48 protein-coding genes and 1 tRNA gene (1 of these 49 running past the window's edge) are annotated in these 57,671 nt (G+C 68.7%); 24 read left to right on the plus strand and 25 right to left on the minus strand.

The window, feature by feature from the left end:
- Window positions 1-89: 89 nt before the first annotated feature.
- Genes thrB through argS form a run of 5 tightly spaced genes read right to left on the minus strand, consistent with a single transcriptional unit; the run spans window position 90 to window position 6,514 of the window.
- Window positions 90-1,037 (minus strand): homoserine kinase, encoded by a 948-nt coding sequence (gene thrB / locus K6T84_RS00005; protein ID WP_225401696.1) that lies wholly within the window; start codon window positions 1,035-1,037, stop codon window positions 90-92.
- Window positions 1,037-2,119: a threonine synthase gene (thrC, locus tag K6T84_RS00010; RefSeq protein ID WP_224865032.1), complete on the minus strand. Its 1,083-nt coding sequence runs from the start codon at window positions 2,117-2,119 to the stop codon at window positions 1,037-1,039. Before thrC ends, thrB begins: the two co-directional genes overlap by 1 nt.
- The gene (locus K6T84_RS00015; RefSeq protein ID WP_224865031.1) at window positions 2,116-3,441 is read right to left on the minus strand and encodes a homoserine dehydrogenase; all 1,326 of its coding nucleotides are present in this window, start codon (window positions 3,439-3,441) and stop codon (window positions 2,116-2,118) included. Before K6T84_RS00015 ends, thrC begins: the two co-directional genes overlap by 4 nt.
- A 2-nt stretch (window positions 3,442-3,443) precedes the next feature.
- Window positions 3,444-4,871 carry a diaminopimelate decarboxylase gene (lysA, locus tag K6T84_RS00020; protein WP_225401695.1) on the minus strand — a complete coding sequence of 476 codons (1,428 nt, stop codon included), beginning with the start codon at window positions 4,869-4,871 and terminating at the stop codon, window positions 3,444-3,446.
- Window positions 4,868-6,514 carry an arginine--tRNA ligase gene (gene argS / locus K6T84_RS00025; protein ID WP_225401694.1) on the minus strand — a complete coding sequence of 549 codons (1,647 nt, stop codon included), beginning with the start codon at window positions 6,512-6,514 and terminating at the stop codon, window positions 4,868-4,870. The genes lysA and argS overlap by 4 nt, the downstream gene beginning before the upstream one ends.
- Before the next feature lie 112 nt (window positions 6,515-6,626).
- Between argS and K6T84_RS00030 the strand changes: the two genes are divergently transcribed.
- The 4 genes from K6T84_RS00030 to K6T84_RS00045 all read left to right on the plus strand — a co-directional run bounded on the left by K6T84_RS00030 (window position 6,627) and on the right by K6T84_RS00045 (window position 9,387).
- Window positions 6,627-6,702 (plus strand) — tRNA-Arg (locus K6T84_RS00030).
- Window positions 6,703-6,746: 44 nt separating this feature from the next.
- A complete protein-coding gene (locus K6T84_RS00035) occupies window positions 6,747-7,016 on the plus strand; it encodes a DUF732 domain-containing protein (RefSeq protein ID WP_224865028.1) in 270 nt (89 codons plus the stop codon).
- Window positions 7,017-7,220: 204 nt separating this feature from the next.
- Window positions 7,221-8,135, plus strand: coding sequence for an LLM class F420-dependent oxidoreductase (locus K6T84_RS00040; RefSeq protein ID WP_225401693.1), 915 nt, complete (start codon window positions 7,221-7,223; stop codon window positions 8,133-8,135).
- Between the two features lie 67 nt (window positions 8,136-8,202).
- Entirely contained in the window at window positions 8,203-9,387 is a 1,185-nt protein-coding gene (locus K6T84_RS00045; RefSeq protein ID WP_329786617.1) for a Fic family protein, read from the plus strand.
- A 3-nt stretch (window positions 9,388-9,390) separates the two neighbouring features.
- Here K6T84_RS00045 and K6T84_RS00050 read toward each other — a convergent pair whose 3' ends face one another.
- Together K6T84_RS00050 and K6T84_RS00055 are read right to left on the minus strand one after the other, a co-directional pair.
- Complete coding sequence (locus tag K6T84_RS00050) at window positions 9,391-10,827, minus strand: glycoside hydrolase family 183 protein (RefSeq protein ID WP_224865025.1); 1,437 nt, start codon at window positions 10,825-10,827, stop codon at window positions 9,391-9,393.
- A 93-nt stretch (window positions 10,828-10,920) separates the two neighbouring features.
- Window positions 10,921-11,805 carry an LLM class flavin-dependent oxidoreductase gene (locus K6T84_RS00055; protein WP_224865714.1) on the minus strand — a complete coding sequence of 295 codons (885 nt, stop codon included), beginning with the start codon at window positions 11,803-11,805 and terminating at the stop codon, window positions 10,921-10,923.
- 58 nt (window positions 11,806-11,863) lie between these two features.
- Here K6T84_RS00055 and K6T84_RS00060 point away from each other — a divergent pair, with 58 nt between their 5' ends.
- A complete protein-coding gene (locus K6T84_RS00060) occupies window positions 11,864-12,253 on the plus strand; it encodes a VOC family protein (RefSeq protein WP_225401692.1) in 390 nt (129 codons plus the stop codon).
- 8 nt (window positions 12,254-12,261) lie between these two features.
- Here the strand turns inward: K6T84_RS00060 and K6T84_RS00065 are convergent, their stop codons facing one another.
- The 5 genes from K6T84_RS00065 to K6T84_RS00085 form a co-directional block, all read right to left on the minus strand.
- Window positions 12,262-12,738 (minus strand): Rrf2 family transcriptional regulator, encoded by a 477-nt coding sequence (locus K6T84_RS00065; protein ID WP_225401691.1) that lies wholly within the window; start codon window positions 12,736-12,738, stop codon window positions 12,262-12,264.
- Between the two features lie 12 nt (window positions 12,739-12,750).
- On the minus strand, window positions 12,751-13,479 hold the full coding sequence (locus tag K6T84_RS00070; protein WP_225401690.1) for a 3'(2'),5'-bisphosphate nucleotidase CysQ: 729 nt from the start codon (window positions 13,477-13,479) through the stop codon (window positions 12,751-12,753).
- Window positions 13,476-15,329, minus strand: a complete 1,854-nt coding sequence (gene cysN / locus K6T84_RS00075; RefSeq protein ID WP_224865021.1) for a sulfate adenylyltransferase subunit CysN — start codon at window positions 15,327-15,329, stop codon at window positions 13,476-13,478. Before cysN ends, K6T84_RS00070 begins: the two co-directional genes overlap by 4 nt.
- A complete protein-coding gene (gene cysD, locus K6T84_RS00080) occupies window positions 15,329-16,267 on the minus strand; it encodes a sulfate adenylyltransferase subunit CysD (protein WP_224865020.1) in 939 nt (312 codons plus the stop codon). The genes cysN and cysD overlap by 1 nt, the downstream gene beginning before the upstream one ends.
- 208 nt (window positions 16,268-16,475) lie before the next feature.
- Window positions 16,476-16,967, minus strand: a complete 492-nt coding sequence (locus K6T84_RS00085) for a beta-class carbonic anhydrase (RefSeq protein ID WP_225401689.1) — start codon at window positions 16,965-16,967, stop codon at window positions 16,476-16,478.
- A gap of 163 nt (window positions 16,968-17,130) precedes the next feature.
- Here K6T84_RS00085 and oppB point away from each other — a divergent pair, with 163 nt between their 5' ends.
- Genes oppB through K6T84_RS00115 form a run of 6 tightly spaced genes read left to right on the plus strand, consistent with a single transcriptional unit; the run spans window position 17,131 to window position 23,121 of the window.
- On the plus strand, window positions 17,131-18,108 hold the full coding sequence (gene oppB, locus K6T84_RS00090) for an oligopeptide ABC transporter permease OppB (protein ID WP_225401688.1): 978 nt from the start codon (window positions 17,131-17,133) through the stop codon (window positions 18,106-18,108).
- Window positions 18,105-18,986, plus strand: coding sequence for an oligopeptide ABC transporter permease OppC (gene oppC, locus K6T84_RS00095; protein WP_224865017.1), 882 nt, complete (start codon window positions 18,105-18,107; stop codon window positions 18,984-18,986). Before oppB ends, oppC begins: the two co-directional genes overlap by 4 nt.
- Window positions 18,983-20,893: an oligopeptide ABC transporter ATP-binding protein OppD gene (gene oppD / locus K6T84_RS00100; protein ID WP_224865016.1), complete on the plus strand. Its 1,911-nt coding sequence runs from the start codon at window positions 18,983-18,985 to the stop codon at window positions 20,891-20,893. Before oppC ends, oppD begins: the two co-directional genes overlap by 4 nt.
- Complete coding sequence (gene oppA, locus K6T84_RS00105; RefSeq protein ID WP_225401687.1) at window positions 20,890-22,551, plus strand: oligopeptide ABC transporter substrate-binding protein OppA; 1,662 nt, start codon at window positions 20,890-20,892, stop codon at window positions 22,549-22,551. The genes oppD and oppA overlap by 4 nt, the downstream gene beginning before the upstream one ends.
- Before the next feature lie 59 nt (window positions 22,552-22,610).
- Complete coding sequence (locus K6T84_RS00110; RefSeq protein ID WP_329786629.1) at window positions 22,611-22,847, plus strand: DUF4258 domain-containing protein; 237 nt, start codon at window positions 22,611-22,613, stop codon at window positions 22,845-22,847.
- Between the two features lie 10 nt (window positions 22,848-22,857).
- Window positions 22,858-23,121: a hypothetical protein gene (locus K6T84_RS00115; RefSeq protein ID WP_225401686.1), complete on the plus strand. Its 264-nt coding sequence runs from the start codon at window positions 22,858-22,860 to the stop codon at window positions 23,119-23,121.
- A gap of 138 nt (window positions 23,122-23,259) precedes the next feature.
- Here the strand turns inward: K6T84_RS00115 and K6T84_RS00120 are convergent, their stop codons facing one another.
- Window positions 23,260-25,875, minus strand: a complete 2,616-nt coding sequence (locus tag K6T84_RS00120; RefSeq protein WP_225401685.1) for an AAA family ATPase — start codon at window positions 25,873-25,875, stop codon at window positions 23,260-23,262.
- Window positions 25,872-27,020, minus strand: a complete 1,149-nt coding sequence (locus tag K6T84_RS00125; protein ID WP_225401684.1) for a metallophosphoesterase family protein — start codon at window positions 27,018-27,020, stop codon at window positions 25,872-25,874. The genes K6T84_RS00120 and K6T84_RS00125 overlap by 4 nt, the downstream gene beginning before the upstream one ends.
- Window positions 27,021-27,184: 164 nt before the next feature.
- Between K6T84_RS00125 and K6T84_RS00130 the strand changes: the two genes are divergently transcribed.
- On the plus strand, window positions 27,185-27,691 hold the full coding sequence (locus K6T84_RS00130; protein ID WP_225401683.1) for a SixA phosphatase family protein: 507 nt from the start codon (window positions 27,185-27,187) through the stop codon (window positions 27,689-27,691).
- A gap of 191 nt (window positions 27,692-27,882) precedes the next feature.
- On the opposite strand, the gene K6T84_RS00135 is transcribed toward K6T84_RS00130, so the two are convergent.
- Both K6T84_RS00135 and K6T84_RS00140 read right to left on the minus strand, forming a co-directional pair.
- Window positions 27,883-28,425, minus strand: a complete 543-nt coding sequence (locus K6T84_RS00135) for a DUF3558 domain-containing protein (RefSeq protein ID WP_224864995.1) — start codon at window positions 28,423-28,425, stop codon at window positions 27,883-27,885.
- Window positions 28,422-28,925, minus strand: a complete 504-nt coding sequence (locus K6T84_RS00140) for a DUF3558 domain-containing protein (protein ID WP_224865710.1) — start codon at window positions 28,923-28,925, stop codon at window positions 28,422-28,424. The genes K6T84_RS00135 and K6T84_RS00140 overlap by 4 nt, the downstream gene beginning before the upstream one ends.
- A gap of 153 nt (window positions 28,926-29,078) precedes the next feature.
- Between K6T84_RS00140 and K6T84_RS00145 the strand changes: the two genes are divergently transcribed.
- Window positions 29,079-30,812, plus strand: coding sequence for an ABC transporter ATP-binding protein (locus K6T84_RS00145; protein WP_225401682.1), 1,734 nt, complete (start codon window positions 29,079-29,081; stop codon window positions 30,810-30,812).
- Window positions 30,809-32,686: an ABC transporter ATP-binding protein gene (locus tag K6T84_RS00150; protein ID WP_225401681.1), complete on the plus strand. Its 1,878-nt coding sequence runs from the start codon at window positions 30,809-30,811 to the stop codon at window positions 32,684-32,686. Before K6T84_RS00145 ends, K6T84_RS00150 begins: the two co-directional genes overlap by 4 nt.
- 147 nt (window positions 32,687-32,833) lie before the next feature.
- Here the strand turns inward: K6T84_RS00150 and K6T84_RS00155 are convergent, their stop codons facing one another.
- Both K6T84_RS00155 and K6T84_RS00160 read right to left on the minus strand, forming a co-directional pair.
- Window positions 32,834-33,811 carry an Acg family FMN-binding oxidoreductase gene (locus K6T84_RS00155; RefSeq protein ID WP_225398973.1) on the minus strand — a complete coding sequence of 326 codons (978 nt, stop codon included), beginning with the start codon at window positions 33,809-33,811 and terminating at the stop codon, window positions 32,834-32,836.
- Window positions 33,812-33,933: 122 nt separating this feature from the next.
- A complete protein-coding gene (locus K6T84_RS00160; protein ID WP_224864991.1) occupies window positions 33,934-35,100 on the minus strand; it encodes an adenylate/guanylate cyclase domain-containing protein in 1,167 nt (388 codons plus the stop codon).
- On the opposite strand from K6T84_RS00160, the gene K6T84_RS00165 reads away from it, so the two are divergent.
- The 4 genes from K6T84_RS00165 to K6T84_RS00180 all read left to right on the plus strand — a co-directional run bounded on the left by K6T84_RS00165 (window position 35,079) and on the right by K6T84_RS00180 (window position 41,293).
- Window positions 35,079-36,230, plus strand: coding sequence for a MalY/PatB family protein (locus K6T84_RS00165; RefSeq protein ID WP_225398971.1), 1,152 nt, complete (start codon window positions 35,079-35,081; stop codon window positions 36,228-36,230). The two genes, K6T84_RS00160 and K6T84_RS00165, sit on opposite strands and share 22 nt — an antisense overlap.
- Window positions 36,231-36,235: 5 nt before the next feature.
- Window positions 36,236-36,673 (plus strand): HIT family protein, encoded by a 438-nt coding sequence (locus K6T84_RS00170; protein WP_224865709.1) that lies wholly within the window; start codon window positions 36,236-36,238, stop codon window positions 36,671-36,673.
- A gap of 5 nt (window positions 36,674-36,678) precedes the next feature.
- Window positions 36,679-37,134, plus strand: a complete 456-nt coding sequence (locus tag K6T84_RS00175) for a nitroreductase family deazaflavin-dependent oxidoreductase (RefSeq protein ID WP_224864989.1) — start codon at window positions 36,679-36,681, stop codon at window positions 37,132-37,134.
- 133 nt (window positions 37,135-37,267) lie between these two features.
- The gene (locus tag K6T84_RS00180; RefSeq protein WP_225401680.1) at window positions 37,268-41,293 is read left to right on the plus strand and encodes a PecA family PE domain-processing aspartic protease; all 4,026 of its coding nucleotides are present in this window, start codon (window positions 37,268-37,270) and stop codon (window positions 41,291-41,293) included.
- Here the strand turns inward: K6T84_RS00180 and K6T84_RS00185 are convergent.
- Both K6T84_RS00185 and K6T84_RS00190 read right to left on the minus strand, forming a co-directional pair.
- Window positions 41,290-42,327 (minus strand): LLM class flavin-dependent oxidoreductase, encoded by a 1,038-nt coding sequence (locus K6T84_RS00185; protein ID WP_224864987.1) that lies wholly within the window; start codon window positions 42,325-42,327, stop codon window positions 41,290-41,292. The genes K6T84_RS00180 and K6T84_RS00185 overlap by 4 nt on opposite strands.
- A 123-nt stretch (window positions 42,328-42,450) precedes the next feature.
- Entirely contained in the window at window positions 42,451-43,269 is an 819-nt protein-coding gene (locus tag K6T84_RS00190; protein WP_225398969.1) for a uracil-DNA glycosylase, read from the minus strand.
- A 90-nt stretch (window positions 43,270-43,359) separates the two neighbouring features.
- Between K6T84_RS00190 and K6T84_RS00195 the strand changes: the two genes are divergently transcribed.
- The 3 genes from K6T84_RS00195 to K6T84_RS00205 all read left to right on the plus strand — a co-directional run bounded on the left by K6T84_RS00195 (window position 43,360) and on the right by K6T84_RS00205 (window position 46,618).
- On the plus strand, window positions 43,360-44,679 hold the full coding sequence (locus K6T84_RS00195) for an FAD-binding oxidoreductase (RefSeq protein WP_408066037.1): 1,320 nt from the start codon (window positions 43,360-43,362) through the stop codon (window positions 44,677-44,679).
- A gap of 122 nt (window positions 44,680-44,801) precedes the next feature.
- Complete coding sequence (locus K6T84_RS00200) at window positions 44,802-46,022, plus strand: cytochrome P450 (RefSeq protein WP_225401678.1); 1,221 nt, start codon at window positions 44,802-44,804, stop codon at window positions 46,020-46,022.
- Window positions 46,022-46,618, plus strand: coding sequence for a TetR/AcrR family transcriptional regulator (locus K6T84_RS00205; RefSeq protein ID WP_225401986.1), 597 nt, complete (start codon window positions 46,022-46,024; stop codon window positions 46,616-46,618). Before K6T84_RS00200 ends, K6T84_RS00205 begins: the two co-directional genes overlap by 1 nt.
- Before the next feature lie 39 nt (window positions 46,619-46,657).
- On the opposite strand, the gene K6T84_RS00210 is transcribed toward K6T84_RS00205, so the two are convergent.
- From K6T84_RS00210 to K6T84_RS00225, 4 genes are read right to left on the minus strand one after another with little or no spacing between them, the layout of a single operon-like run.
- Window positions 46,658-47,758 (minus strand): acyltransferase family protein, encoded by a 1,101-nt coding sequence (locus K6T84_RS00210; RefSeq protein ID WP_224864983.1) that lies wholly within the window; start codon window positions 47,756-47,758, stop codon window positions 46,658-46,660.
- Window positions 47,755-49,455, minus strand: a complete 1,701-nt coding sequence (locus K6T84_RS00215) for a DEAD/DEAH box helicase (protein WP_225401677.1) — start codon at window positions 49,453-49,455, stop codon at window positions 47,755-47,757. The genes K6T84_RS00210 and K6T84_RS00215 overlap by 4 nt, the downstream gene beginning before the upstream one ends.
- Before the next feature lie 35 nt (window positions 49,456-49,490).
- Window positions 49,491-50,288 (minus strand): hypothetical protein, encoded by a 798-nt coding sequence (locus tag K6T84_RS00220; RefSeq protein WP_225401676.1) that lies wholly within the window; start codon window positions 50,286-50,288, stop codon window positions 49,491-49,493.
- The gene (locus K6T84_RS00225; RefSeq protein ID WP_224864980.1) at window positions 50,288-51,952 is read right to left on the minus strand and encodes a vWA domain-containing protein; all 1,665 of its coding nucleotides are present in this window, start codon (window positions 51,950-51,952) and stop codon (window positions 50,288-50,290) included. The genes K6T84_RS00220 and K6T84_RS00225 overlap by 1 nt, the downstream gene beginning before the upstream one ends.
- 163 nt (window positions 51,953-52,115) lie before the next feature.
- Between K6T84_RS00225 and K6T84_RS00230 the strand changes: the two genes are divergently transcribed.
- Complete coding sequence (locus K6T84_RS00230) at window positions 52,116-52,625, plus strand: LppP/LprE family lipoprotein (RefSeq protein WP_224865707.1); 510 nt, start codon at window positions 52,116-52,118, stop codon at window positions 52,623-52,625.
- A gap of 3 nt (window positions 52,626-52,628) precedes the next feature.
- Here the strand turns inward: K6T84_RS00230 and K6T84_RS00235 are convergent, their stop codons facing one another.
- Window positions 52,629-54,485 (minus strand): MFS transporter, encoded by a 1,857-nt coding sequence (locus K6T84_RS00235; RefSeq protein WP_224865706.1) that lies wholly within the window; start codon window positions 54,483-54,485, stop codon window positions 52,629-52,631.
- Between the two features lie 210 nt (window positions 54,486-54,695).
- Here K6T84_RS00235 and K6T84_RS00240 point away from each other — a divergent pair, with 210 nt between their 5' ends.
- Window positions 54,696-55,484, plus strand: coding sequence for a hypothetical protein (locus K6T84_RS00240; RefSeq protein WP_225401675.1), 789 nt, complete (start codon window positions 54,696-54,698; stop codon window positions 55,482-55,484).
- Between the two features lie 134 nt (window positions 55,485-55,618).
- Window positions 55,619-57,671: the 5' portion of a multifunctional oxoglutarate decarboxylase/oxoglutarate dehydrogenase thiamine pyrophosphate-binding subunit/dihydrolipoyllysine-residue succinyltransferase subunit gene (locus tag K6T84_RS00245; RefSeq protein WP_408066029.1), read on the plus strand. It continues 1,604 nt past the right edge of the window; only the first 2,053 of its 3,657 coding nucleotides appear in the window; its start codon is at window positions 55,619-55,621; the stop codon falls past the right edge of the window.

Raw genomic sequence — 57,671 nt, forward strand, 5'->3', positions numbered from 1 at the left:
CGATTTCGCGGGCATTCTTACGTGATGCATGGATCAGATTTCGCGGGCATCTTGACTTGATGCATCACGCAATTGCAGCGCGGCGCGCCTCAACCCGGCACCACGACGCCGGAGTTCCACCGAACTCCGTCGCCGACCTGCATCTCGGTCATGGTGAACGCCCGCGCCTCCGGGGACTCCCGTACCTCGGCGGGCAGTTCCGCGGCCGTGCTCAATGCGATCACCGCTGGTCCGGCACCGGAAAGTACGGCTGCGATCCCGTTTTGGCGCAGCAACTGCAGCAATTGCGCCGACTCGGGTTGCGCGGCGGCCCGCTGCGGCTGATGCAGCACGTCCTCGGTGGCCACCAACAGCAGATCGGGCCGTTCGGCGAGCGCCACCACCAGCAGCGCGGCGCGACTGAGGTTGAACCGTGCGTCACTGTGGCTGACCTGGTCAGGCAACAACATGCGGGTCTCCGCAGTCGACGACCGCAGTTCCGGTATCGCCGGGAACAGGTGGATATCGGGGTGCAACCGCAACGGCACCGCCGAATATTCCGGCTGGCCGTCGGTCGTGCTCGCGGTCCACGAGACCACCGCGCCGCCCATCACCGCGGCGGCCGCGTTGTCGGGGTGCCCCTCGAACTCCGAAGCCAACTGAACCAGCCGGGCTTCCGACAAGACGGGCCGATCAAGTTGTGCCACAAGGCCGTTCACGGCCGCCAGACCGGCCACCACCGCAGACGCCGAGGAACCCAGGCCGCGCTGATGCGGGATGGCGTTGCGGCACCGCACCACCAGCCCCGGGACGTCGAGGCCGAGCTCGTTCAGCGCGCGCCGGATGCCCTGGATCACCAGGTGATCCGAGGTCAGCGGAACCTGACCGGCGCCCTCCCCCTCGACCTGGACTACCAGCCCCGAGTCGGCAGTCTCGACGAACACCTCGTCGTAGAGGCCCAGCGCCAGGCCCAGGCTGTCGAAGCCCGGACCCAGATTGGCGCTCGACGCCGCCACCGCGACGCCGGCCGTCAACCCGCTCGGCAGCCGGTCGACCACTACGCCAGCCCCAACGCGGCGACCACCGTGGCCGCGTCGACGGGAAGCGCGGCGACCTCGGGCATGTCCCGCAGGGCGGTGTCGGGATCCTTGAGCCCGTTGCCGGTCACGGTGCACACCACGGTCGAGCCGCGCGGCACCCAGCCGTCTTCGACCGACTTGAGCAGCCCGGCGATGCTGGCCGCCGACGCCGGCTCGACGAACACGCCCTCGGACTGCGCCACCAAGTGGTAGGCAGCCAGGATCTCTTCGTCGGTGGCGGCCAAAAACCGTCCTCCGGAGTCCTGCTGCGCCTCCACGGCCTGGTTCCACGACGCCGGCGAGCCGATGCGAATCGCGGTGGCGATGGTCTCCGGGTTGGCCACCGGTGCACCGTTGACCAGCGGCGCGGCGCCCGCGGCCTGGGTTCCCAGCATCTTCGGCAGCTTCTCGGTCAGGCCGTCGGCGTGGTACTCGCGGTAGCCCTTCCAGTACGCGGTGATGTTGCCCGCGTTGCCGACCGGCAACGAGTGGATGTCGGGCGCGGCGCCCAGCACGTCGACGATCTCGAACGCGGCGGTCTTCTGGCCTTCGATGCGCACCGGGTTCACCGAGTTCACCAGCGAGATCGTCGGGAAGTCGGTGGCCATCTTGCGGGCCAGTTCCAGGCAGTCGTCGAAGTTGCCGTCGATCTGAATGATCTTGGCGCCATGCATGACTGCCTGAGCCAGCTTGCCCATCGCGATCTTGCCCTGCGGGATCAGCACCGCACAGGTGATGCCGGCACGGGCGGCGTAGGCGGCCGCCGAGGCCGAGGTGTTTCCGGTCGAGGCGCACAGCACCGCCTGTTGTCCGCGGGCCACCGCGTCGGTGACGGCCATGGTCATGCCGCGGTCCTTGAACGAACCGGTGGGGTTGAGGCCCTCCACCTTCAGGTGCACGGTGCAGCCGGTCTGCTCGGAGATCCGCTTGGCGTGGATCAGCGGGGTGCCGCCTTCGTGCAGGGTGACCGGGGTCCAGTCCGCGGCGTCGGGCAGTCGGTCGCGGTAGGCCTCGATCAGCCCGGGCCACGCGGTGTGGATCGGCGTCCGGGTGGAGCTCACTGGTCTGTTCCTTCCAGTCGTAGCACGCTGGCGACTCGCTGGACGGAGTCCAGGTCGGCCAGTGCGGCAACGGTTTTGGACAAAGATGCTTCGGGAGCACGGTGGGTGACCACCACAATTCGGGCACCGATCGGTTTGCCCTCGTCGTCGATCACGCCTTCCTGACGCACCTCGGCGATGCTCACCTCATGCGAGGCGAATTCCGCGGCCACCGACGACAGCACGCCCGGCTTGTCGGCGACGTCCATGCTCACGTAGTAGCGGGTCGAGATGTCGCCGATCGGCGCGATGGCCAGCTGGGCGTACTTGGACTCGCGCGGGCCGCGCCCGCCCTGAACCCGGTTGCGGGCGGCCATCACCAGATCACCGGTGACCGCTGAGGCGGTGGGGGCACCGCCGGCGCCCTGGCCGTAGAACATCAGCCGCCCGGCGGCCTGTGCCTCGACCACCACGGCATTGAACGCCCCGTTGACAGTGGCCAGCGGATGGCTCAGCGGCACCAGCGCCGGGTAGACCCGGGCCGAAACCCGTTGCTGCCCAGCGGCGGTGGTGATGCGCTCGCAGATTGCCAGCAGCTTGATGGTGCAGTCCAAGGCGCGGGCGGCGGTGAAGTCCGCCGGGGTGATGTTGGAAATGCCCTCGCGGTAGACGTCGTCGGCGGTCACCCGGGTGTGGAAGGCGATGGACGCCAGGATCGCGGCCTTGGCGGCGGCGTCGTACCCCTCGACGTCGGCGGTGGGGTCGGCCTCGGCGTAACCCAGCGCACTCGCGTCGGCCAGTGCGCTGTGGTAATCGGCTCCAGTGGCGTCCATTTCGGACAGGATGTAGTTAGTGGTGCCGTTGACGATGCCGGCGACCCGCTCCACGGTGTCACCGGCCAGCGACTGGGTCAGCGGACGGATGACCGGGATGGCACCGGCGACGCTAGCCTCGAAGTACAGGTCCACCCGCGCAGCCTCGGCGGCCTCGGCAAGCTCGCCGGCCGAGCGGGACAGCAGCGCCTTGTTCGCGGTGACAACGGACTTGCCGTGCGCGATCGCCGACAGAATCGCCTTGCGCGCCGGCTCGACCGGGCCCATCAGCTCCAGCACGATGTCGACGTCGCTGCGTGAGACCAGGGCCTCGATGTCGTCGGTGAGCAGCTCGGCGGGCACGCCCCGATCGGCCGAAACGTGGCGCACCCCGACACCGCGCAGCACCAGCGGAGCACCGATCCGTGCCGCCAGATCGTCGGCGCTGGACTCGATGATGCGCACGACTTCACTGCCGACATTGCCCAATCCCAGGACGGCGACGCCCACGGGACTTGCGGTATCGGACACGGTTACCTCACCTCCAGGCTAATCAGATCCTCGACGGTTTCCCGGCGCAGCATAAGGCGCGCCTCCCCGTCGCGTACCGCCACCACCGCGGGACGGGTGAGCAGGTTGTAGCGGCTCGACATCGAGTAACAGTAGGCGCCGGTGGCCGCGACGGCGACCAGATCACCCGGGCCCACCTCGTCGGGAACCCAGGTGTCGCGCACGATGATGTCGCCGCTTTCGCAGTGCTTGCCCACGACGCGGGCCAGCACCGGTTGAGCGGACGTGTTGTTCAGTGCCCGCGACACCAGCCGGACGTCGTAGTGGGCGTCGTAGAGCGCGGGGCGGATGTTGTCGCTCATGCCGCCGTCGACGCTGACGTAGCGGCGCTGGGCCGACGCGCTGACGTCGACGTCCTTGACGGTGCCGACTTCGTAGAGCGTGATCGTGCCGGGCCCGGCGATGGCCCGGCCGGGCTCGACGACCAGGGTCGGCGTGGGCAGGCCGACGGCCGCGGACTCGTCGCGCACGATGGCGCGCAGTTTCGCGGCCAGCTCGGCCATCGGCGGCGGATCATCCTGCGGCAGATAGGAGATGCCCAGTCCCCCACCGAGGTCGATGATGTCCATCTGCGCGGCCCGCTCGGCCCCGAACTCGGCGGCCACATCTTTCAGCAACCCGATCACACGGCGGGCGGCGATCTCGAAGCCGGCGACGTCGAAGATCTGCGAGCCGATGTGACTGTGCAGGCCGACCAGGCGCAGGTGCTCGGCGGCGAACACCTTTCTGATCGCGTCCATCGCCGCGCCGCTGGCCAGCGACAGACCGAACTTCTGGTCTTCGTGGGCGGTCGAGATGAATTCGTGGGTGTGCGCCTCCACCCCGACGGTGACGCGCACCAGCACGTCCTGCACGACACCGGCCTTGGCGGCGACGGCTTCGAGGCGTTCGATCTCGATCAGCGAGTCCAGCACGATGTGCCCGACGCGCGCGTCGACCGCGGTGGTCAGTTCGGCGACGGATTTGTTGTTGCCGTGGAACGTGATCCGCTGGGCGGGGAAGCCTGCGTTCAGGGCCACAGCCAGCTCACCGCCGGTGGCGACGTCCAGGCACAGGCCCTCCTGGTCGATCCAGCGGGCGATCTCGCTGCACAGGAATGCCTTGGCCGCGTAGTGCACGTGGTCTCCGCCGCCGAACGCGGCGGCGATATCGCGGCAACGGCCGCGGAAGTCGTCCTCGTCGAGAACGAACAGTGGGGTGCCGAATTCCGCGGCCAGGTCGGTGACCTTGACTCCGGCAATGCTGACCACTCCGTCGTCACCGCGAACGGTGTTGTGCGGCCATACATTCGGTGCCAGATTCAGCAGGTCGTGCGCGGTCGATGGCCGCGACGGAAGGCCGTCGTGGTGGATCTCGTCGGCGTGGCGGGGCCCGGCGGGGTGGACGTTCACATTCGCTCCGGTGCGCTCACGCCAAGGATGCCCAGCCCGTTGGCGACGACCTGGCGGGTGGCCTGGCACAGCGCCAGCCGCGCGGCGTGCAGGTCACTCGGGGGTTCGTCGCCTTGGGGCAGCACCCGGCAACTGTCGTAGAACCGGTGGTAGTCACCGGCGAGGTCTTCCAGGTAGCGGCACACCCGGTGCGGTTCACGCAGCCCCGCAGCGGTTTTGAGCACCCGCGGGAACTCCCCCAGGCTGCGGATCAGCGCGCCTTCCTTCTCGTGGTCCAGCAGCCCGAGGTTGGCGGTGTCGGCGGTGATGCCCAGTTCGGCGGCGTTGCGAGCCAGCGCGCAGAGCCGGGCATGGGCGTATTGCACGTAATAGACCGGGTTTTCGTTGCTGGCCGAGGACCACAGCGCCAAGTCGATGTCGATCGGGGTGTCCACCGAGGAACGGGTCAGGCTGTAGCGGGCGGCGTCGACGCCGATGGCCTCCACCAGGTCGTCCAGGGTGATCACGGTGCCGGCACGCTTGCTCATCTTGACCGGCTGGCCGTCGCGCACCAGGTTGACCATCTGGCCGATCAAGACCTCCACGGTGGCCGGGTCGTCTCCGAAGGCGGCCGCGGCGGCCTTCAGCCGGGCGATGTAGCCGTGGTGGTCGGCGCCGAGCATGTAGATGCACAGGTTGAAGCCGCGCTCGCGCTTGTCCAGGTAGTAGGCCAGGTCGCCGGCGATGTAGGCGGGTTTGCCGTCGCTCTTGATCACCACGCGGTCTTTGTCGTCACCGTAGGCGCTGGTGCGCAGCCAGGTGGCGCCGTCTTTCTCGTAGATGTTGTCGTTGGCGCGCAGCCGCTCGATGGCCTGCTCCACCCGGCCGGAGGTGTGCATCGAGTCTTCGTGGGTGAAGACGTCGAAATCGGTGCCGAATTCGTGCAGTGACTTCTTGATGTGGGTGAACATCAGGTCGACGCCGATCTCGCGGAACGTCTCCTGCGCCTCGGGACTGCTCAGGGCGTCGGGCGCCTTGGCCTGGATCTGGGCCGCGATGTCGGTGATGTAGGCGCCGGCGTAGCCGTCCTCGGGGGCCGGTTCGCCCTTGGCGGCGGCGATCAGCGAGTTGGCGAACCGATCGATCTGGGCGCCGTGATCATTGAAGTAGTACTCGCGGGTGACCGTGGCGCCCTGGGTGCTCAGCAGCCGGCCCAGCGCGTCGCCGACCGCGGCCCACCGGGTGCCGCCGATGTGGATGGGGCCGGTCGGGTTGGCCGAGACGAACTCCAGGTTCACGTTGAGGCCGTCGAACTCGCCGGATTGGCCGTATTGGGCGCCTGCGCCGATGACGTTGGCCACGATGACGCCCTGCGCCGAGGCGTCGAGGCGGATGTTGACGAAGCCCGGACCTGCGGTGTCGGCCTCGGCGATCCCGTCGGCCTGCGTCAGCGCCTCGGCCAGCCAGCCGGCCAGCTCACGGGGGTTGGCGCCGACCTTCTTGCCCAGCTGCAGCGCCAGGTTGGTGGCGTAGTCGCCGTGCTCGGGGTTGCGCGGGCGCTCGACAGTGACCGCCGCGGGCAGTGCGGCGGGGTCCAGGTCGTGCGCGGCCAGCACCGCGGCTGCGGTGGTCTTGAGCAATTCGGCCAGATCGGCGGGGGTCACGAGGCCCCATCCTAGAGTCTGACGTGGTCAGGACCCGAATCCGTTCCCATGACGGGCGGGGCCTGGTGATGCGTTAGTCTGTCAAAGCCCAGTCGGCGCCCGTAGTACGTGCGCCCCCGTAGCTCAGGGGATAGAGCGTCCGCCTCCGGAGCGGAAGGCCGCAGGTTCGAATCCTGCCGGGGGCACCATCTGACCAGCGCACCTGTCGGACCTCGATGCGACACTGCCGGGTATGTACTCCACCACCAATTCTGCGGCCATGAAGCGATTCATCTTCGCCACGCTCGCGGCTCTCGGCATGCTCTTGGCCCCGGCCGCGCACGCCGACCCGGCCGGCAACGCGATCTGCCGCCTACTGGCTGCCGGGAACACGCCCAGCGGATTGGAGAACTCCGTCACCGTGCGGCAAGTCCTCGGACCCGACGCCACGGCAGCGGACGCACGGGTCTACATCCGGTCCGTGGTCGCGGGCCAGTGCCCGCAATTCTTGTGGCGATTCTGATTCCAATCCATATTCCGCCGAAAAGTCCCACGAGCCGATCACCGGGCCGCGGAGGAGATCATCGGCACCTACGGCAAGGGACGCCACCGGGCCACACTGAATGAAGGCGACGACGTCGGCTACACCGACCTCAGCGCGGTCAACCCTCTTCGCGGGTAGCGGAATCGCCACGGCGGCGTCCCCGCTCGCCCTAGGGTCGATCGGGTGACGATCCGCCTTGGCTTCCAGATCCCCAACTTCTCTTACGGCACCGACATCTCGGAGCTGTTCCCCACCGTGATCGCGCAGGCCCGCGAGGCCGAAGCGGCCGGGTTCGACGCGGTCTTCTTGATGGACCACTTCTATCAACTGCCCATGCTGGGCTCCCCCGACGAGCCGATGCTTGAGGCCTACACCGCCCTGGGCGCGCTGGCGACGGCGACCGAGCGGGTCCAGCTGGGCACCCTGGTCACCGGCAACACCTACCGCAACCCGACCCTGCTGGCCAAGATCATCACCACGCTCGACGTGGTCAGCGGCGGCCGCGCGATCCTGGGTATCGGCACCGGATGGTTCGAGCTCGAACACGACCAGTTGGGCTTTGAGTTCGGCACCTTCACCGACCGGTTCAACCGGCTCTATGAGGCGTTGGAGATCATCCTGCCGATGATCAAAGGTGAGCGGCCGACCGTCGAGGGCAAGTGGTATCGCGCCGAAGAGGCGATGGCCAGCCCTCGCTTCCGCGACCGCATTCCGCTGCTGATCGGTGGCAGCGGGGAGAAGAAGACCATCCCGTTGGCGGCACAGCACTTCGACCACCTCAACATCATCGCCGGCTTCGACGCGCTACCCGCGAAGATGGATGCGGTACGGCGCAGCTGTGAAGAGATCGGCCGCGATCCGGCCACCCTGGAGACCACCATGCTGCTCACCGCGCTGCCCGGCGACTTCCCCGCCGATCAGATCCCCGCCCAGATCTCTCAGCGGGCGGTGGCCGGCAGCCCCGAATCGATCGCCGAGCAGGTCAAGGCCAAGGTGTTCGACGCCGGCGTCGGCGGGGTGACCATCAACATCCCCGGTTACACCCCAGGGGTGATCACCGAGGTCGGTGCCGCGCTGCGTGGGGCGCTGGACGGTTAGGCAATAAGTGAAGTCAACGGGCGTCGTTGACTTCACTTAATCCGTTAAGTGAAGTTAAACTGGGTGGGTGACTTCACTTCGGCCCGTCTCCTACGAGGACGTGCGCTGGGAACCCCAGGGGGTTCGGTACGCGCGCACAACCCTGCCGCGATACGGCACCTACCGCCCGGCGGTGCCGGCCGACATCGCCGCCATCGCCCCGGACCTACCGGCATCCCTCGTCGCCGACGCCGAAGCCGCCGGCCAGCAGATCACCCGTTTCGACGCTGAACTCGGGAACGAAATCGCACCATTCGCCGCCGTGCTGTTACGCTCCGAATCGGCGGCCAGCTCACAGATCGAGAACCTGACGGCTTCATCGCGGGCTATCGCAGAGGCGGAGCTGTCCGGCGGCAAGACCAAGGCCAACGCCGCAATGGTCGTCGCGAACACTGCTGCGATGCAGGCGGCGATCAGCTTGTCCGAGAACGTCGATGCCGCCGCTATCCTGGCGATGCACCGCGCCCTGATGGCCAAGGAGCCGCGCCATACCCCCGGCGAATTCCGTACCGAGCCGGTGTGGATCGGCGGTGGCTCCACGCCCATCGGTGCGACGTTCGTCGCGCCGCGCCACGAGCTGATCCACGGCGCGATCACCGACATGATCTTGTTCGCGCAGCGCAGCGACCTCCCGCTACTGCCGCAAATCGCCATAGCCCATGCACAATTCGAGACCATCCACCCGTTCACGGACGGGAACGGGCGCACGGGCCGCGCGCTGGTGCAGGCCATGTTGCGCAATAAGGGTATGACCCGTCAGGTGACCGTTCCGTTGTCGGCGGGCCTACTGGCCGACACAGCAGCCTATTTCGCCGCGCTCACCTCCTACCGCGATGGCGATGCCGGACCCATTGTCGAGCAGTTCTCGAAGGCCAGTGTGCGCTCGATTGCCAACGGACGGGAATTGGTTACTGAGCTTCGGGCCATCCGGGAGAACTGGAGCACGCGAATCACCGCTCGGTCCGACTCGGCGGTGTGGAGGGTCGCCGACCTGCTGGCCCGCCGCCCCGTCGTCAACGCGGCACTGCTGGCGCAGCAGTTGGGTATCGAATCGACCAACGCCCACCGCTACCTCAACCCGCTGACCGAGGCGGGCATTCTCATCGAGACATCAAGCGGGCCCCGTAGCCGGGTGTGGCGTTCGCCGGAAGTGCTTGCCGCACTGGACGCTTTCGCTGAGCGCGCCGGACGACGTGACCGATCCGAGCCGTGATGCTCAGCCCAGCACGGTATGCATCAGCATAACGTCGTAGGCATTCCACAGCGACAACGTGAAGTACACATCCTTGCCCGTCGACCAGGGATGCAGGTACGGCGCGTAGATGCCGCCGGGAATCTGTCCGGTGGGAATCAGTGTCTGCTCGGCGCTCCACGGGCCCTGCGGGCTCGGGGCGGTGCGGGCCACGACGTCGTTGCCGCCGTTGCCGTACAGCACCAGGTACTGCTTGAGATAGGTGTTGTACTGCACCGACATCTCGCCGACCGGGCCGGGGATCACCGGGGTGGCGGCCGCGGGATTGCCTGGCACCCACTGGCCCTCACCCCAGTACTGGTACTGGTTGACGTCGGGGATGGCACGTTCGGGCACCCGCGACAGATACGCCGCGCCGCCCCGGCCGGCCGGAGTTCCGTAGGAGTAGAGGTAGCCGTCGCCGCCGCGCAGGAAGGCGCCCTGCTGGAAGTTCTCGTTGCCCGGGACGTAGTGGGCGTTGGGGACGTTCTGCGGCGACGACGACCGCACGGTACCCGGGTAGAGGTTCCAGGTCTCGCCATTGTCGCCTGACACCGCGATCGCCGAGTAGTTGGTGGACCATTCGCCGTCGCGGCCCCACTGTTTGACCGACATGAAGTTCATGTACTGGTTGCCGCCGATCCCGACTCCCGCGGTCGGAATCACACTGTCCTGGACGGGCGCGAACTTCCAGTCGGGCAGGATCTGTTTGGCGAAGTTCGCCTGCCGCAGTGGCGATCCCGAATACCGGTTGCCCACCGCACCGGGACCGACCGTGATCCCGTCGGCCAAGTTCTGGTCCTGACTGCGCAGCAGCACGTTGTGCCGCCACTGGTGGCCCTGGATCTGGCAGTAGCCGAAGGTGTCGCCGAAGGCCATCAGCACCTGTCGATTGCCGGGATCGCCGTTGTCCCACGGAATCCCGAGGTCGGTTCCGGCGATACCGAACCGCTGTAGCGTCTGGTTGGGGCTGTTGGGCCCCGTCACCCACTCCGCCAGTGACGTCTGGGCGCCGGCGATCGCGCCGCCGACATCCTGCGCCGACGGTCCTTGAGCCGCACCGGCATTCGGCTGGACCGGCTGTACCGGCTGGGCAGCGTTCGGGGCGGCCTGGCCACCGGGGATTCCCGGGACGACCGCAGCCTGCTGCTGCACCGGCCGTTGCGGTCCGGCGGCCTGGATCATCGCCGAGATCAGCGGTCCCAGTTTGGGCAGCGGCGCGGAGTCGTTGGCGCCGCGGGGCCGGCGCCCGGTCGGAAGCTGACCGGCGCCGGTGGCCGGCGAACCGGGTGGTGGAGCGACGTTGGCCTCGGGCGCGCTGCAGGTCGCGGCCTGTGCCGGCACACCCTCCGCAGCCAGCACCATCCCCAGGACGACCGTCGGCACCATCGCCGCCGAGACGATCCGACGTGTCATCGACATGCTGTGACGATAGTTATTGCAGAGGCAGATGTGACTACTGAGTCGACGATAGAGACGCAGCTGTGACCGGGTCGCGACCCGCTCTATGGTTGGTCACCGACGGAATTCGGCCACTACCTCGGCCGCACGCCGCAGTTGACCCAGGTCAGAGCTGGTCGGGATCAGGTGGACCTCATCGGCGCCCACCGCCGCAAAGCCGTGCAGCACCTCGGCCAGCTCGTCCTGGCTGCCGGCCCACCCCGTGGTCGGTGCCATCGCCTCGACGTACTCGGCCGGAATCCAGTTCATGTAGCGCAGCAGGTGCCGGCGCACCTGATCGCGGGCTTCGTCGGGATCACCCAACGCAAACCAGAACGACGTCGCCAGATAGGGCTTGCCCTTGCCGGCCTGGCGCCAGGCGTCGCGGGCGACGTCGAACAGCTCGTTCTGCTTGGCCACGTCGAGGTCCATGGTGATACCGGCCAGTCCTTCGGCCCAGGTCGCCGCGCTGCGCAGCGTCTTGGGTCCGATGGTGCCGACCACCAGCGGGGGCCCGCCGGGCTGCGTCGGCGCCGGCCCCACCGGCAGCACCGATTCGGTGACCTTCTCCCCCGCCCACACCCGCTTCATGATCGCGACCCGCTCGGTCATCTCCCGCATGGTCTGGGTTGCCGGATCGGCACCGGCCGCCCGGTAATCCTCGTGCCGGCCACCGATGCCGATACCGACCGTGAGCCGGCCACCGCTGAGCAGATCCGCCGTCGCCAGCGCCTTGGCGAGCATGACCGGGTTGTGCAGTTGCGGCACGATCACCGTCGTCACCAGACGCACCCGCTGCGTCCACGCGGCCAGTGCACCCAGCAGGGTCAGGCTGTCGGGGTTGGTGAAGGCGATCCGCTCACCCCAACTCAGTGATGAGAACGGCCCGTCGTCGACGGCACGCGCCCAGTCCCGCAGCAGTGTTGCGTCCAGATCCGGCTCCATCACCGGCATGGTCATTCCGACCTGCATGACCGCGATTGTGGCACGGCCGACGCGCAGCGCCGACACTGGAGTCATGAGCATTTCCTTCAACCACACCATCGTCGCCGCGCACGACAAGCACGCGTCGGCAGCGTTTCTGGCGGAGTTGTTCGGCCTGCCCGACCCGCAGCCGTTCGGTCGCTTCATGGTCGTCGGGCTCGACCACGACGCCAGCCTGGACTACGCCGACGTGCCCGCCGATGAGCCGATCCGGCCGCAGCACTACGCCTTCCTGGTGTCCGAAGACGAATTCGACGCCATCTACGGCAGGATCGCCGCGCGCAGACTGCCGCATTGGGCCGACCCGGGAGCCCAGCGGCCCGGGGAGATCAACCACCGCGACGACGGACGCGGGGTGTATTTCCGCGATCCCGACGGTCACGCCATGGAGATCTTGACGCGTCCCTACGGCTCGGGTTCGTAAGGGCCGGATCAACCCGACGTGTGGCCGCGCTGGCGCTCCTGGCCGCGGTAGTCGGTGGCGAATGCGGCGACGTGATCGGGCAGCTCACCGGAGGCGACGTCGGCCAAGCTGGTCTGCTCCAGCACCGAGCGCATGCTGGCCCGCAGTGCCCGCCACACGTCGGTCAGCGCGGCGGTCGGGCCCGAGTAGGGCAGGTCGCCCAAGCCGATGTCGCGGACGCTGGCCAGCGGGCCGTCGATGCAGCGCAACACGTCGGCGACGCTGATCTCGGTAGCCGGCCGGGCCAGTTCGTAACCACCGTCGCGGCCGCGCTGACTGCGCAGCAGACGGTCGGTGCGCAGATCGGACAGAATGTCGACGAGGAACTGCGCCGGAATGCCTTGGGCCGTGGCGATGTCGTCGGTCTTGACCAGCGTGCCGGCTTCGGCGGTGGCGAGTTGGACCATCGCCCGCACCGCGTACTCCGCCTTCGCTGACATCCGCATGGTGCAGAAAACCTAACCGATCGCGGCCAGGACTGCGTCAGCGTACTGGGGGCGGCACACCACCAGGTCGGGCAGCAGCGGATCGGGCCGGTTGTAGACCAGCGGCGAACCGTCGATGCGCGAGGTGAACAGGCCCGCCGCGCGAGCCACTGCCACCGGCGCGGCCGAGTCCCACTCGTATTGCCCACCGGCGTGGACGTACACATCGGCGAAGCCCTGGACGACGGCGGCAACCTTCACCCCGGCCGATCCCATCGGGACCAGCACCCCGTCGAGCCGCTCGCGCACCGCCTCGGCCACCGCCGGAGGACGACTGCGCGACACCGCGATCCGCGGCGAGCCGGTGTGGGTGGGCGGCGCGGGCACCTGCGGGGCGGCCAGGGTGATATAGCGCGCAGGCATCGCCACGGCGCCGGCCACCAGTTCGCCGGCCTGCCACAGTGCGACGTGCACGGCCCAGTCGTCACGGTCGAGCTCAGAGAACTCCCGGGTGCCGTCCAGCGGGTCGACGATCCACACCCGCTCAGCCTGCAGTCGCACCGGATCATCGGCGCCCTCTTCGGAGAGCACCGCGTCGTGCGGACGCTCGGCGGCCAGTGCAGCCATCAGATAGTCGTGAGAACGCTTGTCGCCTGCCGCTTTCCGCTCTGCCTCGGTGGCCTGGGACAACTCCTTGCGGACCGTCAGCAACAGCCGGCCCGCGTCGGTGGCGAGCTTGGCGGCGAGCTCGTGATCGCTCATCGGCGCGCGTCGATCGCGGCGATGACTTGGCGGGCCTGCTCGTCGATGGTGTCGCGCGGGGTCAGCCGCACGTCCGGATTCTTCGGCCGCTGATAGGGGCTGTCGATCCCGGTGAAGTGCGTGAGCAGACCTGCCCGGGCTTTGGCGTAGAGCCCCTTGGGATCTCGTTGCTCGCAGTCCTCCAGCGGGGTGTCACAGAACACCTCGATGAAGTCGAACCCGGCGTCGGTGTGCACCTGACGGGACAGCTGGCGATGCTCGTGGAGCGGGCTGATCGCCGGTACCAGCACGATTTGGCCGGAGTCGGCCAGCAGGGCGGCCACGTGAGCCAGCCGGCGCAGGTTCTCCGCCCGGTCGGCCATCGAGAAACCGAGGTCGGCGTTGAGCCCGTGGCGCAGGTTGTCGCCGTCGAGAACGTAAGCGGGCGTGCCTCTTGCGAGCAGCAACTGCTCTACTCGCATGGCCACCGAAGACTTGCCGGCACCGGACAGTCCGGTGAGCCACACCGTGCGGCCCTTGGAGAGCCGGTCGGTGGTGGACACCAGCGAATCGTGGCGCACCGTGTTGGGGCTCGCACCGCGGCCGGACACGTCACGCAGCACCATCCCGGCCGCCACGGTTCCGTTGGTGACCTGGTCGATCAGGATGAACGAGCCGGTGGCATCGTTGTGGCTGAATTCGTCGAGCATCAGCGGGACTTGGGCACGCAGCGACACACGCCCGAGTTCGTTGAGCCCGAGTTCGTTTGCCTCCTTGTCGCGATGCAGGGTGTTGACGTCGAGGCGGTAGTCCAGCGCCATCACCTTCACCCGGGTGGTCCGGGTGGTGTGCTTGATGACGTAGTCGTTGCCGGGCTGCAGCGAGGCACCGTCAGCCATCCAGCACACGGTGGCGTCGAAGTCCTGGGCGATGCGCGGCTGGTTGTTGGTACGGGCGATCATGTCGCCGCGGGAGACGTCGATGTCGTCGGCGAGGCTCACCGAGACGGCCATCGGCGGAAACGCCTCCTGCACCGGACCGTTCGGGCCTTCGATCACCTCGATGCGGCTGGGCTTACCCGACGGCAGCACCACTACGTCGTCACCGGGGCGCAGCACTCCACTGGCGACCGTGCCAGCGTAGCTGCGGTGGTCGGCGTGTTCGTGGGTCTGCGGGCGGATCACGTACTGCACCGGGAACCGGACGTCGACCAGGTTGCGGTCGCCGGCGATGTAGACGTCCTCCAGGTGCGACAGCAGCGCCGGCCCCTCGTAGTAGGGCGTCTTGTCGGACTTGGTCACCACGTTGTCGCCGAGCAGCGCCGACATCGGGATGGTGGTGACGTCGTGGACGTCCAAACGCGTTGCGAACGAGTGGAAGTCGTCTCGGATCGCCTCGAACTTCGCTGCATCCCAGTCGATCAGGTCCATCTTGTTGACCGCGAGCACGATATGACGGATTCCGAGCAGCGAAGCCAGGAAGGTGTGCCGACGGGACTGCTCCTGCAGGCCGTGCCGCGCGTCGACAAGCACGATGGCCAGCTGCGCGGTCGAGGCGCCCGTCACCATGTTGCGGGTGTACTGGATGTGGCCCGGGGTGTCGGCGATGATGAATTTCCGCTTGGGCGTGGCGAAGTAACGGTAGGCCACATCGATGGTGATGCCCTGCTCACGCTCGGCGCGCAGGCCATCGGTCACCAGAGCCAGGTCGGTGTAGTCATTGCCGCGCTCACGGGAGGTGCGCTCCACCGAGGCCAACTGGTCTTCCATCACGGCCTTGGAGTCGAACAGCAGCCGGCCGATCAGCGTGGACTTGCCGTCGTCGACCGAGCCGGCCGTGGCAATGCGAAGCAGCGTCGTTGCCGCACTCATCAGAAATACCCCTGCCTCTTGCGGTCTTCCATGCCTGCTTCGGAGATTCGGTCGTCGGCGCGGGTGGCGCCGCGTTCGGTCAGTCGGGACAGCGCGGTCTCATCGATCACCTGCTCGACGGTGGCCGCGGTGGACTCCACGCAACCGGTGCAGGTGACGTCGCCGACGGTGCGGAACCGCACCGAGGTCTCGAACACTTCCTCGCCGTCGGCCGGCCGCAGGTACTCGTGGTCGGCCAGCAACATCCCGTCACGCCGGAACACCTTGCGTTGATGCGCGTAATAGATTGTCGGCAAAGCGATTTCCTCAGCACCGATGTAGGACCAGATGTCGAACTCGGTCCAGTTCGACAGCGGGAACACCCGGATGTGCTCACCGGCGCGGTGCCGCCCGTTGTAAAGGTTCCATAGCTCGGGCCGCTGCGCCTTGGGGTCCCACTGGCCGAACTCGTCGCGGAAGCTGAAGACCCGCTCCTTGGCGCGCGCCTTCTCCTCGTCGCGCCGGGCGCCGCCGAACGCCGCGTCGAACTTGTTCTCGCGGATCGCGCGCAGCAGGGTGACGGTCTGCAGCGGATTGCGCGACGGCCCGTCGTCGACCACCCGTCCGGCGTCGATGTCGTCCTGCACGCTGGCCACCACCAGCCGTACACCGGTTTGGGCGACCAGTTCGTCGCGCGCGGCGATGACCTCGTCGAAGTTGTGGCCGGTGTCGACGTGCATCACCGGGAAGGGCAGCCGGCCCGGCGCGAACGCCTTGACCGCCAGATGCAGCATGACGATCGAGTCCTTGCCGCCGGAGAACAGCAGGACTGGGCGCTCGAACTCCGCGGCCACCTCGCGGATGATGTGGATGGCCTCGGCTTCCAGGGTGCGCAGATGCGTCAGCTGATAGTGCCCGGCCGTGGTGGCCGTCGGGGCATCGGTGATATTGCTGGTCATGACGTCCTTGCGGGGTATTCCGATAATCTTGGTGAGACTTACCTGATTTATTTGGTTATAGGCGCTATGAAAGCAGGCTCGGCGCGGTGCTGTCAACGACCCATTCCCGCGAGCGTGCAGAAGGGTCCACCCCGACATGGGGAAATACCGGACGCTTGTGCACACTCGCAGGAGGAGGTGCCCCACGCTCGCGCAGAGAGGGCCAGGGCTACAGGCTGATCTCTTCCAACCTGCCGGTGGCGACGTCGAACACGAAGCCCCGCAGCGAGGTCGTCTGGGTGATGAACGGGCTGGCCTTGACCCGCCGCAGCGACTGCCGCACATCCTCGGCCGGATCGGCGAACGCCTCGGCGGCCCAGCTCGGCCGGATGCCCGTCTCCTCGAGGATCGAGCGCTTGAAGTCGTCGTCGGTGAAGGTGAGCATGCCGCAGTCGGTGTGGTGGATCAGGATGATCTCGCGGGTGCCCAGCAGCTTCTGACTAATGGCCAGCGACCGGACGGCGTCCTCGGTGATCACTCCGCCGGCGTTGCGGATGCAGTGCGCCTCACCCTCGTTGATCCCGAGCACCCGGTAGACGTCCAGGCGGGCGTCCATACAGGCCACGATCGCCACGTGTTTGCTCGGCGGCATCGGCAGCGGACCGGTGAAGGTCTTCGCGTACTGCGCGTTGTGCGCCAGGTAGTCATCGGTGACGGTCACGGGTGTCTCCTCGTCAGCTCGGTGGGTCCGAGCCTAGTTACTGCACAGGCCCGCCGCGAGGGTGCAGATTTGTACGCCCGTTCGCGGCGTGTCGCGTACAGACACGCACGCTCGCGGTAATGGGGTGCAGCTGGCGCTCCAGAGCAACCTCTACCCTTGCGCCATGGCGCGGTTCCTGGTGGGCAGGCTGCTCAACTATCTGGTGCTGTTGGCGCTGGCCTCCTTCCTCACCTTCTGCCTGACCTCGCTGGCGTTCGCCCCGCTGGACAGCCTCATGCAGCGCAACCCCCGCCCCCCACAGGCCGTCATCGACGCCAAGGCCGCCGAACTGGGCCTGGACAAGCCGATTCCGCTGCGTTACGTGCACTGGGCCTCAAATGCCGTACGGGGTGACTTCGGCGTCACCGTCACCGGCCAGCCCGTCTCGGCAGACCTCGGCCGTCGCATCGGGGTCAGCCTGCGGCTGCTGCTGGTCGGGTCGGTGGCCGGCACCGCGATCGGCGTGGTGGCAGGCGCCTGGGGGGCGGTGCGCCAGTACCGGGTATCCGACCGGGTGATCACGTTCGCGGCGCTGCTGGTGCTGTCGGTGCCGACGTTCGTGCTGGCCAACCTGGTGATCCTCGGCGCGCTACGAGTGAACTGGGCGTTGGGCGCCCAACTGTTCGACTACACCGGCGAGACATCGCCGGGGCTGGTCGCCGGCTTCTGGCCCCGGCTGACCGATCGGCTCCAGCACCTGGTGCTGCCGTCGCTGACGCTGGCGCTGGGCTCGGCCGCCGGGTTCAGCCGGTATCAGCGCAACGCGATGCTCGATGTCCTGGGCCAGGACTTCATCCGCACCGCCCGGGCCAAGGGGCTGACGCGACGACGCGCCCTGTTCAAACACGGGCTGCGCACCGCGCTGATCCCGATGGCGACGCTGTTCGCCTACGGGGTGGCCGGGCTGGTGACCGGGGCGGTGTTCGTGGAGAAGATCTTCGGCTGGCACGGTATGGGCGAATGGGTGGTGCAGGGTGTGGCGACCCAGGACACCAACATCGTCGCGGCCATCACGGTGTTCTCCGGCGCGGTGGTGCTGGCCGCCGGACTGCTCTCCGACGTCATCTACGCGCTGCTGGATCCGCGGGTGCGGGTGTCATGAGCACCGAGATCGAGTTCGCCTCGCGGCGCACGCTGGTGCTGCGCCGGTTCCTGCGCAGCCGCGGCGCCGTCGGCGCCCTGGTGCTGCTGGCGGTGCTGTTCATAGGCTGCTACGCGCTGCCGCCGCTGCTGCCCTACTCCTACACCGACCTCGACTACGACGCGCTGCTGGTTCCACCGGGCGCCCGACACCTGTTGGGTACCAACGCCCTTGGTCAGGACCTGCTGGCGCAGATTCTGCGTGGCATGCAGAAGTCGATGCTGATCGGGGTGTGCGTGGCACTGATCTCGACGGTGATCGCGGCGACGGTGGGCGCGGTCTCCGGGTACTTCGGCGGATGGCGCGACCGGGTGCTGATGTGGCTGGTGGACTTGCTGCTGGTGGTTCCGGCGTTCATCCTGATCGCGATCATCACCCCGCGCACCAAGAACAGCGGCAACATCGCCATGCTGATCCTGCTACTGGCGGGGTTCAGCTGGATGATCAGCGCACGCATGGTGCGCGGCCTGACCATGAGCCTGCGGGAACGTGAATTCATCCGGGCTGCAAGGTATATGGGCGTCTCAAGTCGACGCATCATCATCGACCACGTCGTCCCGAACGTGGCGTCCATTCTGATCATCGACACCGCGCTCAACGTGGCGGTGGCGATCCTGGCCGAAACCGGCTTGAGCTACCTGGGGTTCGGCATCCAGCCGCCGGATGTGTCGCTGGGCACCCTGATCGCCGACGGCACCGCCTCGGCCATCACCTTCCCGTGGGTGTTCCTGTTCCCCGCCGGAATGCTGATCACGATCCTGGTCTGCGCCAACCTCGCCGGTGACGGCCTGCGCGACGCACTGGACCCCGACGCCGCGACGTTACGGGGCCGCGGATGAGTGCCTTGCTGGAAGTCTCCGATCTGGCCGTCACCTTCGGCCGCGGCGCCGAAGCGGTACAAGCGGTGCGCGGCATCAGCTATCAGGTCTCCCCCGGCGAAGTCGTGGCGATGGTCGGCGAGTCCGGCTCCGGCAAGTCCGCGGCGGCGATGGCCGTGATGGGATTGCTGCCCGAACACGCGCAGGTGTCGGGATCGGTGCGCCTGGCCGGCACGCAGCTGATCGGCCTGGGCGACACCGCGATGTCGAAGTTCCGCGGCGCCTCGATCGGAATGGTGTTCCAGGACCCGATGTCGGCGCTGACGCCGGTCTACACCGTGGGCGATCAGATCGCCGAGGCCATCGAGGTACATCAACGCCGAGTGGGTCGGGCCGCGGCCCGCCGACGTGCGGTGGAACTCTTGGAGCTGGTCGGCATCTCTCGGCCGCAGGAGCGGGCGCGCGCATTTCCACACGAACTGTCCGGCGGGGAACGTCAGCGGGTGGTGATCGCCATCGCCATCGCCTGCGACCCGGACCTGCTGATCTGTGACGAGCCCACCACCGCACTCGATGTCACGGTGCAGGCCCAGATCCTCGAGGTCCTGCGGACGGCCCGCGATGTCACCGGCGCCGGGGTGCTGATCATCACCCACGACCTGGGCGTGGTCGCCGAATTCGCCGACCGGGCCTTGGTGATGTACGCCGGGCGGGTGGTGGAATCCGCACCGGTCGAGGTGTTGTACCGGGATCGGCAGATGCCCTACACGGTAGGACTTCTGGGGTCGGTGCCCCGCCTGGACGCCCCGCAGGGCACCCGGCTGGTGCCGATTCCCGGGGCCCCGCCGTCGCTGGCCGGCGTCGATCCCGGCGGTTCAGCGAGGCTCTACGAAGGAGAGGCGAAGCTGGGACCGCCGCAGCAGCGGGGCTGCCCGTTCGCGCCGCGCTGCCCGTTGGCCACCGAGGAGTGCCGGCAGGCAGAACCGGCATTGCTAGACGTCGGCTCGGCTGTTGGCGAGCACCTCGCCGCGTGCATCCACACCGATCAGGTCACCGGGCGCAGCGCCGCCGAGATCTACGGCGTACACACCGAGGTTCCGGTGTCCGAGTCTGGCGGGTCAGCCACCGTCGTGCGGGTCCGCGATCTGGTGAAGACCTATCCCCTGACCAAGGGCGTGCTGCGGCGCAACGCCGGCGAGGTCCGCGCCGTGGACGGTGTGAGCTTCGAGTTGGAGCAGGGCCGCACACTGGCGATCGTCGGCGAATCCGGGTCAGGCAAATCCACCACCTTGCATCAGATCCTGGAACTGGCTGCGCCGCAGTCGGGTTCGATTGAGGTACTGGGCACCGACGTCGCCTCCTTGAAACGCTCCTCACGCCGTGCCCTGCGCCGCGACCTGCAGGTGGTGTTTCAAGACCCGGTCGCCTCGTTGGATCCGCGGCTGCCGGTGTTCGACGTGCTGGCTGAGCCCTTGCGCGCCAACAGCTTCGACAAAGCTGTGTTCGACAAGAAGTCGACCCACGCCCGGGTTGCCGAACTGCTGGAGCTGGTCGGATTGCGGCGCGCCGATGCGCTGCGATACCCCTCGGAGTTCTCCGGCGGACAGAAGCAGCGGATCGGCATCGCGCGGGCGTTGGCGTTGCAGCCGAAGATCCTCGCCCTCGATGAGCCGGTTTCGGCGCTGGACGTCTCGATCCAGGCCGGGATCATCAATCTGCTGCTGGATCTGCAGCAGCAGTTCGGGCTGTCGTATCTGTTCGTGTCGCATGACCTTTCGGTGGTCAAGCACCTGGCGCACACCGTGGCGGTGATGTTCGCCGGGCAGATCGTGGAGCAGGGCGCGGCCGATCAGGTGTTCGGCGACCCGCAGCACGACTACACCCGCCGACTGCTGGCGGCCGTGCCGCTTCCGGAGCCCGCCTCATGACCACGAAGACGGCTGCGGCCCTGGTGGCGCTGGTGCTGGCGCTGAGCAGCTGTACCGCCGTCGACATCACCGCCCCGGAGGGCGCCGCCACCGTCGGCAGCGCCAGCGACGTCAACCCGCAGAACCCGGCCAGCCTGCGCGACGGCGGAAACCTGCGACTGTCGATGAACCAGTTCCCACCGAACTTCAACCCGCTGCACATCGACGGCAACCTGGCTGAGAACGCCGCCATGCTCAAAGCCACCATGCCGCGGGCGTTCATCATCTCCCCGGACGGTTCGGCGACGGTAGACACCGACTACTTCACCAGCGTGGAACTGACCGGCACCAACCCCCAAGTGGTCACCTACACGATCAACCCGAAGGCGGCGTGGAGCGACGGAACACCGCTGTCCTGGAAGGACATCGCCAGCCAGATCCATGCCACCAGCGGTGCCGACACTGGATTCGCCATCGCGACCACCAACGGCGCTGAGCGCGTCGCATCGGTGACTCGCGGCGTCGACGACCGGCAGGCCGTCATGCGCTTCGCCAAGCCGTACGCGGAGTGGCGAGGCATGTTCGCCGGCAACTCGATGCTGTTGCCGGCCAGCATGACCGCTGATGCGGAGGTGTTCAACAAGGGCCAGCTGCGCCAACCGGGACCCTCGGCCGGGCCGTTCAAGCTGGCAACGCTGGACCGCACCAGCCAGCGAATCAGCTTGGTACGAAACCCCGAATGGTGGGGCAGGCAGGCGAAGCTGGACACCATCACCTATTTGGTGCTCGACGACGCCGCTCGGATGCCGGCACTGCAGAACCACACCATCGACGCCACCGGCGTGGCCACCCTGGATCAGTTGACCATCGCCCGGCGCACCGAGGGCGTCACGATTCGCCGCGCCCCGACGCCGGCCTGGAACCATTTCACCTTCAACGGGGCGCCGGGGGCGATCCTGTCCGACAAGGCGTTACGGCTCGCGGTCATGCGAGGCATCGACCGGAGCACCATCGCGAAGGTGACCCAGCGCGGCCTGACCGCCGACCCGGTGGCCCTGAACAACCACATCTACGTCGCCGGGCAGGAGGGCTACCAGGACAACAGCGCCGTGGTGGCCTACGACCCGGCGCGCGCGGCGCGTGAACTCGACGAGCTGGGCTGGAAGCTGCACGGGAAGTTCCGGGAGAAGGACGGCCGGCCACTGGTGATCCGCCACCTGTTCTACGACGCCTCCAGCACCCGTCAGTTCGCCCAAGTCGCCCAACATAATCTGGCCCAGATCGGCGTGAAGCTGCAGCTGGACGCCAAGGCCGGCGGCGGCTTCTTCACCGACTACGTCAACGTCGGTGACTTCGACATCGCCCAGTTCAGTTGGGTCGGTGACGCTTTCCCGCTGGCCGGGCTGAACCAGATCTCCGCCTCGTACGGGGAGGCCAACTTCGGCAAGATCGGCAGCCCAGAGATCGACGCGAAGATCGAGGAGACACTGGAGGCGCTCGACCCGGCGGTGGCGCGGGCCCGGGCCAACGAGGTGGACCGGCTGCTGTGGGAGGAAGGCTTCAGCCTGCCGCTGATTCAGACCACCGGCAATGTGGCGGTCCGCAGTGCGCTGGCGAACTTCGGGGCGCCGGGGCTGGCGGATCTGGACTACACCGCGATCGGGTTCATGAAGGACTGATGTCAAGATATTGTTGACGCATCCAAAGTTGTCAAGGTATCATTGACGCCATTGAGTTCATCGAATCGGCCCGCAAGCACTATGCCGAGCATGGGATCTCCGACGCGGATGCCTTGCACGTCATTCGCAATCCCGTCAGGCTTGTCGAGCAGGAGGGGGACTACGAGGGCCGCCTGCTGATCATCGGTGTAGATGCAGGCGTACGACTACTTGAGGTCGTGGTGGTCCCCGCCGATGACCCCCAGCGGATCATCCACGTGAACGTATTGCAGCCGAAAAACTACGACTACTTGTGAGGTGATGACTATGGCAACCAAAATCGATGAGACCACTGCCGCCGAGCAGTGGATCGACCAGTTGGACCCCGCGGACCCGTCGGTGAACGTACGCGACGGCCGCCATCTACGGCATGTCCGTGAGGCGGCCGATGCAGCCGACGCTGCGACTGACGCTCTGCGTCACGCGGTGGCGGAAGCGCGAGCGAACGGCGAAAGCTGGGGCACCATCGGAATGGTCTTGGGAGTGTCACGACAGGCGGCGCAACAGCGGTTCCGCGAGGGGAAGGACTGATGACCGAGCCCCACGTGGACAAGCTTGGTTCGCGAATCTCAAGCCGGTTCGTCGAGATCGGTCTCCACGACGAGATCGGTGAGCTACGGGGTCAAATCGTGCGGCCGGCGGAGTTCGACTCGTAGCGGCTCGAAATACTCACGAGCTCAAGTCGATGCGGTGCGCATCCCTGACGCTGCGGTAGCGGTCCGGGCTGCAGGTCAGCACGATCACCTGCCCCTGGGCGCCGACGGCGTCGAACACGGCGCCCATCTTCTCCAGCCGGTCAGGGTCGGTGAAGCCGAGTGCGTCGTCGATCACCACCGGAACACTGTCCTCCTTGGCGACCAGGGTCGCCCCGGCCAGCCGGGTCAGGATGCCCAGTTGCTCCTTGGCACCGCCGGACAGCGATTCGTACGGCACAGTGCGGCCGTCTAGGGTGCGGGTGCTGATCTTCAGGTCGGTGTCGACGTCCACTTCGAAGTCGGCACCGAACACGTACTCGCCGAGCCGCTGGATCTCGGCCCGGAACGGTTCGACGTAGCGGCGACGGGTGTCGTCGCGGTGTCGGTTCATGGTCGAGCGCAGCAGTGAGACCGCGCGGGCCCGTTGGCCGATCCGGTCGTGTTCGGCTGCGGCGTGTTCCCGGGCGATCTGCGCTGCGTCGAGACGACCCCGGCGGCCCTGCGTCCCGAACACCGCGAGTTCGACCTCGACCTCGTGCAGCGCCCGGGCGGTCTCGGCGTGCCTGGTGCGCAGGGCCTGCGCCGCGATGTCGGCGTCGGCCAGTTCGGCGTCGACGGTCTCGGGGTTGGCGGCGCCCAGCTCGTCGGTCAACGCGGTGACCCGCTGCTGCGCAGCACTAGCGGCTTGGCGGTGGGATTCGGCGGCCACCGTCACAGACTCGTCGCTGCGCGAAGCCCGGTCGGTGGTCAGCCGTGCGCTGGCGATATCGAATTCGGTGCGCTGCGTCGATGCCTTGTCACCCAACAGCGCCACTCGGGTGGCGGCCTCGGTACGCCGAGCGGCCACCTCAATGGCCTCGCGGCGCCGCGCCTGCCAGTCGGAATCGGCTTGGACACGCAGCGTTTCGGCTGCGTCACGCTGAGTGCGGACGTCCTCGGCCGTGATGCCGGCTGCCACCTGTTCGTGCTCGGTGCGCAACAGGGTCAGTTGGGCACGCAATGCCTCGACCTCGTCATCGCCGAGCAGCCCGGTCAGGGTGGCGCTGAGCTGATCGCGTGAGCTCGCCAGTTCGCGGCGCCGCTGGTCGGCCAGCCGGGCCTGCGCCACATCGCCTACGCCGGCTTCAGCCAGTACCGCCGACAGCCCCGCTTGCGCCGCAGCGTATTTGGTGTTCGCGTCCAGAGTGCTGTCGCCGGCGCTGACTCGCACACACAGCAATCCGGGCACCTCGACCTCGGTGGCGTCGGTGACGGGCGCCGACCAGCTCTGGCCGGCCGGCAACGCCGTGCGCTCGCCGGCGATCATCAGCTCGATGTCGGCGGCCGCGGTGAACTCCAGTGTCGCTGAGATCGCGGCCAGCGATGCCTGCGCCCGATCCAGCGCCGCGGCGGCGTCTTCGACCCGCCGCAGCATCGGCTCGGTCACCACGACTCGCGACAGTTCACCGCGAATCTGATCCAGTTCGGCCTCGGTGGCCTGAATACGAGCCAGTCGGGCTGCCAGCCGATCGGCCTCGTCGCGGGCGGCGATCTGCTCGACGACGCGGCGGGTGGCGTCGACACGCCCAGTGGCCGCCGCCAGTAGCTGTTCGGCCTGCGTTGCGGCGTCATCGGCACTCGCCGCGGCAGCCTCCGCGTTGGCAAGCCCCGTTGCGGCATCGACGATTTCAGCGTCCAGGGCCTTGACCGCCGCGGCCCGCGAGTCGACCTCACCGCACAGCCGCACCCGATCAGCGTGCGAGGCCTCGGCCATGGCGGCAGTGGCTTCGGCGGTGGTGGCCTCCAGTTGGGCCGCGCGCAACTGATCGCGCAACGCGGCGATGGTGGCGCCGGCGGCCTGGGCGGCGGCAAGGCGGGCATCGGCCGTCGCCTGCTCGGAGGTCAGCTGGGCCAGCTGCTCGGACAGCTCGGCGTGGCGCTGCACCCGGTCGTCGACCTCGGCGAGCAGTTCGGTGCACCGTGTCACCTCGGCGTCGGCGTCCGCCAACGAGGAGACCGCCGTAGCCCACTCCCCGGTGGGGCGCCCGGTCGGGGTGAAGTAGCGGGCGTATTCGGTGTCGATCCGCTCGATGAGAACCGGTTCGGTGCCGCTGAGGGTGGCGGTGTCGCCGGCGGCGATATCGAGCGCGCGGGATAGCGCATCGCAGCCGGACAGGTCCACCGCAGCCGTCGACGCCGCCTGGAGCACCCGCTGGGCCTGCCACAGGCCGGTGTCCATGGTCTCGGCCAGCATGGCCCGGACCCGCTCGTGCGCCTCATCGCCGGTGAGCTGCTCGCGGCGGGGCTCCATGATGGTCAGTTTCGTTTCGGGGGCCTTATGGAAACGCTTGCGATAGACGAACCGGTAAGGGCCGGTGCTGATTTCGGCGGTGACCTCGGCGCCGGCGTCGGCGTGGGTGGGCTTGACCTGTTTGACGTCCCTCTTGGCGGAGCGGTCCTTGGACTCCAGCAGCAGATCCAGCGCCTCGATCATCGAGGACTTGCCGACCTCGTTGGCGCCGGACACCACCACCACGCCCCGGTCGGGGAACTCGATCTCGCGATGCGCCACACCGCGATAGTTGGTCAGGACCAGCCGGTGCAGCCTCATGCCGCACCCCGATCCACCAGCCGCAGCAGCAGAGCCAGGGCGGCGTGCGCGTCGTCGGCCGCGGCGCTGTCTGCGCCGCCGCGCGCCGCGGCGACCAGCTCCTCAACCGCGTCGGCGGCGAACCCACCGATCCCCAGATCGGTGAACTCACCGTCGGCCGGGATCACCACCAAGTCGGTGTGGCGCTTCCAGGTGCCCACCCAGGCGAACAGACGCGAGTAGCGGTCCAGGCAAGCGTCGAGGGAAGCCCGGTCGGTGACGCTCAGCGAACCGGTGAGGGCCAGCCGGACCACCGTGCGGTCCTTGTCCGGTAACTGGTCGAGGTTGATGTCCAGATCGGCGACGTCGCGGCCGGAGTCGAGCTGGCGGTGCAGGGTCAGGAACCGCCACGAGCCGACGTGGCGTGGTTCGACATGAACGGTGCCGTCGGCCTCGTCGACGTCGACCACCAGGACGTGGCCGGAGTCCGATTCGATGTCGTCGTAGTTGGTGACCTCCGGCGAACCGGAGTACCAGACCCGCCCGGTGGCGCCGACCTGGGTGCGGGAATGCTTGTCCCCCAATGCGACATAGTGGATCGCGCCGCGCGACAGGGCTTCCTCGATGCTCGTCAGGTGGATCAGTGCCGGGTTGGTCGGGTCGGGGTCGAGCACGTCGACGCCACCGTGGGCGACCAGGATCCGGGTGGTGCCGTCGGCGTCCAGCCCGTCCAGCGCGGCGGCTGCCAGGTCTGCGGTGGGCCGTTTAGAGCGCCAGGGTGCGGCGACGATCTCCACGCCGGGCCGAACCTGTTGTGCGCCCGCGGCGTCGAGCACGACGACGTTGTCGGGGCATTCGGCGGTGAACAACGCGCTGGTGTACACCGAGGCGGCATCGAGCGGATCGTGATTGCCGGGCAGCAGATAGACCGGAATCCCGATGGTGCGCATGGCTTCCAGGGACTGGCTGACGATCTGGGGGTCGAGTTGGTTGTCCTCGAACACATCGCCAGCCACGACGACGAACTCCGCACCGACCTCGGCCGCCAAGGCCCCCAGGCCGGAAACGGCTCCGCGCCGGGCGGCCGAGTAGCGCGGCTGAGCGTCACCGGCGAGGAAGTGCCGGGTCATGCCGAGCTGCCAGTCGGCGGTGTGCACGAAGCGCATGTCAGATCGGTCCTTTCCACCCGGCTGCCGACCGGGCACCGCGAGTGTATGACCGGCCACCGACAAGTCCTCGGACCTCGATCGGCAGGTCCGGATGGGGGCACGACGACGGTGTCCCGTGCGTCACATGTGGCACTTTGGTAACTGGCGATATCGTGGGTCCGATGAGCGAGCACCCACGCACCCTGATCCTGCTGCGGCACGCCAAGTCGGATTATCCGGGCGGCGTCGCCGACCACGACAGGCCGCTGGCCCCGCGCGGCATCCGCGAGGCCGGGCTGGCCGGCGACTGGCTGCGTGCCAACCTGCCCGGCATCGATGCCGTGCTCTGTTCGACGGCGACCCGAACCCGGGAAACCCTGGACCGCACCGCGATCGACGCCCCTGTGCGTTACGTCGACCGCCTCTACGACAGCACCCCGGGCACGGTGATCGACGAAATCAATTCGGTCGCAGACGATGTCGCCGCGTTGTTGGTGATCGGCCACGAGCCGACGATGTCGCACCTGGCGCTCGGGTTGGCCGGTGTTCGCGGCACCGACCCGCGCACCGAAGCGCAGGTGGCCACGAAGTTCCCGACCTCCGGCATCGCCGTGTTGCGCGTCGAGGGGGCGTGGCGCGACCTCGAACTGGGCGGCGCCGCATTGGTGGGGTTCCACGTTCCGCGCTGAGACTGGCTGCCGGACCCCCTACACCCAGATTCCGCATCTGCCCCTCAGCGGGCGGGGTGACATGAGTTCGAATCGGATGTCACATGCGCTATCAAGCCGAGCGGTGTGAATTCCGCGCCATGGGGTTACCCGGCACCGTGGCCAACGACCTGCGGGCAACAGGGCGTGACCACGGCCCGGGACGAACTCCGCTACGAGTTCGTCGCGAGCGTCAGCTCCATCAGCTTGTTCGCCTGCTCGCACGCGTCGATCCCGGGCGCCTGGGGGTTGACCCACCAGCCCACCACGCCGGCGGCGTCACTGGCCACCCCGCACGAGCCGTTCGGATCGCTGGGCCTCATCACGATAGACGGCACGCCCACAATGGATTTCGTCTCGATCTGGTACTTCAGGAACTCAGCGACCTTGCGCTCGTTGTCCAGGCTGCCCTGCTCGAACCAGAACCGGGTGATGTCGATGAGACCGGCCGGGTTGGCCGCCTGCCAACGGCAAATGGCCCCGACGAAGGTGCTCTGAATGTCCAGCGGATCCGCACCGACGGTCTTGGCCAGGATGTCGGTGGTCAGCACCTCGCACTCCTTGAGCAGGTTCGGGTACTGCCGCTCGGAGTTGTTGTTGCGCTTGGTGTCCCCGGCACCCGCCTTGACCGCGGTGCCGCCGACCTCACGAGAGCAGCCCGTCGGCGCGATCAACACGGCCAGTGCGGCCAACCCGGCCAGAATCCGTCGGCTCATTTCGCGTTCGCAATCGACTGGCGGGTCAGCTCTTTGGCGACGTCGCAGGGATCAGGAAAGGGCTTCTGGGCGAAACTCACCGACCATTCTATGAAGTCGTCCTGGAACTGGATGCCGATCTCACAGAGGTTGTCGCCCATCGTCGGAGCGGTGCCCACCGCGATGAACCCGCTGTGGCCGTCGATGTTGATGTCCTCCACCGAAGTGCGCGACACCTCCTCGGTCTTGCGTTCACGCCCGATGGGGCTGCCGCGATACCAGGAGAAGGAGAAGTGCGGGCCCATGATCCCGCCGCGCAGCAGCCACTGGCAGCCCACCGAGTTCTGCGCGGTGCCGACCACCCCCGCGACCTTGGTCAGGTCCGCGATGGTCTCGTCGCTGATACCGCCGCACTGCGGAAACGACGGTCCGTGACTGCCGGTCTCCGTCTTCGATGCCGGCGACTCGCCGGACTGGGCTTCGGTCGACGAGCCGGAGTCGGAGCAACCGCCGAGAACCATGGCAGCAGCCAGCAGGGCCGGGACCGTCAATGTGAGCCGCACACGATGCACTGTAGCGGCACCGCACCCGGACAACCACGACACACGGGGTGACCAGTCGGTTTGTGTCGCGGCTGCCGCCCCCGGCCCGCACTGGTGTGCGACAGTAACCCCATGCTTCTGGCGCTGCTGCGCTGCTACATCGGGCCCTACCGCGGGGCGATCGCGGCGGTGATGGCGTTGCAGCTGATCAGCACGGGCGCGTCGCTGTACTTGCCCACCGTCAACGCCACGATCATCGACGACGGCGTCATCCGGGGCGACACGGCCCTCATCGTCCGGCTGGGCCTGCTCATGCTGGCCGTCAGCGCCGCGCAGGTGCTGTGCGCCGTCGCCGCCGTCTACTTCAGCGCCCGCACCGGGGCCGGACTGAGCCGCGATCTGCGCCGAGCGGTGTTCGCAGCCGTGATCGGGTTCTCCGAGCGCGAGACCGCCCAGTTCGGCACAGCCTCCCTGCTGACCCGCACCACCAACGACGTCCGCCAGATCCAGCTGGTGACGCAGCTGGGCACCACGGTGCTGGTCGCCGCGCCGATCATGAGCGTCGGCGGGGTGCTGATGGCGGTCCACCAGGACGCCGGGTTGTCCTGGCTGCTGGCGGTCAGCGTGCCGGTGCTGGCGCTGGCCAACTACGCGATCGTGGCGCGGATGCTGCCGAAGTTCCGCCGCCTGCAGATGCTGATCGACAACATCAACCGGGTGCTGCGCGACCAGCTCACCGGGATCCGGGTGATCCGCGCGTTCGCCCGCGAACCCTACGAACGCGACCGGTTCGCCCGCGCCAACCACGCGTTGTCGGACACCTCGCTGACGGTCGGCAACCTGCAGGCGCTGATGCTGCCGGCCACCACGTTGACCATCAACGCCTCCAGCGTCGCGCTGATCTGGTTCGGCGGGCTGCGCATCGACGCCGGGCAGATGCAGGTCGGCTCGCTGATCGCGTTCCTGTCCTACTTCATGCAGATCCTGATGGCGGTGTTGATGGCCACCATGATCCTGGCCGTGCTCCCGCGTGCCTCGGTGTGCGCCGAGCGGATCAGCGAAGTGCTGGCCACCGAACCGAGCATCGGTGCGCCCTCCTCTCCGGTGGCGCCGGCTGTTGTCGCCGGCGAGGTCCGGCTGGCCGGGGTCGGCTTCCGCTACCCCGGCGCCGACCGGGCGGTGCTGCACGACGTCTCTCTGACCGCTGTGCCCGGCAGCACCGTGGCGATCGTCGGCTTCACCGGCTCGGGAAAGTCCACGCTGGTGTCGCTGATCGCCCGGCTGCGTGACGTGACCGCCGGCGCGGTGCTGATCGACGGCGTCGACGTGCGCGAGCGCGACCCCGAGGAGCTGTGGCCGGGCATCGGCCTGGTTCCCCAGCACGGCTATCTGTTCTCCGGCACCGTCGCCGACAATCTGCGCTACGGCTTGGCCGCGGATGCTGTCGTCAGCGACGCGCAGATGTGGGACGCATTACGGGTGGCCGCCGCCGATTTCGTGTCGTCGCACCCGGAGGGGCTGGCGATGCCGGTGGCCCAGGGCGGGATCAATCTGTCCGGCGGGCAGCGGCAACGGCTGGCGATCGCCCGGGCGGTGATCCGCCGGCCTTCGATCTACCTGTTCGACGACGCGTTCTCGGCACTGGACACTCTGACCGATGCCCGGGTACGCGCGGGCCTGCGCGAGGTCGCCTTTGACGCAACGGTAATCATTGTGGCGCAACGTATTTCCACGGTCATCGAGGCCGATCAGGTGATCGTCGTCGACGACGGGCGGGTGGTCGGTGCGGGGACGCACGCCGAACTGCTGGACGGGTGCCCCACCTATGCCGAATTCGCCGAATCCCAGACGGTGGCGGGATTATGAGCGCGCCGGATCCTGGGGCCCGCGCCGTCGATTTCTCGACGACCGCTTGGCGCCTGGCGCGTCGCCTGCGCCCTTCGCTGCGGCTGGTGACCGGGGTAGTGGGTCTGTCCTTGTGCGGCATCGGGATCGGGGTTGCGGGACCGCGCATCCTCGGCCACGCCACCGACCTGATATTCAACGGCGTGATCGGCCGCGGCCTGCCTTTGGGCACGACTAAGCAGCAGGCGATCGAAACCGCGCGCGCCGCCGGGCACGGCACCTACGCCGACATGCTGTCCGGCATGGATGTGGTGCCCGGCGTCGGAGTGGACTTCGGCGCGGTGGCCCGCACCCTGATTTTGGCGATGGGGCTGTATCTGGTTGCCGCGGTGATGGTCTGGACGCAGGCCCGGTTGCTGAACATGATCCTGCAGCGCACCATGCTGGCGCTGCGCCGCGACGTCGAGGACAAGATCCATCGGCTTCCGTTGCGCTACTTCGACAATTCTCGTCGTGGCGAGTTGCTAAGCCGCGTCACCAACGACGTCGACAACACCGCGACGTCGGTGTCGATGACGGTCAGTCAGCTGTTCAGCTCGGTGATGACCGTGCTGGTGGTGCTGGCGATGATGCTGTCCATCTCCCCTGTGCTGGCGCTGATCACCCTGCTGGGCGTGCCGGCGTCACTGCTGGCGGTGCGGGCGATCACCCGGCGCTCGCAGCGGTTGTTCGCCGCGCAGTGGGCCGCGACCGGGCGGCTGAATGCCCACGTCGAGGAGACCTACAGCGGCGTCACGCTGGTACGGACATTCGGGCACCGGGATTGGGCACAGCAGCGGTTCGACGACTGCAACGACGAAATGTACCGGGCCGGATTCGGAGCCCAGTTCCTCTCCGGTCTGGTGTCGCCGGCGACGGGCCTGATCGCCAACCTGGGCTACGTGGCGGTGGCGGTGGTCGGCGGACTGCAGGTGGCCACCGGGCAGATCACCTTGGGCAGCGTTCAGGCGTTCATCGCCTATGTTCGCCAGTTCAACCAGCCGCTGGGGAACCTGGCCTCGATGTACAACATGCTGCAGTCCGGGGCAGCCAGCGCCGAGCGGGTGTTCGAGTTCCTTGACGAGGCGGAGGAACCGTCATCGTCGTCGTTGGCGCTCAACGAGTTCCGCGGGCGGGTGGAGTTCCGCAACGTCGACTTCGGTTACCGCCCGGGTGTTCCGGTGATCTCCGAGCTGTCGCTGGTGGTGGAGCCGGGCGCCACGGTGGCGATCGTCGGGCCGACCGGAGCGGGCAAGACCACCCTGGTCAACCTGCTGATGCGGTTCTACGACGTAGATCACGGGCAGATCCTGGTCGACGGCGTCGACATCACCACGCTGGATCGCTCCGCGCTGCGGTCCTCGATCGGCATGGTGTTGCAGGACACCTGGCTGTTCACCGGGACGATCTTGGAAAACATCGGCTACGGGCGGCCCGACGCAGGCGAGGACGAGGTGCTGGCCGCCGCCCGCGCCGCGCATGTCGATGCGTTCGTGCGCGCCCTGCCCACGGGCTACGCCACCCGGCTCAGTGATGACGGGGCGGGCATCAGCGCCGGAGAGAAGCAGCTGATCACCATCGCCCGGGCTTTTCTGGCCCGCCCTCAGCTGCTCATCCTGGATGAGGCGACCAGTTCGGTGGACACCCGCACCGAACTGCTGATCCAGCGCGCGATGCGGAAATTACGCAGGGGGCGGACCAGTTTCATCATCGCGCACCGGCTCTCGACGATCCGCGACGCCGACCTGATCGTGGTGATGAAGGCGGGCCGGATCGTCGAGCAGGGCACGCACGCCGAACTGGTGGCCCGGCGCGGCGCGTATTGGGAGATGGCCGGCGAAATCAACCATTGCTGACCAGTGGTCACCGGCGTAGATTCGACCGCGAAGCAGGCCCGGTTATGGCCGTACCGAAGAGCTGGCCCCGCGAGTGAAAGCCAGTCGCGCAGGATGCGTAAGACGCCTCGCCAAGTCTGACCGGGCCTGCCCTATTTGTCTTGCCGGTCAGCCCTTCAGATCCAAGACATCGGCAAGCGGGCGCCGCGGCGTCGGCTCCGGCATGTGCTCCAGCGCGGGCGTGCCACCGACTCGAATCAGTATCTGCGGCAGGTCATCGCGGCCCACCAGGCCGGCGAGCAACGCCCGGCCCGCCGGAACCTCCGTCAGGTGCGTCACCGGGCAGGTCGCCAAACCCACCATCGTGCATTCGAGCAGAACCGTCGACAGTGCCTCGCCGCAGGCCAGCGCATCGCTGCGATCATCGGAGGCGGTGGACAGCAGCACGATCTTCGAGTGGTCGTCGCCGACCTCGACGCGCCGCTCGCGGTTATGGGTGACCGGGAACGTCCGCCCCACGTCGACGCGGTCGCTCTCCGCCGCCGAGACCAGCGCACTCTCGGGAATGCCGTCGGCGACGTCGAAAGGTGCGGTCCACCAGTTCAGTTCGGCGTGATACGCCGAGTCGTACAGGCGCAGCGCCTCGGACAGCTGCGAAGCCTCCGCAAGCGCGGGCCGCAGCTCGTCGTCGACCACGGACAGCCGCACCGGTTCGTTGACGCTGCTACGCAGCAGCACCTCGAACCGTTCCCAATAGCTCGGCGCCATGAACGGTAGGCGATCGGTACGTCGCATCAGGATCGCGCTCGCGCTGTACCGCTGTGCGTCGGAGACTCGGCCGGCGGCGGTGAAGCCGATCGCGGCCAAGTGCTCTGGGCGCTGCGCGTCGGGGAACCGCTCGATCTCGGCGGTCCAGCCGGCCGCGGCCATCGCCACCCGCAGGTGGTCGAGCACCGCGCCACAGCTGATCAACGCCTCACGCGCCGATCGGTCCCCATGGACCTCTCGGGTCGAATCCAAAAACAGGTCGAGCCGCCCGTGCTCGGCCACCCATCGCCAGGGTTGGCTGTTATGCAACGACGGGGCCCGGCAAGCCAGTCGCACCGCATCGGCGAGAACTTCGGACTCCACTGCCGTGTCGACCATGATCCACCTCCGCGGGTTCGTTATCCCAGGTTCGCGGTCACGGATCGCCGGCAACAGGGGCCAATGGTCCCCGGTCAACCGGCATTGGGCCCGGAGCTGCTCGTGGCCGGCGGAAACAGCTCTCAAGCCGCCGGCGCGTGCCGCGCCCGGTACAGGTTCACCTCACCGCTGATCCCCTTCAGATGCCGCTTACCCGCGAACGACCAACGGAAATCCCCGGATTCGGCCAGCGCCACCCGAACCGACTCGGCCACCAGCACCGCGCCCGGCCGCGCCACCCCGGTCACCCGGCTGGCCAGGTTCACCGGGGAGCCGAACCAGTCACCGACCCGGCTCACCGCCTGGCCCGCCGCGATCCCGGCCCGCAGCCGCGGCAGGCTCTCGTCGGCCTCAGCGGCCTCCACCAGCTTGAGCATCGCGTCCACCAGCGGCGCCGGTTCCGGGCTGACGAACATCACCGCGTCGCCGATCGTCTTGATGAAGCGCACTGGCGGAACGGCGATGTCATGTCCCAGCACCGTCAGCCGCTCCGCCAGCTGAACCAGCTCCTCCGGCGGCACCATCTCGCCGAGCCGGGTGAAACCCACCAGGTCGGCGAATGCCACCGCCACCTGCCGCGCCCCCGGCACCGGCGCACCCGCCCGGCGCTCCCCCTCGGTGACCTCGTCGATGTCGAGCTGATGGCGCAACTGCATCATCAGCATGTCCTGCACGAACGGGCCCAGCAGCGGCGCCAGCCCGGCCACCATGTCGCGGGACCGCTTCGCGATCTCCAACTCGGTAATACCCGGTTCGGCGATCGCGGCCACCACCGTGGAACGCATCAGATCTGCGGTGTGCGACAACCCGTCGGCCAACACCCGCAGCGTCTGAATGGCCTGCTGCGGGTCGATGCCGGCCTCGATGAAGCGACGCGAATGCTCGGCGATGGCGCCGTCGGCACGCATCTGCACGTGGGCATCTGGATCGTCCATCCACGGCAGTCCGACCGCCCGCTGGATGCGCTGCAACTGCTCCAGATCCACCCCGGCCGCCGCAGCGACCTCCCGTGCCGAGACGTAGGTGCCGTCGTCGCCGATCAGCCGACGCGACGCCAGAAACGTCGGCGACGCCGAGGAACGGATCTCCTCGGCCGTCACGCCCTGCTCAAGAAGCCAGTCGATCAGCTCTGCGCGTTCGGCACGCGCGGTGCCCTCCAACCCGTCGAGCAGGTCGTCGATCTCGGGATCAGCCACGCGGCCAACGTATCGCGCGGCAGACTGTCGGTGTGGCTGAAGCCTTCGATGCATTAACCCCCGACCGACTCCGCGCCCGCAACACCATCAAGTGGAACCGATTCGACGCGGGCGTGCTGCCGCTGTGGATCGCCGAGATGGACTTTCCCACCGCGCCGCCGGTGCTGGCCGCGGTGCGCGACTGGGCCGACACCGAGGAGTTCGGCTACCCGGTGTTCGACTCCGATGCACTGCCGGTGGCCGCGGCGGCCTGGTGCGCGCAGCGTTACGGCTGGGCGGTGCCCGCGCAGTGGGTGCGGACCGTGCCCGACGTGCTCAAGGGCATGGAGACGGTGATCGCCTTCCTCACCCGCCCGGAGAGCCCGGTGGTGCTGCCCGTTCCCGCCTACATGCCGTTCTTCGACGTGCTGCGGGTCGCCGGCCGACAGCGTGTGGAGATTCCCATGACACAACAGGAATCGGGTCGCTATGTGATGGACCTCGACGCGCTCGACGCCGCATTCGCCGCCGGCGCGGGGTCGCTGATCCTGTGCAACCCGAACAATCCGCTGGGCACCTCGTTCACCGCCGACGAACTGCGCGCGATCACCGACGTCGCCGCCCGGCACGGCGCCCGGGTGATCGCCGACGAGATCCACGCCCCGCTGGTCTATGACCGCGGCCACGTCGCGGCGGCTTCGGTGTCGGAGACCGCCGCCGACACCGTCGTCACGCTGATGTCGGCGTCCAAGGGCTGGAACCTGCCCGGGCTGATGTGCGCCCAGGTGATGCTGTCCAACCAGCGCGACGCCGACGACTGGGACCGAATCAACTTCCTGCACACCATGGGCGCCTCCACCGTCGGCATCCGGGCCAACATCGCCGCCTACACCGTTGGCGGTGACTGGCTCGATCAGCTGCTGGGCTATCTGCGGGCCAACCGCGACCACCTGACCGCCGCGCTGCCGGCGGCGGTGCCGGGGCTGCGGATCAGCAACCCCGAAGCCACCTACCTGGCGTGGGTGGACTTCCGGTCACTGGGACTGCCCGCCGAGCCGGCCGACCTGCTGCTGGCCGATGCAAAGGTGGCGCTGAGCCCCGGACTGCCGTTCGGCGGCGGCCCGGGATTCGCGCGGCTGAACTTCGCGACCACCCGGGCGATCCTGGACCGGGCCATCGAGGCGATCGGCGGCGCACTGGCATGACCACGATGAGCTGCGTGTTCTGTTCCATAGTCGCCGGTGATGCGCCGGCCGTGCGGATCCACGAAGACGACGAGTACCTGGCGTTGCTCGACATCCGGCCGTTCACCGCGGGCCACACCCTGGTGATTCCCAAGCGCCACACCGTCGACCTGACCGACACCCCGCCCGCCACCCTGGCCGGCATGGTGGCGCTCGGCCAGCGGATCGCAAAGGCGGCGCGGATCTCGGGCCTGCACGCCGACGGCAACAACCTGGCGATCAACGACGGCCGGGCCGCGTTCCAGAGCGTCTTCCACATCCATCTGCACGTGGTGCCGCGGCGCAGCGGCGACAAGCTGGCGTTCGCCAAGGGCATGCTGTTGCGGCGCGACCCGGACCGGGAGCGCACCGCGGAGTTGCTGCGGGCGGCACTGGCGGACGTCGACGCCGGCCGGGCAGACTGAGGCCCATGGACATTGCCGGTTGGATCGAGCAGCGGCTCGGCGGGCGGCTGCTGCGGCTGCACGGCGCGCTGTACCAGGGCACCAACGGGTGGATCGGGCACCGGTTTCCGGGCATACCGCCCAGCCTGCTGCTGCATACCGTGGGCGCCAAGACCGGCGCGGCACGGATCTCGACGTTGAGCTACGCCCGCGACGGGGACACCTATCTGATCGTCGCGTCGATGGGTGGCGCACCCCGCTCCCCCGGCTGGTACCACAACCTCAAGGCCCACCCGGACGTCGAGATCAACGTCGGGCCCGCCCGGCTCGACGCCACGGCCAGGCCGGTGCTGCCCGACGATCCGGACTACACACGGCTGTGGCGGATCGTCAACACCAACAACGCCAATCGCTATGACGCCTATCAGCGGCGCACCAACCGGCCGATCCCGATCGTGGTGGTTACGCCGAAATCCACTTAGTCGGCGACAATTCGCCTCGCCGAGCCCAAGCGTCCGTTGTTAAGGGAACGCTTCGGTAGTACTTTGACTTTCATCGCACGCCCCTAAGCGTGTGGCCGCCGGGGTTCGCCCTCGAAACGGACAGGTGAGGGCCATGGGCTTACGACGCGATCCGCAGCGGCGCCGCGGGACTCGTTGTGCGATCGGGGCATTCCTGGCCGCCGGGACCATCGGAGCGTTCGGCATGAGCCCGCCGGCGCAGGCCGACTCCTGGGACATGGACTGGCTTGTCGAGATGTTCACACCGGCGGCGGGCATCGCCGATCCCGGCCCGATGGACGCCTCGTTCGGCTTCGACATCTACGCCGCACTGCACGCCCAGGCCCAGGCCTGGATCACCAGCCCGCTGGGCATCCAGTTCGACAACTCCCTCAACGCGATGGCCGGGCAGTACTTGATCGGCAACGGCGTCGACGGCACCGCGGACAACCCCGACGGCGGCGCCGGCGGCCTGTGGCTCGGCGACGGCGGCGACGGATACGACCAGACCCTGGCCGGAGCCATCGGCGGCAACGGCGGCGCGGCCGGCATGTTCGGTGACGGCGGCACCGGCGGCGACGGCGGAGCCGGGGCTGCGGGCGGCGTCGGCGGCGACGGCGGATCGTTCATGGGCAACGGCGGCGCCGGCGGAGACGGCGGCGCGGCGCTGTCCGGCGGCGTGGGCGGGGCCGGTGGTGCCGGCGGCGACGCGGTGGCCTGGTTCTTCGGCAACGGTGGCGCCGGCGGCGACGGCGGGATCGGTGTGGCGGGCACCTCTGGTGCCGTGGGGACCGCCGGCGGCGTGGGCGGTGTCGGCGGTGCCGGCGGCTCGAGCCTGTCGGCGCAGTACGGCGAGGGCGGACGCGGCGGCAACGGCGGGGCCGGCGGCAACGGCGGGTCCGGGTCGACCGGTGCGAACGGTGCCACCGGGGACTTCGCCGTCAAAGCGGGCGCCGGCGGCGACGCCCACAACGGCGGCGACGGGGGCAACGGCGGTCGGGGCGGAGCCGGTGGGGCCGGTGGAGCCTCTGGCCACGGTGCGGCCGGCGCCAACGGTGACGGCGGGAAAGGCGGGAACGGCGGCATAGCCGGAGCGGGCGGCAACGGTGGAACCGGTGCGGCCGGCACCGCCGCGCACATCGACGGCGGCGCCGGCGGCCACGGCGGAGACACCGGCAAGGCCGGAGCCGCCGGGGCGGGCGGCGCGGCCGGGACCGGCGGCCTGACCGGAACCGGCGCCGACGGTCTGGCCGGCGCGGCGGGATTGGGCGAGAAGACCGGCGGCAACGGCGGCGACGGCGGCGACGGATTCTCGGTCGCCAGCGGAGTCGGCGGCACCGGCGGAACCGGCGGCGACGGCGGCGCGTACGGCAACGGCGGAACCGGCGGAACCGGGGGCAACGGCGGCGTCGGCGGGCAGGGAATCGACGCGACCACGGTCGGCGGCAGCGGCGGCGTCGGCGGGCAGGGCAGCACTGGCGGAGCCGGCGGTGCCGGCGGAAACGGCGGCGCGCTCGGCGGCAACGGCGGAACCGGCGGCACCGGCGGCGTCGGCGGCACCGGCGGCACCGGTGGCGCGGGATTCACCGGCGCTAACGGCGCCACGGCCGGGGCCGACGGCACAGTCGGCGGCAACGGCGGAGCCGGCGGACAAGGCGGGACCGGTGGTGTCGGCGGCGCGGGCGGCACCGCCGCGCACGGCGCTGTCGGTCAGCAGGGCGTCGGCGGCGCGGGCGGCACCGGCGGGACCGGCGGCACTCCCGGCAACGGGGGCAACGGCACCGACGGCAGCGTCGCCCACGTCAACGGCGGTAACGGAGGCAACGGCGGCGCCGTCGGCGCCGGTGGCCTGGGCGGCAACGGCGGCGCGGGTTCTTCCGCCGGGGCCACCGGTTCGGCCGGCGCGGCGCCGACCGCCCACGCCGGCGACGGCGGAACGGGCGGCAACGGCTTCAGCGCAACCACCGCGGGTGCATCCGGCGGGGCCGGCGGCAACGGCGGAACCGGCAGCCTGCACGGCAACGGTGGGGCGGGTGGCAACGGCGGCGCCGGCGCCACGGGTGTTAACGGGGTCGCCAGCTCGAACGGCGGCAATGCCGGCGACGGCGGCAGCGGCGGGGCCGGCGGCAAGGGCGGCAACTCGCTGGGCGACGGCAACGGCGGGGCCGGCGGCAGCGGCGGTGCGGCCGGCGACGGCGGTCGCGGCCTGGACCAATCAGCCCTACCACCCAGCGCCACCCTGCCGGGCAGCGGCGGCAACGGCGGGCAGGGCGGAGCCGGTGGCGCAGGCGGCAGCAGCGTCAGCGCGCACGGCGCCAACACCGGCAACGGCGGCGCGGGCGGTAAGGGCGGGGCCGGTGGAAACGGTGGCGGTAACGGCATCGCCACCCTGGACGTGGCCAACAACGTGCAGTACGGCAGCGGCGGCGACGGCGGCGCCGGAGGTGCGGGCGGCAACGGCGGGCTCGGCGATCAGGGGGCCACCGGCGCAGGCAGCGGCTACGACGGCGGCAACGGCGGCGCCGGCGGCCAGGGCGGCTCGGCCGGTTCGGCCTACGCGGGCAATGTCGCCCTGCACGAGCACGGCCGCTTCGGCACCAACGGCGACGGAGGTGCCGGCGGAAACGGCGGCAGCGGCGGCGGCGGTGGCACCGGCGGCACCGGGGTCGCCAGTGCGGGCGGTATCGGCGGCAACGGCGGTAGCGGCGGGGCTGCCGGTGACGGTGGTGCACCCGGCTCCGGCACCTTCGCCCAGCCCGGGATCAACGCGGCGCCGGTCGGGATCGGCGGTGACGGCGGCAACGGCGGCGCGGCGGGAGCCGGTGGCACGGGCGGTGCCGGCGCAACCGGATTCGACGGCGGACTCGGCGGCAACGGCGGCGTGGGCGGTACCGGCGGCGACGGCGGTAACGCCACCGGCAGTTTCTACGCGCAGGGTTCCAGCGGCGGCAATGGCGGAGGAGGTGGCGCCGGCGGTAACGCGGGCGCCGGCGGTTCGGGTGCCCACGTCGGCGCGGGCGGTAACGCCGGTGCGGGCGGCGGCGGTGGTGACGGCGGCAACGGCGGCAACACCACCCTGGTAGGCACGAATGTCCACGGCGGGGCAGCCGGGGACGGCGGCGTCGGCGGAGCGGCGGGCGGTGTGGCCACCGGTGGCGCCGGAGCCAACGGCGGCGACGGCGGCAACGGCGGTGCGGGCGGTGGCGGTGGCACGGTCGGCAACAACGGCGCCAACGGCGCCCACGGTGCCGGCGGCGCCGGCTCGGGCGGCGGCTCCAACGGGGCCGGTCCGACCAGCCCGCTCAACGCCACCATCCCGCTGTACCTGCAAAGCGGCGGGATCAGCCCGATCGTCTACATCTCGATCAACGGCGGCGCGCCGGTGGCGGTCCAGATCGACACGGGTTCAACCGGTCTGACGCTACTGGGCAGCAGCAACGGTCTGGGCAACTCGGTCTATTCGGGCAGCGCAAGCTACGCCGGACTGAACGGGCAGAGCTACAGCTATCACACCTACGACACCACCGTCGGCTTCTGCGACAAGACCGGCACCTGCCCCAGCGGCCTGGTCACCGACCCGACCGCGGTCAACATCGTCGACCCGTCGTCGAACACTCTGATGACGAACTACTTCAACCAGTACGGCATCGTCGGTGTGCTCGGCATCGGACCCAACAACGGCTACACCGGAACGTCGACGATCATCTCGGCGCTGCCGGGCGCGCTGAACCAGGGCGTGCTGATCGACGAGACCACTGGGCAGGTGACATTCGGGCCCAACCCGATGACCCCGGAGATCTCCCTGCCCGGGTCCCCGTTCGTCGAGACCATGGTGTCCATCAACGGCGGAACTCCGGTGCCGGTGTCCACCTCGATCGACTCCGGCGGCATGTACGGAGCCCTGCCCCCGTCGCTGTTCCCCAGCGCCGGGATCGGGTCGCAGGTACCGGTCGGCACCGTCATCTCGGTTTACACCGCCGACGGCCAGACCCTGCTGTACTCCTACACCACAACCGCGGCCAACGGCCCGTATATCTGGTCGGACCCGTCGATGAACTCCGGCTACTACCCGTTCTCGCAGGACCCGATCTACATCGACTACCGCCCCAGCGGTTTCGGGGCCACCGTCATCAACCGCTAGAACAGCTCCTTGGCGAGCAGCTCGAGGGTCTGCTCGCGCCCGGGAGCGGTGGCGGGGTCGGTGCCGCGGTGAGCCGAGGCCACCGGGTTGACCATGACTTCGTCGACGCCGAAATGTTCTGCCAGCTCCCGGATCTGGCCGGCCGCCTCGGCGGGGGCGCCGACGACCGCACGGCGCAGACTGCCGTCGATGATCCGCTGCTCGGCATCGGAGACCTGGTTCGCGCTCGCGTCCTCGACCAACTCGACGGCGCCCAACGGCCGGCCGGTGCGCAACCGCGCCATCATCTGCAGGTTGGGCAGCATCAAAGCGATTGCCTCATCATGGCTTTCGGCGACCGCTGCGTTGACCGTCAGAAACGTCGTGGGCTCGGCGCACAACGGACTCGGGGTGAAGTTCGCCCGGTAGTAGGCCAGCGCCTCCTCGGTGCCCTGACCGGAGAAGTGGTGCGCGAACACGTACGGCAGGCCCTTGGCCGCCGCCAACTGCGCTGAATACATGCTGGAGCCCAGCAGCCACAGCCTCGGTTCGCTCACGGCGGCCGGGGTGGCCTTGAGCAGGTAGTCGCCGTCACGCAACTGGACCTGCACGCCGCGGCTGCTCATCATCGCCCGGACCTGGTCGAGGTAGTCGGGGAAGTTCTCGATATCCCGATCGTCACGGCCGGCCCCGCCGCGCAGCAGGACCGAGGTGACCGGGTCCGAGCCGGGTGCGCGGCCGATGCCCAGGTCGATGCGGCCGGGTGCGGCAGCCTCCAGCAGCGCGAACTGCTCGGCCACCGCCAGCGGAGCGTGGTTGGGCAGCATCACCCCGCCCGAACCCAGCCGCACCCGGGAGGTATGTGCGGCCAGGTAGGCCAGCAACACCGGCGGGCTGGTGGCCCCCACCGCGGGCATGTTGTGGTGTTCGGCCACCCAGTAGCGGGTGAATCCGAGCCGGTCGGCGGTTTGGGCCAGCTTCACCGTGGCCGCGAGGGCGTCGGCGGTGGACTGGTCGGTACGGACCGGGACAAGATCGAGGACGGAGAGGCGCACGTAGTCAGGCAACGCCGTCGGCCGGCTGAACCTTCCCCGGTCGGCGCAAACTCGGCGCCGAGACGGAATCTGACGACGCGACACGCCGATATTGCGTCGTCAGATTCCGTCTCGCAGCCCAGGTCAGTCCCTCAACCCGGCGATGAGTGCCGCCCGGCCGAAGATGTCGTCGAGCATCGCCGGGGTCAGCCGGCCGGTGAACATGTTCTGCTGGCTGGGGTGATAACAGCCGATCAACCGCAGGTCGGTGCCTAGTTCGGCAACGACGCCATGGCCGAACTTCGGTTTCGGCTTGGGCACCCGTTCAGCTGCCATCCGCAACGCGACCTGCCAGGCGAAGCCGCCGAGCGCCACCAGCACCCGGGCGTGGGGGGCCAGCAACCGCCACTCAGCGTCCAGCCACGGCGCGCAGGTGTTGCGCTCGACCGTTGTCGGCTTGTTGTCCGGCGGCGCACACCGCACCGGGGCGACGATCCGAATGTCGTTGGTGTGCAAACCGTCTGCCGCATCGACACTGGTGGGCTGGTTGACCAGGCCGGCTCGATGCAAGGCTGCGTAGAGCTGGTCCCCGGAGCGGTCGCCGGTGAACATCCGCCCGGTCCGATTGGCGCCGTTGGCCGCCGGCGCCAGCCCGACGATCACGATGCGTGGCGTGGCTGATCCCCAACCGGGAACCGGGCGTCCCCAATAGGGCTGGTCCGCAAAGGACTTCCGCTTGGTGACCGCGACGTCTTCTCGCCAGGCGACCAGGCGCGGGCAGGCCCGGCAGACGCTGATCGGGGCGTCTAGTTCCTCGATCGAGTTCGTCTGGCCGGCCAGCTGCGCCACCTGAGCGGCGTCTAGGGCCTGCGGGGTGGCGGGGGTAGCCGGGTCGCCGGGCCAGCCGGAGCCGGGGGGCACGGGAGATTCGAACGGCTGGCCGGTACGGGGATGGTCGAGCATTCGTCCATCGTGCCGGATCAGCAACTCCGTAGGATCACCTGCGTGGATTCCGACACACTGACCCAGCTGATCGCCGACCTGCCCGAGGGCATGGTGGTCACCGACCCCACGATCACCGAGGGCTACCGGCAGGATAGTGCGCTGGACCCGTCGGCGGGCCAGCCGCTGGCGGTCGTGCGCCCGCTTCGCACCGAAGAGGTGCAGACCGTCATGCGCTGGGCCACCGCCCACCGGGTTGCCGTTGTTACCCGCGGCGCGGGCACCGGGCTGTCCGGCGGCGCGACAGCCGTCGACGGCGGGATCGTGCTGTGCACCGAGAAGATGCGCGATATCACCGTCGACCCCGTCACCCGCACCGCGGTGTGCCAACCCGGACTGTTCAACGCCGAGGTGAAGAAAGCCGTTGCGGCACAAGGTCTCTGGTATCCGCCGGATCCGTCGTCGTTCGAGATCTGCAGCATCGGTGGCAACATCGCCACCAACGCCGGCGGGCTGTGCTGCGTCAAGTACGGCGTCACCACCGACTACGTGCTGGGCCTGCAGGTGGTGCTGGCCGACGGCGCGGCGGTGCGCCTGGGCGGGCCGCGCCTGAAGGATGTCGCCGGGCTGTCGCTGACCAAGCTGTTCGTCGGCAGCGAGGGCACTCTCGGGGTGATCACCGAGGTGACCCTGCGACTGCTTCCGGCCCAGCCGCAGTCGGCGGTGGTGGTCGCGACGTTCGACTCGGTGGCCGCGGCGGCGCAGGCGGTGCTCGACATCTCCGGGCGGTTGCGGCCGTCGATGCTGGAGTTCATGGACTCGGTGGCGATCAACGCGGTCGAGGATCACCTGCGGATGGGGCTGGACCGCGACGCCGCGGCCATGCTGGTGGCGGCCTCCGACGAGCGCGGCGCCGCCGGCACCGAGGACATCGAGCTGATGTCCCGGGTGTTCGGCGAGCACGGCGCCAAGGATGTGTTCTCCACCGACGACCCGATCGAGGCGGAGGGATTCGTCGCCGCCCGGCGGTTCTGCATCCCGGCCGTCGAGGCGAAGGGTCCGTTGCTGCTCGAAGACGTCGGGGTGCCGCTGCCGCGGCTGGGCGAGTTGATCACCGGGATCGAGCGGATCGCCGCCGACCACCGGCTGATGGTGTCGGTGATTGCACACGCCGGCGACGGCAACACCCACCCGCTGATCGTGCACGACCCGAGCGACCCCGACGAGGTGCACCGCGCGCAGACCGCCTACGGCGAGATCATGGACCTGGCGATCGCCCTGGGCGGGACCATCACCGGCGAGCACGGGGTCGGACGGCTCAAGCGGCCGTGGCTGGCCGAGCAACTGGGCCCCGACGCGATGGCGCTCAACCAGCGGGTCAAAGCCGCGCTGGATCCGCTGAACATCCTCAACCCAGGCTCGGGTATCTGACCCGCCCCTTCCCGCGACCGTGCAGAAACGCTCGGCTCGACCTGCGGGTTTAGCGGACAACTCTGCACGCCCGCGGAGAATTGAGCATTGACAGCATCGCGCGCATGTCGTAATCATGAGACATGTCATCTGTGTTGTCTCATCCAAAGTTCGAGCCGTGCAATGCCGACACCTGGCCCAACCCATGGCCGATGTACGCCGCGCTGCGCGAGCACGACCCCGTCCACCATGTGGTCCCCGAGCACGACCCCAGCCAGGACTACTACGTGCTGTCCCGGCACGCCGACGTCTGGGCGGCGGCCTCGGACCACGAGACGTTCTCCTCGGCCAAGGGCCTGACCATCAACTACGGCGACCTGGAGATGATCGGCCTGGCCGCCAACCCCCCGATGGTGATGCAGGACCCACCGCAGCACACCGAGTTCCGCAAGCTGGTGGCCCGCGCGTTCACTCCGGCCCACGTCAAACAGCTCGAGCCGGAGGTGCGCGCGTTCGTCGTCGAACGTATCGAGCGGCTGCGCGCGGCCGGCAGCGGCGACATCGTCGCCGAACTGTTCAAGCCGCTGCCCTCGATGGTCGTCGCACACTTCCTCGGCGTGCCGGCCGAAGACCGCTCCCAGTTCGACCGCTGGACCGAGGCGGTCGTCGCGGCCACCATCAACCCCGACGGCGTCGCCTCGGCCGGGGATGCGGTGCTCGAGATGATGACATACTTCAGCGGACTGATCGAACGACGCCGCACCGACCTGGGCGAGGACACCGTGTCGCATCTGGTGGCGGCGGGCATGGGCGCCCCCGGAGACGACGCCGGGATCTTCGCGATCCTGGCCTTCGCGTTCACCATGGTCACCGGCGGCAACGACACCACCACCGGAATGCTCGGCGGCTCAACGCAACTGCTGTATCAACACCCGGATCAGCGCAAGCTGCTGGTCGACGACCCGACACTGATCAACGAGGCTGTCGAGGAACTGCTGCGGATGACCTCACCGGTGCAGGGCCTGGCCCGCACCGCCACCCGCGACGTGATCATCGGCGACAGCACCATTCCGGCTGGTCGGCGGGCCCTGCTACTGTACGGCTCGGCCAACCGCGACGAGCGCCAATTCGGGCCCACCGCAGAGGAACTCGACGTGCTGCGCAAGCCGCGTCAGATCCTGAGCTTCGGCTACGGCGCACACCACTGCATCGGCAACCAGGCCGCGAGGATGCAGGCCCGGGTGGCGCTGGAGGAACTGCTGGCCCGGTGCCCGGACTATTCGGTCGACGAAGCCGGGATCAGCTGGGCCGGTGGCAGTTATGTGCGCCGCCCCGTGACGGTACCGTTCACCGTCGGGTCATGATGGCCGGCCGGGCCTGGCTGTCCGACCAGCGCGGCGAACTGGCGGCCGAGAAGATCCTCGACGCCGCCGAGAAGCTGTTAGCCGAGCGCGACCCCGCCTCGGTCGGCATGAACGAGATCGCCCGCGCGGCAGGCTGTTCCCGTGCCACGTTGTATCGGTACTTCGAAAGCCGTGACGCGCTCTACACCGCTTACGTGCACCGCTGGGCGAATGCGCTGTATCAGGAGTTGACCCAGCGCCTGTCCGGTATCGAGGACCCGGCGCAGCGATTGGTCACCGGGATCACCGAGTCGTTGACCCTGGTGCGCAGCAACCCGTCGCTGGCGTCCTGGTTCGCCGAGACCGGCCCGCCGATCGGTGTCGCGATGGCCGAACAATCCGACGTCATCGCCGCAATGGTCCGGACATTCCTGTCCGCGCTGGGCACCGAAGACCCCGAGGCCGTGCAGCAGCGCGCCCGTTGGGTGGTCCGGGTGATGACGTCGTTGTTGAGTTTCCCGGGCCGCGACGCCGACGACGAGCGCACCATGCTCACCGAGTTCGTGGTGCCGGTCGTGGTGTCGCCGACGCGCCCCTCCCTCCCCCGCCGAGCGTGAAGCCAAGTTCACGTTCAAGCCTCCAGCGTGAGACCAACTTCACGCTGGGCGAGGTGGGGGCACCCGGGTGAACCGGTGCAACAGCCAGGACACCGGCACGGTGACGATCATCGTCACCACGAACAGGTTCAGCATCGAACCGGTGTAGACCGGGTAGTGCAGCACATTGACCATCACCACCTCCATGAGCACCAGGTGGACCAGGAAGATCTCATACGAGATCTCCCCCAGCCACACCATCGGCCGGCTCGCCAGCCACTGCGCGTACAGGCCCGAGTTGCCCAGCGCCAGCGGCGCCACCGCCAGCGCGGCGATCACCGCGTAGAAGCCCGCCTTGACCAGGGCCTCCGACAGCTTGGCCGGCGATGTGGTGGGCGCCCCGGCCAGCGGGGTGGAGGCGATCAGATAACAGATGAGCGCCAACGGAATCGCCACAAAGCCATAGCAGCGCACACCCATGGCCTGCAACACCGCCAGCACCATCCCGGCGACGAACCAGGCCAGATAGGCCGGCAGCCAGAGCCGGGCACCGTCGGGCAGATAGTCGCCTGCGTGCACCAGAGTCAACCAGGCCGGGGTGATCGCGGCGATGGCCACCAGTCCCGCCAGCAGCAGCCACGGCCGCCACTGCCGGCGGCACAACCCGACCAAAGTCAGCCAGGCCAGCAGCGGAAGCACCACATAAAAGGCGACTTCGACTGCGAGGCTCCACATCTGGGTGAGGCCCTGGTGTATATAGCCGAACATGTAATTGTCGGTGTAGATCTGGGTCAGTGTCACGTTACGCAGCAGGCCGATCCAGTTGTGGCCAGGATTCGGACCACCGGTCCGGTAGTGATAGATCACATAGGCCAGCAGCACCGTCACGACATAGGCCGGCATGATCCGCCGCACCCGGTGCCAGGCGTAGCGGCGCACCGACGGGTCCGGACGCCCGAATGCGGTAGCCCGCACCCACGGCCGGAACAACAGAAAGCCGGAGAGTACGAAGAAGATCGGCACCCCGATCTCCATCCGGGAACCCGCCAGACCGGCGTAGCCGTGGGTGTACTTGCCGGTGGTGTAGGCCGCGTGGGTGCCGACCACCAGGATCGCCGCCACCGCGCGAACACCGGTCAGCGAGGCGACCCGGTCCGTCATTCCATCCGTTTCCGGTGTGCACCGCCGGCGCGGTCGCGACGCTCGGGCTTTCCGGCCGCGTGGTCACGGCGCAGGTTGATCAACTGGCCCTGAATGCGGGTCTGCTCAAGGGCTTTGAAGGTCTTACCGGGCAGTTTGGCCGGCAGTTCCACCAGCGAGTGGTCCACCTTGATGCTGATGTGGCCGAAGTCGCTGCGGCGCAGGCCGCCTTCGTTGGCCAGCGCTCCGACGATGGCACCGGGGTTTACCTTGTGCCGCTTACCCACCGAGATGCGGTAGGTGGCAAAGCCTTCCTTCGGGGGGCCTTTGCGGTCGTCGCGGCCGCCATCACGATCCGGCTTGACGCGCTCACGCCGCTTGTCCGGCGGAGGCTCCACCATCAGGAACGCCTCGCCGTCGCGGGACTGCAACGCCAGCGCGGCGGCGATGTCGGCCATCGGCACGTTGTGCTCGCGGCTGTAGTCCTCGACAAGGCGGCGGAACAATTCGATGCCCGAGCCGCCCAGGTGGGTGGTGATGGCGTCGGCGAACTTGGCCACCCGCTGCGCGTTGACGTCGTCGACGCTGGGCAGATCGGCGGCGATCAGCTTCTGCCGGGTCACCTTCTCGATCAGCTTGAGCAGGTGGCGTTCTCGCGGGCTGACGAACAGCAGCGCGGTTCCCGACCGGCCGGCGCGGCCGGTGCGCCCGATCCGGTGCACGTAGGCCTCGGGGTCGTTGGGGATGTCGTAGTTGACGACGTGCGAGATGCGGTCCACATCCAGGCCGCGGGCGGCGACGTCGGTGGCGACCAGGATGTCGATATTGCCGTTCTTGAGCCCGGTGATGGTGCGCTCACGCTGCGCCTGGGCGATGTCGCCGTTGATCGCGGATGCGGAAAAGCCTCGGGCACGCAGCTTTTCGGCAACCTCTTCGGTGGCCTGCTTGGTCCGGACGAACACGATCATCGCCTCGAACGGCTCGACTTCCAGCACCCGGGTCAGGGCGTCCATCTTGCGCGGGCCGGCGACCTCGATATAGCGCTGGGTGATGTTCTCCGCGGTAGCGGTCTTGGCCTTGACGGTGACCTCGACCGGCTCGTGCAGGTACTTGGCTGTGATCCGGCGGATCGCCGGCGGCATGGTCGCCGAGAACAACGCCACCTGCTTGTATTCCGGGGTGTCGGACAGGATGCGCTCGACGTCCTCGGCGAAGCCCATCTGCAGCATCTCGTCGGCCTCGTCGAGCACCAGGTAGTCCAGGTGCGACAGGTCCAGGGTGCCGCGCTCCAAGTGGTCGATGACCCGGCCGGGGGTGCCGACCACCACCTGGGCGCCGCGTTTGAGGCCGGACAGCTGCACGGTGTAGGACGCGCCGCCGTAGATCGGCAGCACGTTGACCCGCGGCAGGTGCGCACCGTAGCGGCCGAACGCCTCGGCCACCTGGAGCGCCAGCTCGCGGGTCGGCGCCAGCACCAGCGCCTGGGTGGCCTTGCTGGTGACGTCGATCCGCGACAGGATCGGGATGGCGAACGCCGCGGTCTTGCCGGTGCCAGTCTGCGCCAGCCCGACGACGTCGGAGCCCTGCAGCAACGCCGGGATGGTGGCGGCCTGAATCGCCGACGGGGTCTCGTACCCGACGTCGGCGACGGCCTGCAGGACCGAAGGGTGGATTTGCAGGTCGGCGAAGGTCACGTCGGGGGCGTCAGGCGAGGTCATAGCGCCTCGCAGTCTACGGGCAACGACGCGCCGATCTATCGCTGCAGCTGATCCTCACATTTGAAGGCGTCTTTGTGCGCATCGATGTGGAAGGAGGAATCGTCGCTGGCGGCGTTCTCCGAACCGGCCGGCGACCATTGCCCGTTGGTGAACGTCCAGTGGTCGGTTTCGATGATGCCGCCGCCCGGAAGCGTTCCGCCCGTCGATTCACCGGCCGCCTCGCTGGTCACCGAGATCGATCCGCCGGAGGAACAGCTCACCCAGTGTTGCCGCCCGTGGGATTCCGACAGTTGCCAGACACCGGGGTCGCCGGGATAGGACTCGGCGATGGCCGGTTGCGGAACCGGCGCCAGATCATTGCCACTCCAACCGAGTACGACGAACTCGTCCGGGCCGCCCTGGCCGCGGGCGGTGTGCAGCACCAGATCGGCGCCCTGGGTGCGGCTGATCGGATAGGCCCCGATCAGCAGATCACGCGGGCCGGACTGGTCCCCGAAGATCAGGGTGCCGTTGACCTCGCGCTGCCGGATGCCGGTGGCCGTGGCCACTCGTACCGTGGTGAGCACCGCGCCGATCTCATGCTGCTCCGGGGTCAGCCACTGTGTGGCGACACCGACCCGGTCCGCGACGCCGTCGCCGTCCACATCGACGGTGCCGAGCTGCTCACATCCGGCCGGCCCGGCCGCGCACGGGTCCGCCACCGACACAGCCGCCGGTGCTTCCAGCGAACCCGGGCCCATCTCCGGCTGGGCACCCGGGTGTTCGTGGTGCGTCGACGTCGTGCAACCCGCGAGCGCCAGCACGGACAGACCCAGCATCCACTGTTTGACCATCACGCCATCCCTACGTAGTACGCGGTTTTCACCTGGTGCGTCGTCGCCGATCCGGTCTCGCCACCGACCTCCACGGTGGATCCACCGAATCCCCAGATCCCCAGAAATGGGGAGCCGGACCCACATACGTAATCGGGAGCTCCTCGCGGTCCCCACGAACCGCCGACCACAGCACGACACTGGGTGCCGTCGTCCAACAGCAGGCCCAGTGGCCGCGGCGGCCCGTCGAGCGAACCCACCGGCTTCGCCATCCCCTCGGCCGCGTACAGCTTCAGCGTCTTGGTGAACGGGTCGACGAGACAGAGCGCGTAGTTCCCGCCGGCGGTCGGCCAGCAGGCGTAGGCGCCCTCAGAGTTCGGGTAGCACCTGCGAACTCCGCTGGTCGCGTCGAACGGCGACGCGATCCCGTCGGAACAGTCGATCGACACGTTGCGATTGCGGTCGTCCTTCATCCAGCCCGGCTGCACGTCTCCGCGGGCGTTGACCGGCTTGAGCACCACCTTCTCGGGTTCCCCGCCGCTTGCGGCCTGCGGCGCGGGCGCGACGTCAGGCGCGGCCCCGGCCTTGGGTGCACACCGGCACAGCACGATCGTTTTGACCGTGCCCAACACGGTGCCGCCGGACTCGGAGTAGTCCTGCACGACCACCCGGTAGCCGGCGTCGGTGCCCGCGTTGGCGCGGTAGGTCAGGCGGTAGCCGCCGTGGCCGTCGGACTCGGTCAGAACCGGGGCACCGTACAGCTCGGACACCCGGCTCAGCGCGGTACCCGGGACCACCCCGTCGATGGTGCGTCCACCGCCGTGCGGCTCGATGGAGTCCAGCACACCGTCGACGAACACGTAATCGCAGTCGACGTAGACCACCCGGACCGATCCCGACGTGGGCGCATCCGGGAAATCGGGGTGCGCCTTGCGGATGTCGGCGAGTTTGTCACCCAACTCGATGCCGCCGAAACCACTGCCCGACAACGAATTCTGCGCCTGGGCCAGGTTCTGCGTCGCCAGCAGCCGAGCCGCCAGCTGGTTGGCATTGTCGGCCTGCACGAAGATTCCGCCGGCAGACGTTGCGATACAACGCAACTGGTCGCTGGCCGCGCCCTCGGTCTTGAACCCCACCGTTGAGATCGTCAGGTTCGGGTGCGCCGACCTGATCTGCCCGGCGGTGTCACACGGCGGCGTGTCGCAGGTGTCCTCGCCGTCGGAGACCAACACGATCGCCTGCTCTTGGTCGCCGCCCGGCAACTGCCCCACCGCCGTGGTCAAAGCCAGACTGATCGGGGTGTACCCCGAGGCCACCAATCCGTCGATCTGCGTCTGCATCTTCCCACGGTCCAACGCCCCCAACGGGATCAGCACCGTGACGTCCCGGCAGCCGGCGGCCTTCTCGGCGTCGGTCGAGCCGGTACTGGTGCCGTAGGTCAGCAGCGACATGGCCGCACCGTCGGGCAGGCCCTCGATCAATCCATTCGCGGCCCGCTTGGCCGCATCCATCCGCGGCCCCGGCGCATCGGCCTCGGTCATGGAACCCGACGCGTCCACGATCAGCACCGTGGGCACCGACGCCGGACTCGCCTCGTCCTTCACAGACTTGTGTTGCGTGCCGCCGCAACCGGCCACCAGAACGGCGACCAGCGCGCCGACCACAACCAGACACCATCGCCGCATGCGTCAGCACGTTAACGGCGCACGGGCGTCACCACTATCGTCCGAACAACCGACAGCGGCCCCCGGCCGCGCCTCCCGGCGACGGCACCGGCGCGACGGTACGGTGCCCGGTGTGTCGGGTGCTGTAAAACCGTTAGGCCTGTTCGCCGGTGCTCTGGCCGCAATGCTGCTGGCCGGGTGCGGCTCGGGTGACTCCACCGTCGCCAAGACACCGCAGAACACCAGCCCGCCGGCTGTCGCCGAGGCGCCGCCCCCGACCGCGCCCCCTCCCAGCACCGGCGCCCAGCCCGCCGACCCGTGCGCAGTCAACCTGGCCGCCCCGGCGATCGCCAAGGCCGTCTCGGAGTTGCCCCGCGATCCGCGCAGCGGCCAGCCGTGGAGCCCGGAACCGCTGACCGGCAACTACAGCGACTGCGCCGACCTGTCGGCGGTGATCGTGAAGGCCAACACCAACGCCGAGAACCCGAGCAGACGCGCCGTGCTCTTTCACCTCGGGCAGTTCCTCCCGCAGACCGTGCCGGACACCTATGGGTTCAGCGGGATCGACCTGGCCCAGAGCAACGGCGACACGGTGGCGCTGCAGACCGCCAGCGGTATCCCGGGATTGTCGGGCACCGTGAAGTTTCACTGGAACGGCAGGGGCGTGGAGATCGTCGGCAACACCACCCGATAGCCGTCAGATGCGCCGACCGATGCGGTCGGTGTCATCCGGATCTTCACGGTAGTGCCGGTTGCGGCGCTTCGAGGGCTGACCGGTGATCCCGAACTTGGCCAGCACGTCCACCGGAGTCCCATTGACCACCGGACGGAAATGCTGGCCGGCCTCGAGGTGAAACCCGTTGCGGGTCAGCGGTTCGGTGATCGGGTCTTCGAAGCGGACCCGAACCGGCCGGGCAACAGGGGCGGCGGGAGTAACGGAAGGGACGGCGGCGACGGGAGTGAAAGGCGCCATCGGGGTGACCATCGGGGTGAGGCGCGGGAGCACCATCGTCGGCCGGTCGGCCCCGTGCGGCACATCGACCTCAGCGAAGCGCCGGGGAATGCTGACGCGCTCCACCCGCCGCTTGACCGGCCGCGGTTCATCCGGCTCAGCCGGGCCCGCATCGTCGTGATCGAACTCCGGCCCGGCCGTCCGCCGCCCGGGACCGAAGACGTGGCCGACCATGAACAGCGCCGCGGCCACCCCGAACAGCGAGATGAACGCGGGCAGCAGTGCCGACTCCGACATCGCCGTCGAGAACGGCTCGTGCAGAAACTCCGGCAGGTGCAGGCCGGGGTGCCCCGCTCCAGGCCCACCCGGCATCGGCGGCATGTTGGCCGCGATCCGCGACGTCATGAACGCGGCCATGCCGGCACTGCCCAGCACCGCGCCCACCTGACGGGTCGCGTTGTAGACGCCCGATCCCGCACCGGCCAGCTCCGGCGGCAGGTTACGGGTGGCGGTGGCGGCCAGCGGCGACCAGATGAACGCCATGCCGCCGCCCATCGCCGCGAACGGCAGCAACAGTCGCCAGATCGGTGTCACCGGCGTCATCTCGAATGACAGCCACGTCAGTGCGATCGCCAGCAGCGAGAAGCCGAATCCGACGACGGCCCGCGGATGGGCCCGGTCGACGATCTTGCCGACAACCGGAGCGAGTATCCCGGTCACGATCGACATCGGCGCGGTCAGCAGCGCCGATCGCGTCGGTGACATGCCGCACACCACCTGCGCGTAGAACATCACCGGCAGCACGATCCCGGTGGCCGCGAACCCGATGACCGCCACCCCGATGTTGGACAGGCCGAAGTCGAGGTCGCGGAAGATGTGCAGTGGCACCAGCGGCTCGCCGTTCATCAGCGCCTGCCAGTAGACGAACACCGCCAGGAACAACAGGCCGCCGCCGATCAGCGCCCAGATCCACAGCGCCCACCCCTGCGATTCGCCTTCCTGCAGGGCGAACACCACCAGGAACAGCCCGATCCCCGACAGCATCATCCCGATCAGGTCGAATCGATGGCGCTGAATCGGCAGGTCGGGGATCAGCACGACGGCCATGACCAGGCCGACGACACCGATGGGGACGTTGACGAAGAAGATCCACTCCCAGCCGAGTCGGTCCACCAACACCCCGCCGACCAGCGGGCCGACCAGGGTCGCCACCCCGGCGGTCGCACCCCAGACAGCCATCGCCATGCCGCGCCGGTCGGCCGGGAAGGTCCGGGTGATCACCGACAGGGTCTGCGGGGTCAACAGGGCGGCGCCCAGGCCCTGCACCGCGCGCGCGATGATCAGCACCTCGATGCCCCCGGACAGGCCGCACCACAGCGAGGCGCCGGTGAACACCGCCAGCCCGATCAGGTAGAGGTTCTTCGGGCCGAACCGGTCGCCGAGCCGCCCGGCCACCAGCAGCGGCACCGCATAGGCCAGCAGGTAGGAACTGGTCACCCAGATCACGGTGTCGTAGCCGACCCCGAGAGCCACCATGATGCGGGGATTGGCCACCGCCACGATCGTGGAATCGACCAGGATCACGAAGAAGCCGAGCATCATCGCCCACAGTGCGTTCCACGGGTTGACCGGCTCGCTCAAAGCGCCGTTCCTCCCATCACTGCGCCACCTCGATGCGACGCTACGGACAGATGTCGGCGACAACAACTCGCAGCGTCTGTGCAGCGGTTCGCTGACCGGACGTTCGGAGCGGGTAGACATCTTCCGGGGCGTTAGCCTGAACAGAACTGAGCCGCAATGGGAGGGCAACCTATGGGCATCTTTCGACGGCGCCGGCCGACGCAGGAGCTGACACCGACCCCCGACCAGGGCAAGCCGGGTATGACAGCCCGAGTGTTGTCGCAGGTCATCGAACGCAGCGAACGAGTACAGGGTCCCGCGGTGCGCGCCTACGTGCAGCGAGTGCGCCGCCTCCAACCCGACGCCGGCCCGGCGCAGGTGGTGGCCAGACTGGAGAAGCGATATCTCGCGGCCGCGACGGCCAGCGGTGCCGCCGTCGGCGCCACCGCGGCGATCCCGGCGATCGGCACCCTGATGGCCCTGTCGGCGGTCGCCGGCGAGACCGCGGTCTTCCTGGAGGCCACCGCGTTCTTCGTGCTGTCGGTAGCCGAAGTGCACGGCATTCCGGTGGACAATCGGGAGCGCCGCCGCGCGCTGGTGCTGGCGGTGCTGGTCGGCGACGAGGGTAAGAGCGCTATCACCGATCTGCTCGGCTCGGGCCGCACCGGCGGCGCATGGCTGGCCGAGGGGTCGGCGGGGGTGGCCGCGATACCGCTACCGGCGGTCAAGGAGCTGAACTCCCGGTTGATGCGGTACTTCGTCAAACGCTTCACCCTGCGCCGCGGAGCCCTGGCGTTCGGCAAGCTGTTGCCGGTCGGACTGGGCGCCCTGATCGGGGCGATCGGAAACCGCCTGATGGGCAAAAAGATCGTCGGGAATGCCCGCAAGGCGTTCGGTGCCCCGGCCGACCGTTGGCCGGTCACTCTGCACCTGCTGCCGGGCCTTCGCGATCACCCCGACTCCCAAACCAGCTCGGCCTGACCCAGGGCCGAAAGTCACCAGGTGGCCCGCCTGCCGGAATAACTGCGAGGGGCTAGCCTTTATGAGGCACGGGGCGCAGCGCACCTACACCGTCGGACGACCAGGAAACGAGGCGAGAAGCTGTCGTGAGCGGTATGAATTCACCCTTCGGTCAGAACGAGTGGCTAGTCGAGGAGATGTACCGCAAGTTCCGCGACGATCCTTCCTCGGTAGACCCGAGCTGGCATGAGTTCCTGGCCGACTACCGGCCCGACGGCTCCCCCGCACCGGTGACCCCGGCGGCTCCCGCGCCGGCATCGGCCACCGCTGCCCCACCGGCACCGGCCCCCGCTGCGGCGCCGGCCCCCGCTGCGGCGCCGGCCGCCCCGAAGGCGTCCGCGCCGGCACCGGCGGCAGACGACGAGGTCCAGGTGCTGCGCGGAGCGGCCGCCGCGGTGGTCAAGAACATGGCCAGCTCCCTGGAGGTGCCGACCGCCACCAGCGTGCGCGCCGTGCCGGCCAAGCTGATGATCGACAACCGGATCGTCATCAACAACCAGCTCAAGCGAACCCGTGGCGGCAAGATCTCCTTCACCCACGTGTTGGGCTACGCGATCGTGCAGGCGGTCAAGCAGTTCCCGAACATGAACCGCCATTTCGCCGAGATCGACGGCAAGCCGAATGCGGTCACACCCGCGCACACCAACCTCGGGCTGGCGATCGACCTGCACGGCCCCGGTGGCAAGCGCTCGCTGGTGGTGGCCGCCATCAAGGAATCCGAGTCACTGCGGTTCGCACAGTTTGTCGCCGCCTACGAGGACATCGTGCGGCGCGCCCGGGACGGCAAGCTCACCGCCGAGGACTTCGCCGGTGTGACGATCTCGCTGACCAACCCCGGCACCATCGGCACCGTGCACTCGGTGCCTCGGCTGATGGCCGGGCAGGGCACGATCGTCGGCGTCGGCGCGATGGAGTACCCGGCGGAGTTCCAGGGGGCCAGCGAGCAGCGCATCGCCGAACTCGGGGTCGGCAAGCTGATCACGCTGACCTCCACCTATGACCATCGGATCATCCAGGGTGCCGAATCGGGTGACTTCCTGCGCACCGTGCACGAGATGCTGCTCTCGGACGCGTTCTGGGACGAGATCTTCTTCGAGTTGTCCATCCCCTACGAGCCGATCCGGTGGCGCACCGACAACCCGGACTCGATCGTCGACAAGAACGCCCGCGTCGTCGAGCTGATCGCCGCGTACCGCAACCGCGGCCACCTGATGGCCGACATCGACCCACTTCGGCTGGACAACACCCGGTTTCGCAGCCACCCCGACCTCGATGTGCAAAGCCACGGCCTGACGCTGTGGGACCTGGACCGCGACTTCAAGGTCGAAGGCCTGCCCGGCGGCGACTACCGCAAGCTACGGGAGATCCTCTCGGTGCTGCGCGACGCCTACTGCCGCCACGTCGGTGTGGAGTACACCCACATCCTCGAACCTGAGCAGCACCAGTGGCTGCAGGAGCGCGTCGAGGTCAAACACATCAAACCTACTGTGGCACAACAGAAATACATTCTGAGCAAGCTGAATGCCGCCGAAGCCTTCGAGAACTTCCTGCAGACCAAGTACGTCGGGCAGAAACGCTTCTCCCTGGAGGGCGCCGAGACCGTCATCCCGATGATGGATGCCGCGATCGACCAGTGCGCCGAGTACGGCCTCGACGAGGTCGTCATCGGCATGCCGCACCGTGGCCGGCTCAACGTGCTGGCCAATATCGTCGGCAAGCCGTACTCGCAGATCTTCACCGAGTTCGAGGGCAACCTCAACCCGGCAGAAGCGCACGGCTCCGGCGACGTCAAGTACCACCTGGGTGCCACCGGGGTGTACCTGCAGATGTTCGGCGACAACGACATTCAGGTATCACTGACCGCGAACCCGTCGCACCTGGAAGCCGTCGACCCGGTGCTCGAGGGCATCGTGCGAGCTCGCCAGGACCTGCTCGACCACGGGGGCGCCGACGGCGAAACCGGGCAGGCGTTCTCGGTGGTGCCGATGATGATGCACGGCGATGCGGCCTTCGCCGGCCAGGGCGTGGTGGCCGAGACGCTGAACATGGCTCTGCTGCACGGGTACCGGGTCGGTGGCACCATCCACATCGTCGTCAACAACCAGATCGGATTCACCACCGCTCCGGACCACTCCCGGTCCAGTGAAT

Origin of the sequence: Mycobacterium zoologicum (assembly GCF_020181635.2) — a bacterium.
Classification (GTDB): Bacteria; Actinomycetota; Actinomycetes; order Mycobacteriales; family Mycobacteriaceae; genus Mycobacterium; species Mycobacterium zoologicum.

Bases quoted from the DNA above. Each gene is read 5' to 3' on its own strand.
- K6T84_RS00035 (WP_224865028.1), top strand. From the start codon at position 6,747: ATGTACTCCACCACCAATTCTGCGGCCATGAAGCGATTCATCTTCGCC.
- K6T84_RS00050 (WP_224865025.1), bottom strand. From the start codon at position 10,827: ATGTCGATGACACGTCGGATCGTCTCGGCGGCGATGGTGCCGACGGTC.
- K6T84_RS00055 (WP_224865714.1), bottom strand. From the start codon at position 11,805: ATGACCATGCCGGTGATGGAGCCGGATCTGGACGCAACACTGCTGCGG.
- K6T84_RS00060 (WP_225401692.1), top strand. From the start codon at position 11,864: ATGAGCATTTCCTTCAACCACACCATCGTCGCCGCGCACGACAAGCAC.
- K6T84_RS00065 (WP_225401691.1), bottom strand. From the start codon at position 12,738: ATGCGGATGTCAGCGAAGGCGGAGTACGCGGTGCGGGCGATGGTCCAA.
- K6T84_RS00070 (WP_225401690.1), bottom strand. From the start codon at position 13,479: ATGAGCGATCACGAGCTCGCCGCCAAGCTCGCCACCGACGCGGGCCGG.
- cysN (WP_224865021.1), bottom strand. From the start codon at position 15,329: ATGAGTGCGGCAACGACGCTGCTTCGCATTGCCACGGCCGGCTCGGTC.
- cysD (WP_224865020.1), bottom strand. From the start codon at position 16,267: ATGACCAGCAATATCACCGATGCCCCGACGGCCACCACGGCCGGGCAC.
- oppB (WP_225401688.1), top strand. From the start codon at position 17,131: ATGGCGCGGTTCCTGGTGGGCAGGCTGCTCAACTATCTGGTGCTGTTG.
- oppC (WP_224865017.1), top strand. From the start codon at position 18,105: ATGAGCACCGAGATCGAGTTCGCCTCGCGGCGCACGCTGGTGCTGCGC.
- oppD (WP_224865016.1), top strand. From the start codon at position 18,983: ATGAGTGCCTTGCTGGAAGTCTCCGATCTGGCCGTCACCTTCGGCCGC.
- oppA (WP_225401687.1), top strand. From the start codon at position 20,890: ATGACCACGAAGACGGCTGCGGCCCTGGTGGCGCTGGTGCTGGCGCTG.
- K6T84_RS00115 (WP_225401686.1), top strand. From the start codon at position 22,858: ATGGCAACCAAAATCGATGAGACCACTGCCGCCGAGCAGTGGATCGAC.
- K6T84_RS00120 (WP_225401685.1), bottom strand. From the start codon at position 25,875: ATGAGGCTGCACCGGCTGGTCCTGACCAACTATCGCGGTGTGGCGCAT.
- K6T84_RS00125 (WP_225401684.1), bottom strand. From the start codon at position 27,020: ATGCGCTTCGTGCACACCGCCGACTGGCAGCTCGGCATGACCCGGCAC.
- K6T84_RS00130 (WP_225401683.1), top strand. From the start codon at position 27,185: ATGAGCGAGCACCCACGCACCCTGATCCTGCTGCGGCACGCCAAGTCG.
- K6T84_RS00135 (WP_224864995.1), bottom strand. From the start codon at position 28,425: ATGAGCCGACGGATTCTGGCCGGGTTGGCCGCACTGGCCGTGTTGATC.
- K6T84_RS00140 (WP_224865710.1), bottom strand. From the start codon at position 28,925: ATGGTTCTCGGCGGTTGCTCCGACTCCGGCTCGTCGACCGAAGCCCAG.
- K6T84_RS00145 (WP_225401682.1), top strand. From the start codon at position 29,079: ATGCTTCTGGCGCTGCTGCGCTGCTACATCGGGCCCTACCGCGGGGCG.
- K6T84_RS00150 (WP_225401681.1), top strand. From the start codon at position 30,809: ATGAGCGCGCCGGATCCTGGGGCCCGCGCCGTCGATTTCTCGACGACC.
- K6T84_RS00155 (WP_225398973.1), bottom strand. From the start codon at position 33,811: ATGGTCGACACGGCAGTGGAGTCCGAAGTTCTCGCCGATGCGGTGCGA.
- K6T84_RS00160 (WP_224864991.1), bottom strand. From the start codon at position 35,100: ATGCATCGAAGGCTTCAGCCACACCGACAGTCTGCCGCGCGATACGTT.
- K6T84_RS00170 (WP_224865709.1), top strand. From the start codon at position 36,236: ATGAGCTGCGTGTTCTGTTCCATAGTCGCCGGTGATGCGCCGGCCGTG.
- K6T84_RS00175 (WP_224864989.1), top strand. From the start codon at position 36,679: ATGGACATTGCCGGTTGGATCGAGCAGCGGCTCGGCGGGCGGCTGCTG.
- K6T84_RS00180 (WP_225401680.1), top strand. From the start codon at position 37,268: ATGGGCTTACGACGCGATCCGCAGCGGCGCCGCGGGACTCGTTGTGCG.
- K6T84_RS00190 (WP_225398969.1), bottom strand. From the start codon at position 43,269: ATGCTCGACCATCCCCGTACCGGCCAGCCGTTCGAATCTCCCGTGCCC.
- K6T84_RS00195 (WP_408066037.1), top strand. From the start codon at position 43,360: ATGGTGGTCACCGACCCCACGATCACCGAGGGCTACCGGCAGGATAGT.
- K6T84_RS00200 (WP_225401678.1), top strand. From the start codon at position 44,802: ATGTCATCTGTGTTGTCTCATCCAAAGTTCGAGCCGTGCAATGCCGAC.
- K6T84_RS00205 (WP_225401986.1), top strand. From the start codon at position 46,022: ATGGCCGGCCGGGCCTGGCTGTCCGACCAGCGCGGCGAACTGGCGGCC.
- K6T84_RS00210 (WP_224864983.1), bottom strand. From the start codon at position 47,758: ATGACGGACCGGGTCGCCTCGCTGACCGGTGTTCGCGCGGTGGCGGCG.
- K6T84_RS00215 (WP_225401677.1), bottom strand. From the start codon at position 49,455: ATGACCTCGCCTGACGCCCCCGACGTGACCTTCGCCGACCTGCAAATC.
- K6T84_RS00220 (WP_225401676.1), bottom strand. From the start codon at position 50,288: ATGGTCAAACAGTGGATGCTGGGTCTGTCCGTGCTGGCGCTCGCGGGT.
- K6T84_RS00225 (WP_224864980.1), bottom strand. From the start codon at position 51,952: ATGCGGCGATGGTGTCTGGTTGTGGTCGGCGCGCTGGTCGCCGTTCTG.
- K6T84_RS00230 (WP_224865707.1), top strand. From the start codon at position 52,116: ATGCTGCTGGCCGGGTGCGGCTCGGGTGACTCCACCGTCGCCAAGACA.
- K6T84_RS00235 (WP_224865706.1), bottom strand. From the start codon at position 54,485: ATGATGCTCGGCTTCTTCGTGATCCTGGTCGATTCCACGATCGTGGCG.
- K6T84_RS00240 (WP_225401675.1), top strand. From the start codon at position 54,696: ATGGGCATCTTTCGACGGCGCCGGCCGACGCAGGAGCTGACACCGACC.